We start from the raw sequence: 57671 nt of genomic DNA, 5'->3' as shown, positions 1-57671 counted from the left end.
AGCTGGGATTTTCATAGGGATGTGCCGAATTGGCATTGAAAAAGCCACCACCATTCGTGCCCAGCAACTTGATCGCTTCTTGTGAAGCAACCGGGCCCATGGCCAGGGTTTGGGTGCTTGTCGTCAGGGTTTCCATGACGACTGCGCCCTTGTCATCTTTCAAAGGCTGGCCATCAGTGCCCTGCTTGGCCTGGCTATAGCTCACAGGATCAATCAACTGCACATCTTTGTAGCCAGAGAAATTCTGGATTACGCCCTGGCCCATAAGAAATCCGGCGAAAATAACAGAAAGGGGCAGCAAGAGATACAGGGTGGAGCGTGTAATGTCAGTCCAGAAATTACCTATGGATGTGGCTGAATGACGGCTGAAACCGCGTATCAGGGCAAACACTACGGCGATGCCGGTCGCTGCAGAAAAGAAATTTTGCCCGGCCAGTGCCAGCATCTGGGTCAGGTAACTCATGGTGGCTTCACCGGCATAACCTTGCCAGTTGGTATTGGCAACAAAGCTGACAGCGGTGTTGAGTGAAGAATCCATACTGACATTGGCCAGACCTTGTGGATTCAAAGGCAGCCAGGCTTGCAATCTCTGCACCGCATAGACCGCAAGCGCACCCAGGGTATTAAAGATCAGCAGGGCAACTGCATATTGCTTCCAGCCCATACCGGTATCAGACTTGACGCCTGCCAGACGGTACAGGCCTTTTTCCAGCCAGCGTAACCAGCTCATGCCTGGTACGCTGGCCTGGTCATCAGCGATTTTGGCGATGAATTTACCCAAAGGGTAGGACAGGAGCAGCAGTACACCTAAGAATAATAATAATAAAACAACTGATTGAGTAGTCATCACAGCTCCTCAGCATTCAACAAGGCTGCGATCAGATACACGAACAAGGCGGCAGCCACGACCGTGCCCAGGATGTAGAAGGGATTCATGCTTTTGCTCCCAGAATGTTGCAGGCCTGCACCAGTGCCCAGACCAGCAGGAAGAAGATTCCCATGCCTGCGAGATATAAAAATTCCATTAAATATTCCATGCTTTACTCCTTGGTTTTTACACTTTGAAGCATAGTCAGAAGCATGTAAAAAATTCGTAAAGACTTAAATGAGAGGCGTAAACAAGATGTAAAAATTCGGCAGAAGCAGGATGTGATGATGCCTTTTTATTATTTTCAACAAGCCAGAGGGAAAAGCAGACTTATCAAAAGTTAACCAACACTTGCTTGCCTTTGCCCCATAATTGCTCAAGTCCTTGAAAGTCTTCGTCCATGTACAAGTCAGAGCAATTTGCCCACTCTAGAAATTTTCGCCAGAAAATATGGCTGGGGCATTTTTTGTTGATTGTGCTGGCTTACTTTGCTGCTGGCCGCATCGGCCTGTCCATACCCTATGTCAATCCCAATGTCAGCCTGATCTGGTTGCCAACAGGTATAGCCATCACTAGCATGCTGCGCTATGGCAAGCTGGCCGTTGCCGCTGTGTTCATATCAGCCTGGTTACTGGAAATATCCGCTGGTTTCAGCATATTGGTTTCCGGTAGCCTGGCTATTGGCAATACGCTGGGGCCACTGCTGAGCAAATGGATATTACGCAAACAGGGTTTCAGACGCGATTTTTCAAGGCGGCGCGATGTCATCGGTTTTGGTCTGGCTGTCATGGCGGGCATGTGCATATCAGCAAGTGGTGGCACATTGACCTTATGGATGCACGGCCTCAGTAGTGATCTGGTGGCTGTCTGGTTTACCTGGTGGGCAGGTGATACAGTTGGTGCCTTGCTGGCAGGGCCATTATTACTGTCGTTTTCATTGACATCGCTGTCGGGCTTGTCCGTGAGGCGCAAGGAAATCTTTGGTTTTCTGTTACTGTTTGCCGTTGCCAACTGGTTTATTTTTGCTTCACCCTACAGTCATCAGCATCTGACTTTCATCATCGTGGGATTCATGATCTGGGTCGCCATGCGCTTCGGCATTACAGGTGCCTCCTGTGCCGTGTTGACTGCATCCCTGTTCTCTGCCTGGGCAACATCCCATAATATGGGCCCATTTTATGAAGGTGGCCAGGCAAACCTGCTGATACTCTGGGCTTATATGACGACCATGGTGTTGATCACCCTGATCATCACTGCCCTGCAGTCAGAGAGCATAGATGCCACCCGCCAGATTCAGGAAGCTTATCAACGCATCAACAAAGTCGCTTCGCGCCTGCCTGGTCTGGTCATGCAATACCGCATACGGCCCGACCACAGCGCCTCCATCCCCTTTGCCAGCGATGCCATCTTGCAGATGTTTGAAGTCACGCATGAAGAAGTCAGGGACGATGCCCTGCATTTGTTTGCCCGCATAGACCCGCGCGATATAGAAAACGGTACTGCACTGATACGCGAGGCAATGCGCAATCTGTCACCCTGGCAAAGTGAATTTCGCATGTGCCGCAAGGACGGCACAGTGCGCTGGCTGTATCTGGATGGGTTGCCAGAGCCTGAGCCGGGCGGTTCGATGTTATGGCATTGTTTCATTACCGACATCACAGAACGCAAACAGGCTGAACAGGATTTACGCATCGCTGCCTGCACTTTTGAGTCACAGGAAGGCATCTTCGTGACAGATGCCAACTGGATCATGCTGAGGCTGAACCAGGCTTTCACCCGGATTACCGGCTATGCAGCTGAAGACTTGATCGGCAAGCGCCCTCCTCTGCACAAGACCAAACAGCAGGACCGGGATTTTTTTGAACACATCAATATCTCGCTGAAAGAACACCGTTTCTGGCATGGTGAGCTGTGGAGCCGCCGCAAGGACGGTGAAATTTATCCACAAATGATTACCCTGACCGCCATTACCGACAACCATGGCGAAGTCAGTAATTACATAGCTTCTTTCACCGACATCAGCCGCCACAAAGGCTATGAAGCCGAGATACGCAATCTGGCTTTTTATGACCCCTTGACGCAGTTGCCAAATCGCCGTTTGCTGATGGACAGGTTGCAGCATCTGATCTCCATCAGCAACCGTAACGATACGCATAGTGCCATCCTGTTTATCGACCTGGATAATTTCAAGACCCTTAACGACACCCGTGGCCATGATGCCGGTGATTTGCTCTTGATAGAAACTGCCAGCCGCCTGCAAACCTGCGTGCGCGATAGTGATACCGTGGCACGCCTGGGTGGCGATGAGTTTGTCGTAGTCCTAGAAGAACTGAGCATAGACAAAGAGGATGCGGTGCGCCAGGCAGACATGATCGCCGAGAAGATACGCCAGTTACTTAGCCAGCCGTATATGATTACTGATTTTGAACATCATGGCTCCAGCAGTATCGGTGTCTGCCTGTTTCATGGCGGCGATATCACGGTCAAAGACTTGTTCAAGCGCGCCGACACTGCCATGTATGAAGCCAAGACGGCTGGCCGTAATGCAGTGCGCTTTTTTGATCCGGCCATGCAAGCCATACTGGTGGTGCGCATGTTGCTGGAATCAAATTTACGCGTAGCGCTAGCGAATAATCAGTTTCAGTTGTATTACCAGGTACAGGTCAACTCTGAGGGCAAGCTCATTGGAGCAGAAGCCCTGCTACGCTGGATACATCCTGATCGTGGTTTTATTTCACCAGCAGATTTCATCCCGCTGGCGGAAGAAACCGGCCTCATCATCCCCATAGGCTTATGGGTTTTGGAAACTGCCTGCACCCAGCTCAAGCAATGGGAAAACAGCAAGGAAACCCGTCACCTGACCCTGGCCGTGAATGTCAGTGCCAAGCAATTCCAGCAAGTGGATTTTGTTGATACGCTCAGTGAAATCATACAGCGTCACAAGATTGACCCTACCCGATTGAAAATTGAATTGACCGAAAGCACGGTGCTCGACAATGTCGATGCCACTACCGAGAAAATGCATGAGCTGAAAAAGCTGGGTATCGCTTTCTCCATGGATGACTTTGGCACCGGCTATTCTTCACTGGCATATTTGCAGCGCTTGCCCTTGAACCAGTTGAAGATAGACCAGTCTTTTGTACGTGATCTCAGCCATGATGAAAACGATGCGACCATCGTGCGTGCCATCATTTCCCTCGGTGTTAACCTGGGCTTGAATGTGATTGCAGAAGGGGTGGAAACCAGTGCCCAGCGCGCCTTTTTGATTGCGCATAATTGTTATGCCTTCCAGGGCTATTATTTTTCCAAACCCTTGCCACTGGAAGGCTTTCTGGCGTTATTGAAACCACCGGAAAAACCAACGGAATCAGACCAGATTCAATAGCCGCACATCAAGCTTGCCATCCTGCATAGGCGGACACCAGAAATAACTGCCTGTCTGCGGCACTGTGAACTGGAATAGCGCATCGACGATACCATCTTCAGCACCTGACATGCGCTTCAATTGCACTTCAAACGGGTAGAAGGAATTGGCAAAGGCAACGAAATACAGACCTGCCTTATCCAGTGCAGACCAGGGCATGGAACGCCTCAGCATGAAGGCCTCAGGCGTGAAATCTTCTTGCGCAGTACGCTTGACGTGAGCTGATTCTGGCGCATCTTCCAGCTCCTCATTATCGCTGCGGCGGCGTCCTACGGCATTGTCCTGATCTTCGCCAGACATGGCATCAAAACGCTCAAACCTGTGTGTCCATTGCTGGATAGCGACAAAGCTGGAGCCTGTGAGGCCGGGCGTATCACCCGCAACAAAAGCCGCAGTCAGAGCTGCATCGTCATGCGGGTTTTCGGTACCGTCTTCATAACCGCTGAGGTCACGGCCTTCCTTGTATTTAAAGGCATCGACCTGCTGTTGCAATTCAAAGGCTGGTGCCAGAGTATGCATGATCTGATGCAACTGGCGCACCAGGTCGCCGCGTTCATGTTGGCGTAGCCAGCACCACAGTGCTGCCGGTGTCGCGGGCAAGCGCATGCGGCTACCTTCAATGCCATGAAATTCTTTCATGCCTGCGATCTCGCTACCCAATGTCTGCACGAGGCCGGCACCAAAGCCGATGACCAGATTCTGCCCATCGGTCTTGTCTGCAAGATCGCGTACTACTTTCTTGACCGTCGCTGCATCAGTACCAGCTTTGATATTCAAACTGAGATAAACGGCATGTGCAGGAACTGCTTGCAATATGCCTTCCTGGAATAACTTCATGTATTGCTCCACCTTGTTGAATTGATCGAATAGCGACAAACTTGTTCTCATAAGCATAACGCATCTTGCTGAAATGTAGATTGCTCGCTACAATCAATCGCGAGGCAAATCGCTTCAACGTCGCTCGGACGGTTCCGGGCGCCCCGTTCTTGCAGTCTGTATGGACTTCAAGGGCTACGTACAATTCAGATCATGACAAATACAACTACTCCGCCGGGCCGGGGTTCTGCTGTTGAAGGCACACCTGTACCTGCGCCTGCAACAAAGTTCTCCTTCGCTCGTATCAACCGCCTGCCCCCTTACGTATTCAATATCACTGCCGAGCTGAAGATGGCTGCGCGCCGTCGTGGCGAAGACATTATTGATATGTCCATGGGTAATCCTGATGGTGCAACCCCTGCACACATTGTTGAAAAGCTGGTCGAAGTGGCCCAGCGTCCTGACACCCACGGTTATTCTGCCTCCAAGGGCATACCACGTTTGCGCCGCGCGATTGCGCACTGGTACAAGAGCCGTTATGACGTGGACCTGAACCCTGATTCAGAAGCCATCGTCACCATAGGATCAAAAGAAGGCCTGGCGCATCTGATGCTGGCGACGCTGGATAAGGGTGATACGGTGCTGGTGCCCAACCCCAGCTACCCCATCCACATCTATGGCGCGGTGATTGCCGGTGCCGATATACGCTCGATACGCATGAGTCCAGGCGTGGATTTTTTTGCCGAGCTGGAAAGGGCAATACGCGAAACTTATCCCAAACCGAAGATGATGATCTTTGGTTTTCCATCCAACCCCACTGCGCAATGTGTGGAGCTGGAATTTTTCGAGCGCGTGGTCAAGCTGGCCAAGGAACACAATATCCTGGTAGTGCATGATCTGGCCTATGCCGACATCACCTATGACGGCTGGAAAGCCCCGTCCATCATGCAAGTGCCGGGCGCACGCGATGTCGCGGTAGAATTTTTCACGCTCTCAAAAAGCTATAACATGGCAGGCTGGCGCATAGGCTTCATGGTCGGCAATAAGGAGTTAGTTGCGGCGCTGGCACGTATCAAGAGTTACCATGACTACGGCAGTTTCACACCTGTGCAAGTGGCAGCGATTGCCGCTCTTGAAGGTGACCAGACGTGCGTCAATGAGATCCGCGACCAGTACCAGCGTCGCCGCGATGTACTTGTCAAAGGCTTGCATGAACTGGGCTGGATGGTAGAAAAACCAAAGGCATCGATGTATATCTGGGCGCATATCCCTGAGCATTATCGCCACCTGGGTTCACTGGAATTTGCCAAGCAGATGCTGGAAAAAGCCAAACTCTGCGTCTCACCCGGCATTGGCTTTGGTGAATATGGCGATGAATATGTGCGCTTTGCATTAATTGAAAATGAGTCGCGCATACGCCAGGCTCTGCGTGGCCTGAAGACCATGTTCAAGGATGATGGAGTGGCGAAATAAGCGCGATCACTATTACTGTCTTGCGTGACTTGTTGTCACCCTGGGGAGAATTGCGCCCGCAAGTGGCAAGTGATTGGCAGGGTGAAGTAGCCCTGCCTGCGGTTCTTGCGAGCTTCTATGAACAGCTAGGCCCCTGGGGTGAGGTGCATGAAAAACATGGCCCTATGGGTTTAAGTATAGCTGCGGGTGGCAATCCCGTTGATATTCCCACATTGAAGGATTTATGGTCGCGCCAAGCTTGCTATTGCTGGCATGGTAATACCGGTGAGCGCCTGCCTGAGTGGCAGGATCACTGGCTGGTGGTGGCGACAGAGGGCAGTAATCCATTCATGCTCGATACTATCTCAGGGCAAGTGTATTTTGCGCTGGCTGGCGGCAAGCCTGATTTCCAGTTATTCGCGCCAGACTTGCTGACTGCTTTTGCCGCCATCGCCTGCGTCGCGAATACCATGCGAGAACTGGATGAACAGGCTTTTGATGAGACTTATGAATTGACAGTTGCTGCCCGTGCGCAAGTCGCTCAGAATCTGGATAAGCTACTTTCAGGCAGTGCAGATGCCAGTCAAATGCTGGCGGCCTGGCGCTGGTATTGCTGATAAGGCAGACTATCAGCGTATGCCCCAAAACTGTTCGATCATCTGATATCCACGTGCATCATATTTTTTCAAACCAGCCTTGTCATAAGGATAGTAGGTACTTCCCATGAAATACATGGCAGTCAACTCAGCAAAATATTCGCGTTCATTGGTGAGTGCATAGGCAGTGTCAAGCATCTTGCCTTTGTAGGTTTCCACATTTTTGTACAAGCCGGCAAGTTTTGCTGCCTGGAAGGCATCTGTAACTTCAGGATGTTTTGCTGGCCAGTCGCGCAAATGCCAGGTGTGCCCTATCTCATGGCTCAAGTCCTTTCGTACAACCACTTCATCCACTGCCACGAAATTTGTTGCGCTGTAAATAATGACTGCATTTTTCCAAACCGGGTCGTACAAGGGGTGGTTGACAGGATTAAATTGCAGTACAGCCCGCATTCCTCCTTTTTGTCCTCCCTTGGGTGACTTTGGTCCCCACATCAGATAAAAATTAAGTCCTTTGACATATGCATGTGATGCAGCAGGCAATTTCTCAAGGATGCTAGCTAAAGCCTGCTGTAACCTGCTACTGGCAGCAGCAGTGAGTTTTGGGTCCGCTGCTGCCATATCCTGTTCGACCAGTATTTTCCACTCACCCGGTATGCTTTGATAAATGCGTGGTGGCGATCTGTAGTTTGCCAGGCCAGAAGTGACAGAGTCGTGGACATCGTGCTTTTGCGCCTGTCCCACGCAATTTGCCGTATTGTCGGTGTAGATGGTTTTGCCATTTGCATCCTTACAACTCAAAATATCTGCTGCCACTGCAGCTGCGGGGCAGAGTGATAAAAGTAGCAAGGCATGTGATACACGACTTTTTGCTAACAAAGGAAAATAAGAGAGGTGCATGCTGGCAGGAATAAAATCACGGTGCGACACTATAAATCATAAAGTATCTGGCAAATTATTCGTGATTTGTTTGAGCGCCCCCTTCGACAGGATTTGCGCTTTTCAGCATGGCAATTTCTTGTCTCCCTGTTCACTCCAGGTTTTCATGATGTGCATTTTGACCACGCTTCCAGTATGCCGCCACCCGCATGGCAACACTTGCATGGCCTTTTTCTTCCGCCAGTATACGGCGCGTCGTTGCCATGGTGGCAGCTTCACCGGCGCACCAGGCATAACCATCACCCGTAGGCAAAGGCAGGGCGCGCAGGGTATCCAGAAATTCTTGTGCGCTGTCTACCCAGACAATGCTGATATCTGCTGCACTGCTCAATTCACGGCGTTCGGCTGGTGGCACTTGCAGGATGACGATGGCGCTTACTCCAGCCGGTAATTCTTCCAGGCGTCTGGATATCGCTGGCAATGCTGTTTCGTCGCCAGCCAGTAAATGCCATTCATAATCAACCGGGATGACTAAAGAGCCACGCGGCCCGGCGACAGTGACGCTATGGCCGACATCAGCCTGGCTGGCCCAGGCAGCCGCAGGCCCGTCACCGTGGATGGAAAATTCCAGCACCAGTTCGCTTTTGACGGCGTCGTAATGCCTGGGTGTGTAATCTCGCATCACAGCATTATCACTATCGACGGCAAGTATCAATTTGAGGTGATCATCAAAAGATGCGCTGATAAAGCCCGGCAGGTCGGCACCACTGAGGGTGATACGGCGGAAATGCGGCGTCGGGCTTTCAACACGGACAACTTGCAGGTTGCGGCGTTTGATTTCATGGCGTATGCGTTGTACGCGGTTGCTTGCAGAGGCTATACTCATTTATTCACACTTCAAATTAGTTGACAATATCTACTATAATGCGCAAAACAAATGACAATGTCAACCATTCTCTGAGAAATAATGAGGATGGGGTGTTGGACCTTATTCATACGGTCATGCATCAATACCGTTCCATGCAATACCAGGCTCTGCGCGACGGCCCGCATGACATTACCCATATGGAAGGCAAGGTATTGGGCTTTTTTGGTCATCACCCCGGTGCTACCCAGAGTGACCTGGCCAAGCACAGTGGCCGCGACAAGGCGCAACTGGCGAGGCTGATCAAAGGCTTGCGTGACCGTGGCTTGCTCGATGCAGTAGCCGATGAAAGCGACAAGCGCAATGTGCGGCTGACGCTGACTTCGGACGGGCAAAGCGTGTTGACCGTCTTGCGTCAGCAAGCCAAACGCTTAAATACCCTGGCTTTGCAGGAAATGGATAGTCACGAGCAAGAACAATTGCAGCAGCTATTGCAAAGAGTGAAAGTCAATCTGGATGCTGGGTCATAAAGAATTTTTTCTCTTAAAAGAATTGTCAGATCATGAGTAAATACTGGAGTGATGTTGTCCACAAGCTGAGTCCATATACCCCCGGTGAGCAACCCAAGATTGCCAAACTCATCAAGCTCAATACCAATGAAAACCCTTACCCGCCTTCACCCCGTGTACTGACGGCGATACAGCAAGCCACCAACGGCGATTTGCGCCTCTACCCTGATCCCGGCTCAGATCAATTGCGTACAGTGATCGCCCAATATCATGGCTTGCAGGCAGACCAGATTTTTGTTGGTAACAGCTCTGACGAAGTGCTGGCCCATGTGTTCCAGGCTCTGCTTAAACATCAGCGGCCCTTGCTCTTCCCTGACATCAGTTACAGCTTTTATCCTGTGTATTGCGGCCTGTATGAGATAGCCCACCGCAGCGTGCCGCTAGATGCAGAATTTCAACTGAATGTGGAAGACTATCTGCAAGAAAATGGCGGGATCATTTTTGCCAATCCTAATGCGCCTACTGGCTGCAATGTCACACTGGAAAAAATTGAATTCCTGCTGCAACAGAACCGCGATACGGTAGTCGTGATTGATGAGGCCTATGTGGATTTTGGCGGTGATACGGCAATAGCATTGATAGACCGCTATCCCAATTTGCTGGTTGTTCACACCCTGTCAAAGTCACGTTCACTGGCTGGTTTGCGGGTAGGTTTTGCAGCAGGTCATGCAGACTTGATTGCGGGTTTGAACCGCGTCAAAAACAGCTTCAATGCTTATCCGTTGGACAGGCTGGCAGTAGCTGGCGCGATTGCCGCATTTGAAGATCAGGATTACTTTTTGCAGACTTGTCAGGCAGTGATGGCGACGCGCGAAAGACTGTCGACAGCTATGCGTGAGCTGGCTTTTGAAGTCTTGCCATCGGCCACGAATTTTATCTTCGCCCGTCACCCTCGTTTTGCGGCAGAAGAAATTGCCCTGGGCTTGCGTCAGTCCAGTATCATCGTGCGCCATTTCAAGCTGCCGCGCATAAATGAGTTTTTGCGCATTTCCATAGGCACAGATGAAGAATCTGCCTCCCTGGTTTCTGCACTAAAGATATTGCTCCATCCCAGCTAATCTCAGCAAAGACTTAGCAGTTACTTCTTGCAGGCTGCAAACAGCAGTTCTGCAAACGAGCTCGGCTTTTTGGCGCACCTACTCAAAGCTGCATGCACTGCAGCCGAAAAAATCCTGCGCGCGCGATTCTAGCAAATGAATGTCAAATAGTGTTAAAAGTTAATGGAAATATAATTTAACTTTCTTTGACATTTGTCCAGAATTTTCATTTATGCTTTAGACAAGTACACAGGGAAGCTGTGTTTTTGAATTATTGCAGTAGATAAGTAAAGATGTCAGTTGAATCGCAACACTTTGTAACAAGTAGGGCTGTCAATGAGTAACGCCAGCCCCTTGTTCCGCCCTGAAGTTACCGCAGCATTAGGCAGTCAGTGGATGGGTGCCATCCGTCTGGCGCAACCGCTCTCGGCTTCTTTGATTGCCATTGTTGCCCTGGTCATCGCTGCGGTGTTGATCGCTTACATAACTTTTGGCAGCATCACCAAAAAAGCCCGCGTCACTGGTATCACCGTGCCTGTCGGCGGCCAAATCAGTGTAGCTGCGCCAAATGCCGGTATCTTGCTGACCAGCCACGTCACAGAAGGCGAGCAAGTCAAAGCCGGGCAAATCCTGTTCACACTCAGCACAGAACGCCAGAACAGCCAGGGTGAAATCACCGCCCTGGTGGCCCAGCAACTCGCCAGCCGTGCCGACAGCATGGCCGCAGAACAAAGACTGCGCCAAAGCCAGTACCAGGAAAAAAAACAGGCCTTGCAGCAAAGACTGGCTAACCTGGCACTGGAACATACCCAGCTTGAACAAGAGCTGCTGCTGGCCCAGCGCCGCCAGCAACTGGCACAGCAAAGCCTCGCCAAGTATGAAACCCTGCAAGGCAATGGCTATGTCTCTGCAGCACAGACCCAGCAAAAACAGGAAGACTTGCTCGACATCAGCACCCGCTTGAGCACCCTGCAACGTAGCAAGACCCAGTTGCAAGCCAACCAGATTGCCCTGCAATCAGAACTCGACACCTTGGCAAATAGCTTGGCCACAGACCTCACGCAAATAGCAAGAGCCAAAGCCAGCCTCAAGCAAGAAGCCGCAGAAAACGCCAACCGTCAGGCTGTGCAAATCATGGCAATGCAAGCAGGTACGGTAAGCGCCCTGACCAACCAGCCAGGGCAAGCCATTAATGCCGGGCAAGTGCTGGCCAGCCTGATACCTGTTGATATAAAGGGGGCTAATGTTGAAGCAAATTCACTGGAGGCACATCTGTATGTACCCAGCCGCACAGCAGGTTTCATCCAGCCGGGGCAAGAAGTATTGATACGCTACGCAGCCTTTCCTTACCAAAAGTTTGGCCTGCAAACCGCCACCGTCACAGATGTCAGCCGCACCCCTTTTGCTCCGGCAGAATTGCCAGCGCATCTGGCCAGCACGATCTTGAGCAATGCCCAGCAAGCCATCAATGGCTTCAATACGAACGAAGCGCTCTACCGCATCAAAGTCAGGCTGCATGAGCAAAGCATCAACGCCTACGGCCAAGCGCAAATGCTCAAACCAGGCATGACGCTGGAGGCGGATGTGATACAGGACAAGCGCAGGATTTGGGAATGGGTACTGGAACCAGTGCTGGCAATGAAACAACGCGCATAGGAACAGAAAAAAGAATTTCAGAATTCGATGCTGAGTCTGTCAGGAAAACCCAACAGACCCAGCCCGAAATACCGTTCAAGGTGATCTAGACCGAGAGCGGAGCAGTAAAACCATGCCATGAGGTATGGTTCATTCAACCATGTATAGGAGTATCACAAAATGCGTTTGATTTCAAATGAAGAATTGTTGGTTGTAGCTGGGGGTGACATTGAGATTGATACTGAGCAACTAACTAAAATTGATATTCCCAATGTCACGGAAATGCTCATGTCGAGCATTAATGAGAATCCAATAATGCAAACTGTCGAAATCACTGGTAATCGGGACGCAGTAGAAAGACGGGACAGCATCGCAGAGTTTTCGTGTCATGTGATTTCTGGCGGTTTAGGACTCACTGCAGGTATTCTTCTTGCAGAAACGGGCCCTTTCGTCCCTGCAATTGCGGCATACATCATAGAGAAGGTTGACTCTAGTTGCGTCGATTACGTAAAAAATCAGAAGTAATCTAAAAAAGACGACGCCACATAGCTTGGCGTCGTTTTATTGTGTTTAAGGTCAAAAAAATGAATCGACATAAAACTCTCTGGCCAATGACCTTGTTTTTTTTGTTTATTTTAAATTGGCAATTTAATTACAGAATACATGGATATTCTGAAATTTCGCAGTTAATAGAGTCATGTACTTACATTGCGTTTGTTTTCTTTATTGCAGAAGTACTCACCCAAAAAAAGTCAACCCTTAACAAACCCTATCATTGGTTAGTTGCAGTTTTTTCTTTTTCACTATGCTTGTTTTTGTTTATTGCACTTGAATCGAAAAATGCTCTATTAGGCATAATTTTTCTTTTGATAAATGTTTTTCTTAAAGAGTTAGTTTACCGAATATCTAAAAATGATTAATTCAAGCGCATTAAAAATACTTTTGCTTGCGACTGTGTTGAACGCGGGCCGTGTTTTTGGGCAATCGTTTCCTGTAATTGAGGTGTTCAAAAAAGACAAATTAATAATTTTGATTGGATCGAATCACGCTGGAAGATCTCCCGTTTATAGCAATGAGAGTTTCGATAGAGAAATTTCGAGAAGTAAGGCAATTTGTTTTGAGTACGATGATTCAGATAAAGAAGCGGTAGCAAAAACTGGTCAAATTGTTTCAGGTAATCTTGGTGGTAGATCATTAGATAAACGGTTTAATGAAGAAACGATTAAAAGGATAAAAGACAGATTCTCACCATATGTAAAAGACCCAAAGGACATATATGGCTTAACACCGTTCATGTTGTACGTTCTTCTAGAAAAAATGGAGAAGCGAATAAATCATATGAATTCCAAATTGAAAGAAATATATTCGATAGATAAGTATATAAAGAATATTGCACTTAAAAATGGCGTAACAAGGAAGGGCCTTGAAGACAGGTATGCAGTTGCAAATGCCATTTCTGAAATCTCTGATAGTGAGTGGCAGGAGTTTTTAAATCGGTTTATGTCGATGTTGGATTGCGACGAATGTGTTGATCGGTATGTGCAAAATATGGAGACCGCATACACTTCTTCGAAGGATCCAAATCATGTTTATGAATATCTGATGAAGAGTTTCTATAGTGATCCAAAATTATGGACACTATACGAAAAGTTCTTATTGACGGAACGAAATAAGTCAATAGCAGAAAAAATTGATATCGAACTTTTTGATCACGGAAAATGCGACGTTGCTGTTATAGGCGCAGCACATCTTGGTGGAGAGAATGGAGTTTTAGCTGAATTAAAAAAACGCGGAATGAATATCAAAAACAGATAGCCGAATGCCTGTAAGTTAAATTTCTTTTGATCATATTTTAGCAATACGTAATTTGTTTTTCCGCTCTGTCGTCGTCAATTTTGCACTCAGACTTTTCCATGCATGTACGGATTGTAATTTATGTCACCTCTCCTCCAAACCGAATCCAGCGAATGCGGCCTGGCTTGTCTCGCCATGGTAGCCAGCCACTTTGGCTATCATACTGATCTTGCCGACCTTCGCCGTCAGTTTTCCATCAGCCTCAAAGGTGCCACGCTGGCGCAATTGATGCGTCATGCATCGGCCATGCAATTGAACAGCCGCCCTTTGCGTCTTGAGCTGGATGAACTGGATCAACTGGCTTTGCCCTGCATACTGCACTGGAATTTGAATCACTTCGTCGTGCTCAAAGCCGTGCGCAAGGACTGGCGTGGCAAGGTCACGCTGGTGTTACTGGACCCGGCAGTGGGTGAAAGGCGTGTTCCTGTTGAGGAAGCGTCCAGTCATTTTACCGGCGTGGCACTGGAGTTGACGCCCAGCCCTGCATTCAAACCCAAGGATGAGAAGAAGCAAGTTGCCCTGCGTGATCTGACTGGCCATATCGTTGGCTTGCGTCCTGCTATTGTCAAAGTATTGGCGCTGGCTTTGGCTCTGGAAATTTTTGCGATTTGCTCGCCGCTGTTTAATCAGTTTGTGATTGATGAAGTCATTGTCAGTGGCGATAGAGAGTTGCTGGTAGTGCTGGTATTTGGTTTTGCGTTGTTGATGATTACCCAGAATGCCATAGGCCTGGCGCGTAGCTGGTTTTTGATGCGCTGGAGTATGGATATCAGCCTGCAATGGTCGGCGCGCGTGTTTGCTCATCTGGTGCGTTTGCCTGTTTCTTATTTTGAAAAACGTCATCTTGGTGATGTGGTGTCGCGCTTTGGGTCGATAGGGGCGATACAAAGTACCCTGACTTCGATGTTTGTCGAGAGTGTGCTGGATGGCTTGATGGCCGTGCTGGCGCTGGTGATGATGCTGGTGTATAGCTTGAAGCTGAGTATGCTGGTATTGGGTGCGGTGGCTCTTTATGCAGGTTTGCGCTGGGCCTTCTATCAGCCCTTCCGGGAGGCGTCACAAGAGCGGCTGATATTGTCTTCCAAAGAGAGTTCGCACTTTCTGGAAACCATGCGTGCCGTCACGCCACTGAAACTGTTTGGCCGTGAGACTGAGCGCCTGTCACGCTGGCAGAATTTGAAGATCGATGTGCAAAACCGTGATATCAAGACGCAGAAGCTGTCCATCATCTTCAAGGTCAGCAATACCCTGATCTTTGGCATACAAGGGTTGGCACTGTTTTATATTGGCGCGGGCCAGGTCATGCAAAACACCTTGACGGTGGGTATGCTGATGGCTTTCTCCAGCTATGCGGGTACTTTTACTGGCCGTATTTCCAGCCTGATTGATGTGTTCATCAGTTACCGCATGCTGAGCCTGCATAGCGAAAGGCTGGCGGATATTGTGCTGGAAGAGGCGGAGGCAGAAACTGCTGTTGAAACCGATATCTCACGCATCAAGGCAGTGATTACCCTGAAGAATATCAAGTTCCGCTATGCCGAGGGTGAACCCTGGGTATTGAAGGATGTCAACCTGACCATACCGGCGGGCCAGAGCATTGCGCTGGTCGGACCTAGTGGTTGCGGCAAGACGACCTTGTGCAAGATCATTCTGGGTTTGTTGAAGCCGACCGAGGGTGAGGTGTTGATCGACGATATTCCCATCACCCAGCTGGGCGTCAAGACTTATCGCCAACTGGTGGGGACGGTAATGCAGGAAGATGTCTTGCTGGCTGGTTCCATCATGGACAATATCGCTTTCTTTGACAGCCATTGTGATCAACAAAGAGTAGAAGAATGCGCCAGGCTGGCGGCCATCCATGAAGAAATCAGCAAGATGCCCATGGGTTATCAGACTCTGGTGGGTGATATGGGCAGCAGCTTGTCTGGCGGGCAAAAGCAGCGTGTCTTGCTGGCGCGTGCCTTGTACAAGCAGCCCAAAATACTGGCGCTGGATGAAGCGACCAGCCATCTGGATGTGAACAATGAGCACAAGGTCAATCAGGCGCTCGGCAATTTGCAACTGACACGCATCATGGTGGCGCACAGGCCAGAGACCATTAATGCGGCTGAGCGGGTGGTGTCTCTGCTGGATGGGGCTGTTGTAGAGGTGCGGGCTGCTGTTGCGAAGGAAGAGGTGGGGTTGAAGCTGGCTTGAAAAGGGCGACGCTGCAAAGCATCTCCCTGGAGTCAAGGCGTACTCACTCAGGCCATCTGGATAACACCAGTTCTTCTATATTATTCGGGTCATTCAGTTTCTTTTTGGCCTCTGCCCAGTCGGCAGGGGCGGGTACGGGTTTTTTGGTATGCACGGCAGTGTCTATCGCCATCTTCATGCCAAATACCAGGATGCCGCTTTCTACATTGACTGGCTGGATTTTTTTGACGATTTCATAAATCTGGTTGTCGTAATATTCATGCACGGCGGGTGCCATGTCCAGCCAGCAGGTGACCTCGCCATCCGAGCGTATCGCCACCACCAGGTAACCCGCACTTTCCGGCATTTTGACTTTTTTCAAAGCACGGTAAATCTGCGTTTGCAGTACGCGCGTATAGCGGCCAAAGGTATCGATATTGATGCCTTTTTTTTCCAGCTCGGCTTGCGACTGGAAAAAATAGATAGAATCAAAACGCGTTTCTGCTGCCTGCGTCAGGCTAGAAAAACACAGCAATAATGTCGCCAGCAGCAGTTTCATCATGATCTCACTTGTTGACGAAGACACCGGCCGTGCGGTTTTTTTGTACATTATCCCAGGGGAAGACCTTGCCATTCATGGCGACATGCACACCAGGTGGCAAGAGTTGCGCTGCGCTACAGGCAAAACCCAGATTGAAGAAAGCGTCGGAATTGGCGATTTCATAAGGGATCATTGCACCTGTGAAGACGATGGCCTTACCCAGATTTGCCGCGCCCAGTACTTCTGCTGTTTCACGCATGGTGTCGGTACCGTGGATGATGACGATGGCATTTTCAGCCGATTGCTGGCAAGCCTGCAAGACGGTATTGCGGTGGCTGTCGTTCATGTCCAGTGAGTCTACCAGCATGCAGACTTCCAGCTCTACCGGTATTGTCAAACGTGCACGTTTCAATACTTCAGGCAGGTGGCTGTCAGCAAAGCTGAGCTTGCCAGCCAGTTCATCATAATGTTTATCAAAAGTGCCGCCAGTGGCGATGATACGCAAAGTCATGGTTTTGTCTCAACAGGATGGGAATAAATTTTTAGATTGGACACATTGTAACGCGCTAAGGGGGCCAGTGAAAACTGCTACACTAAGCTGTTGCATTTCATTGCATGCAGCATATTGATACATTCCTGATACACCACCAATATATGAAACCGATCGCCCCCGGAACCGTTATTTTTCACCGCCATCGTGGCTATGGCGTACTGACAGCCGTGAACTTGCTGAGCGGCTGGGTGGCGGCGCGATTTGGGGATGAAAAACGTACCCTGGATTTGAACTTGTCCACAGATGAAGTCCAGCATGCCGATGGCGAGCCCATACTGTTTCGCCGTTCACCACCAGAGCGCATGCCGCATGCGCGTTTGATGGCCATGGTCAGGGACTTGCATGCCGCAGGTTATCAAAAACTGTATCTGTATAGCTGGCCCAAACCGTCTGGCCTGCACTGGCGCTGGCAGTTATTCACAGGCCCGCGCAACTGGATGCAAAGACCCTGGCGTGAAGGCTGGTATGGATCAGGTGCCGATTACAACTTCAACCCTGTCATGGGCTGGGGCGATGCACCAGGTGCCAGTACGGCTGAACTGATAGAGGCCCTGGCCCGTTTTGACCCCGCTGGCCTGGCCAATGCCCTGGGCCAGGACGAAGACCATACGGCCTGGTTTGCTGCCGTCTGCGATGCCCTATTGCCCAATTATGCGTATAGCCTGGGGGCCGATACGCCAGAGCAGCCGCTACCTCTGCATCTGCCAGTGATTGCCGTGCGCCAGCGACTGCCAGACTGGCAAGGTGAGGGCCTTGCTTACCCTCCCGGTTGGGAAAAAACCTGGAGCCCCGACAGCCTGCAACGCCGCCAGCAACAGCGCGCCGTGGTCAGGTATGATGTCATCCCCACAAGTTGGAGTTTGCCGCTGGAATTATGACTTTGAATCTTAAAATAAGCCGCTAGCTCAGCCTATTTTTTTTGACAGGTGGTGACAACTCAAGTCGAAACCATTGTTCAGGTACAGCCTGTGTGCATCATGCCTTTGAAAGCCGGTATCGAGGTGCAATTCATTGCAATTCAGAATCTTTGCCTGCTGTTTTACCCATTCCATCAGCGCCGACCCCAAACCTGCATTTTTCTTTTGCGGGTGGGTGATCAAATCATCAAGGTAGAGTATCTTGCCCCAGGCCAGGTAATGCTGCACGCGATAACCGGCAGCGGCAACTACCTCACCATCCATGTAGATGCAGGCAATGGTATAGCCTTCAGACACCTGGGTTTGCACCCGGCTGATGAATTCTTCCTCATCCAGGTGGGGCCGCAAGTAGCTGAATACGGCGAAGCACTGACGTATATTTTCTACGTGGCTGGTATCAACTATGCGCACTTCGTACTTCATTTCCATCTTATTTCTATCCTTATTTCAGGAACCCAGCGATTCCCATAGATTGTCCCAGTCGTTAGGCTGGAAAGTGCCTTCCCGTTTCAAGACCAGCTGGCCCTTGGGGTTGATCACAAAATGGGTGGGCTGGTTGACGATAGTGCCAAAATTATCCTTATAGCCCGGCGTATTGCGCCAGATGATAGGAAAGCGTTGCTCGACTGGCACTGCCAGATTGATCAGTTGTACATAAGAATCAAAATCTTTCTTGTCTGCATCAATATTAATCGCCAGCAACACAAAATTGCGTTTCACATTGCGATTATAAAAATCGCGCATGAGCTTCAAGTCACGCGCGCAGAGATTGCAACCCGCCGTAAAAAAACTCACCAGCAGGGTCTTGCCTGCATAATCACTTAGAGCAATTTTCTTGCCATTTAGTTCCGCCCCTTGAAAACTCATTTGCTGAGTATCTTTGTTTGCCTGCGCCGCTGCAGAGAAACTGGCAATCGCCAGCACAGTAGCAGTAATGGCACTGAGTAATTTTGCTTTTTTCACGATGGGGACTTTCTATAAATGGATGTATTTATGTATGAATCATACGACAGATATAAATTGGTCGGTATCGCCAGCAATAAGCTTACGGATATTTAATTCAAGATGCGCAATGTGAGTAGAAACCAGCTTGTGCTGTTGCAGACTTGCAGCGCTATGTTGCCAGATCATTCCACCTGGGGATTTCTAAACGTATACTCAAAATACGCAAACACCTCACGTGTCAGCGAATACGCATCCCGTATTTCGTAGTCAGTAGAATGCACATGCCCTACCGGCTCGACGCCATATTTCTTCATCGCCAGCTGAAACCGTGCGATATGGAAAAACTGACTGGCCAGCATGCTGGATTTCCAGTTTTTTTCCCTCATCAAGGCTGCCGCCGCTTTTGCCGTGGCAAAAGTATTGATACCCTGATTGTCGGTATACACAGCCATCGCCGGTACGCCTCGCTCAACCAGGTAGTTTTTCATGACTTCCGCTTCGTCATGGCCTTCCACACCAGTGCCACCACTGACCAGGATAGCCTTGCACTTTTGTGCCACATACAAACGCAAAGCAGCATTCAGGCGGCCACGCAAACGGTCGGATGGCTTGCCATCAGGATTGACGGTATTGCCTGGCACGATGACAAGATCAGCAGCCACGACCTGGTCGCGCAAACCCAGGGTAGAAATGGCCGCCGCCATGAACAGCAGGCAGATCAACAGCGCCAGGCTGAACTGTTTTATTTTTTTTTGCAGTGTAAAGGGCATGGAAGCATGGCGAATAATGGATAGGAACCCGCATGCTAAGCCTTTTCAGGAATGAATGCAAAATCAAGCTGAAGTGCTTCAAGCCTGCAACACGGCACGCCGGTTAATCTGCCATGATCTGGCCCATTGGTTGAAGACGTCGGCAGGCATGGGTTTGCAGAAATAATAGCCTTGCCCTATGTCACAACCCATTTCCTGCAATTGTTGCTCGGTCCTGGCGCTCTCTATGCCTTCCGCCACGACCTTCAGGTTGAGGTTATGCGCCAGTTGTATGGCAGACTGCACGATGGCGCGGCAATTGGCATCAGTCGCCATGGTACGCATGAAACTCTGGTCTATTTTGAGTTCATCTATCTTCAGATTTTTCAGATAAGACAGCGAGGAGTGGCCCGCGCCGAAATCATCGATGGACAGGCAGAACCCCAGCTTATGCAAGCTTAGTATGGTTTCCATGGCAGTTGCCGTCTCGTCGGCAAGGCCCGCCTCGTTCAGTTCGAGCACCACATATTCGGCGGGCAAATTGAATTCCTTGAGCATGCCGTGCAAATCATCAACAAGTTGTCTATCTAATATGCATCTGGCCGAAAGGTTAATCGAAACGCGAAGATTCAGTCCCTCGGCACGCCATCTGGCAAGTTGCCCAAAAGCTTCGCGCATGACCCAAAGGGTAAGCGGTTTGATGAGGCCGGACTTTTCGGCAATCGGGATGAATTCTGCAGGAGCGATAGGGCCGGACACCGGGTCTATCCACCTGGCCAGGGCTTCGGCACCGATGACCGCGCCGCTTTTCAAGTCGATCAGGCCCTGATAATGCAGGCTGAGCCCGCCTTTTTGCAGAGCTTCATGCAATTGCACGAAGAGCTGTTGCTTGCGGTTGAACTGCTGTTCCTGTCTTTCATCAAAGAAAACCAGACTTTGATTGGCAAACTGCGCCTGCAACATGGCTTGAGCCGCTTTGTGTAGCAGGGTTTCGGCCTCCTGACCATGTCTGGGATAACTGGCTATGCCTATCGTATGATCGATATGGATGGCATAGTCATTGATTTTATACTCGAGACGGAAAGCCAGGATTTCCTTGATGATGTCGGTGGCCGAGATATCTTCTGAATGTTTGCGGTAGATGCAGACAAACTCGTCGCGCCTTATGCGTGCAAAGATGCCGCGCGAACCTACTGCTGCTGTCATGGTGGCGGCAATATTGCGTATCAGTTTGTCGCTGGCATCTGCGCCAATGATGGTGCTGGTTTCAAACATTTTTTTGAGACGTATATGCGCTACCAGCAAGGTGTGCCCGCGCTCCTGGGCCAGGCTGATTTCGCGGTTGAGTATATCCAGCAGGCGCAAGCGATTGGGCAAGCCGGTTGCGCCATCCTGATAAGCAGCCTGTTCCAGTCTCGCCAGATAATCGCGGTTCTTGGCTTGTACCCCTTGTTCACTGACATACAGCTTTTCTTTCAGCTGGCTGTGGCTGAAATTGTAGGCCAGGGCGATACCGCCATACAGCAACATGGCCACGCTTGCCTGCACCATGAATTTTTCATCATAAACATGGGAAAAAGGAAATTCACTGCCTGCCCAGATGCTGAGCAGCATGGACAGCAACCACAATAAACTCCATCGCGCACCCTGGCGCTGGCCTTTGAGCCATAAGGCCAGGAAGGGGAAGGCATAAATCCATAAGACCCCACTGCCTGCAATGCCACCCAGCAAGACCAGAGTGATGTTCGCGCCTAATGCAAGCAGCAAGAGCAAGGACTCGGCCATGGTCAGCAGCTTGTCCTGGCTGGATAGAAAAAATGCTGCAACTAGTATCAGCACGGCAGCCAATGCCACGATCAGGCCAGACAATGGATAGCCAGATTGCAGGAAATTTGCCAGGCCCAGTAACAAGGCACAGGGCAATGCCACATAAATCATGTGCCGCACATGGGGTTTACGTTCACTGACACTCAACTCATGTCCAGCCAGCATGCCCAACATACCTTTCAGCAATCCAGAATTCAGCATCTGTAGTCTCATCGCAAGGCTCTCCTCTGCAATCAATACGGTGAGTATTGACGCAGCTTCAGGTTGATAGAGGCAATGCCAGTTTCAGGAAATATTGGTGGGTGGCAAGTACTGGCAAATATCCTGCTTCAAGAAAATCTGCCATTCGCACGAATTAGCCCCTGCGTGCTGGCTGTGATGCTAAAGTTTAGTGCATTTTTTACAAAATTAAAGTATTTGCAATGTTATTTATGAAATATTTTTTCACCTGTTGGGAAATGCCCTCATCTCCATGAATGAAATGAGGTCTGCTTGCTTGCTGCGCAGGCCTAAGTCATCTGCAAAATGTTTTGTGGATTGCCATTGGCAAAATCGACGATATTCTGGAAAGCTATGCGGAAATATAGTTCATAGCTACTTTGTTCGACATAACCCAGATGTGGGGTAGCAAGCACATTTTCCCTGTGCAGCAAGGGATGATCCTTGGCTACAGGCTCACTCTCGAAAACATCGATCGCAGCAAAACCGGGGCTACCGGCATCCAGGGCTGCTTCCAGCGCGCCCGCTTGCACCAGTTCAGCACGGCTGGTATTGACGAACAAGGCATCCGGCTTCATCAGGGCCAGATCAGCCTGGCTGACGATACTGCGGGTGGCGTCGTTCAGGCGCAAGTGCATGCTGATGATGTCGCACTCAGCAAAAAAGGCTTCTTTGGATGTTGCTACCAGCAAGCCATCAGAGGCTGCCAGTGCACGGCTGGGTTCACGCCCCCACACCATGACCTGCATGCCAAAGGCCTGGGCATAACCAGCGATCAGCTTGCCTATCTTGCCATAACCCCAGATACCCAGCGTGCGATGCTTCAAAACCCGGCCCAGCTGATTGTGGGCGGGGAGTAGCGAAGACGTTTGCCAGACACCATCCTGCAAGAGTTGCGCATAGCTGGTCAGTTTGCGTGAAGCTGCCATGATCAGGGTCCAGGTCAGTTCGGCAGGCGCAGTCGGGTCCCCTGTGCCTTCGGCGATGGCGATACCCAGTTCATGGGCGGCGGGGATGTCAATATTGCCTGCGACCTTACCGGTCTGCGAAATGAGTTTTAGATTCGGCAGCTTTTTCATGAGTGCACGGCTAAGGCGGGTACGTTCGCGTATCAGCACCACGGCATCAAACGGCTGCAGGCGTATCGCCAGTTGACCAATACCTACGGCAGTATTATTGAAGACTTTGACATCATGATCCTTCAATAAATCAAAGCAGGAGAGTTGCCGGACTACATCTTGATAGTCATCAAGTATGGCTATTTTCATGGTTCATCCTTATTCATTCTTTAAAATCAGGGAAAATCTTTTTTTCTGCTTATATTCAAGCCTGGGTTGAAAAATCTTCACTTTCACAAAACGTGAAACAATGATAATGAAACTGAGGCAAAATTCGCTTCCGGCCAGACTCGCGTGTACAATGTCCGCCTACGTAGCTTTTAGATTCTTCCGCCCCGCGCCATCCTGCCGGGCGCAAGCCAGGAGTCAAGACACCCTCTTGTCTTCGTATTATCCGACAGAACCGCCGCTATGGTGTTCGCCTTGCTTGAGCGCTCCTGCGATCGCATCGCCACAATCTAACGACGATCCTGCCGTGCCGCTACACCGGTTTTTTTATTGAAATGGCATTGGAGGTAGTATCGTGAATCAACCCATCATGAAAGGTGTGGCTGCATTAAACGCACCCGCTTACGTGAAACATCAGAAATTGATCAACTGGATCGCCGAAATGGCGGCCCTGACCAAACCTGACAATATCTATTGGTGTGACGGCTCGCAAGACGAGTATGACCGCCTGTGCGCCCAAATGGTTGCCGCTGGCACCATGAAGAAGCTGAATGAAGCCAAGCGCCCCAATAGTTATCTGGCCTGCTCCGACCCATCGGACGTAGCCCGTGTCGAAGACCGCACCTATATCTGTTCAGCGAACAAGGAAGATGCAGGTCCGACCAATAACTGGATGGCGCCGGCAGAAATGCGCGCCACCCTGAACCCGCTGTTTGATGGCTGCATGCGTGGCCGCACCATGTATGTCGTGCCTTTCTCCATGGGCCCGCTGGGTTCACCCATCGCCCATATAGGCGTGGAATTGTCTGATTCCCCTTACGTTGCCGTCAACATGCGCATCATGACGCGCATGGGTAAAGCAGTTTATGACGTATTGGGAACGGATGGTGATTTCGTCCCTTGCGTACATACCGTGGGCGCGCCTTTGGCTGAAGGCCAGGCCGACGTTGCATGGCCATGCAATAACACCAAATACATCGTGCATTATCCAGAAACGCGCGAAATCTGGTCTTTTGGCTCCGGTTACGGTGGCAATGCGCTACTAGGCAAGAAATGCTTTGCACTGCGTATCGCCTCCACCATGGGCCGTGACCAGGGCTGGCTGGCAGAACACATGCTGATCCTGGGCGTTGAATCACCAGAAGGCAAGAAGCATTATGTGGCAGCGGCCTTCCCGTCTGCCTGTGGCAAAACCAATTTCGCCATGCTGATCCCTGCCATCAAAGGCTGGAAAGTCACAACGATTGGTGATGACATTGCCTGGATCAAACCTGGCAAGGATGGCCGTTTGTATGCGATCAACCCGGAAGCCGGTTATTTTGGCGTGGCACCAGGTACCAACACTGCCACCAATTCTAACTGCATGGCGTCGCTGACAGCCAACACCATCTTCACCAATGTCGGCCTGACCGATGATGGCGATGTCTGGTGGGAAGGCATGAGCAAAGAAGCACCAGCACACCTGATCGACTGGCAAGGCAAGGACTGGACACCAGAAATCGCCAAAGAGACAGGCCGTAAAGCCGCTCATCCAAATGCGCGTTTCACTGTTGCAGCAACCCAAAACCCTGTCATTGATGCAGCCTGGGATGACCCGGCTGGCGTGCCTATCTCGGCCTTTATCTTTGGTGGCCGCCGCTCGACGACTGTGCCCCTGGTGACTGAAGCGCGCAACTGGGTAGAAGGCGTCTACATGGCAGCGACCATGGGTTCTGAAACCACGGCTGCTGCCGTTGGTCAGCAAGGCGTGGTACGCCGTGATCCTTTCGCCATGTTGCCTTTCATGGGCTACAACATGAGTGACTATTTCCAGCACTGGCTGGACATGGGCAAGAAGATAGAAGCTGCTGGCGCGACTCAACCAGCAATCTTCTGCGTCAACTGGTTCCGTACGGATGAAAACGGCAAGTTTGTCTGGCCTGGCTTTGGCGATAACATGCGCGTCCTAAAATGGATGCTTGAGCGTATCGAAGGTAAAGCTCATGGTGTGGAAAACATCTTTGGTGTCACGCCTACCTTTGCCGACCTGAACTGGGAAGGTTTGAACTTCACGCAAGCGCAGTTCGATACCATCACTTCCATCGACAAAGCCGCCTGGGATGCAGAATTGAAACTGCATGCCGAGCTGTTTGAAAAACTGGCCTATCACTTGCCTGCCGATCTGGAAGCGACCCGCGTTGCCCTGGAAAAACGCCTGGCAGCCTGAGTTTCAGGCTTCATGCATTAACAAGAACGCGGCTACGGCCGCGTTTTTTGTTTTTTATATAAGCTGGAAAAGCATGTAGAACGGGTGTATAAATAGTGATTGCATCCATCATTCCGTGATGGTCCATATTCCGGGAACCCCATGCGATTATCCACATCATGGCTGTTGCTGCTCTTACTCACTGGCAGCATCCTGCTCTTGCCGGTTCAGGCGCAGGGGCAGACACAGAATCGCGAAGAACGCAGGCTGGATATTTCGCTGTCTGATATTAATCGTCCAAGTACCCTAATGGCTCAAAAAGTCTTGAGCAAGGCGTATGAACAACTGGGTATCAAGCTCAATTTCATTGCCACGCCTGCGGCGCGGGCCATCAACATGTGGAATGCTGGCAGGCTGGACGCGGTTTCTGCCAAGGTCATCGATACCGGCTTGCCTGATTCCATCAAGATAGACATTCCCATCGTCTATGAAGAAGCGGTGGTGTTTGCCGTGAAAAAGAATGTTAGCGTGGATGGCTTTGACAGCCTGAAACCCTATGTGGTCGGTTATGTCAGCGGGATTATCTATCTCGAAGACAGGCTCAGGAATGTAACGCAAAAAGAAACTGCTCCCAATCTGGAATCCCTGTTCAGAAAACTTGATGCCGGGCGCACAGATGTTGCCGTCGACTCACGGTTCAGCTTTTGCCTGGTGCGCAAGCTGGGCTTGAACCGCATACATATACTCGAGCCATCGCTGGAAAAAAGGCTGGGCTACCATTTCCTGCATACCAGACACCAGCAACTTGCGCCTGCTCTGGAGTTGGTATTACGCAATATGGAAAAAGACGGCAGTATCAAAAAGATACAGGAAGACGTCATGCAAGAGTATATGGAGCAATGCACAGAACTTTCTGACGCCAGAAACAAAAAAGCCGCAGGTTAGCTGCGGCTTTTTTTGTCTACTGCTACTGTTGATCAGAGATGCTGATCAGCGATGCACGGGCAACAAGCTGGGTTTGCGCCTCAGACCGCTTCTGGCAGTCGCCTGCTCGGATACTTGCATGATGGCACTGGCGCCCAGCGCATGGTCAGTGGCTACAGGTTTGCTCAGGCGACGAGACAGTTTATTGATCAGTGGTTTGCTGATATAGGCTGCTGGAAAAGCAATTGGCCATACCGTCAACCAGGCTTCCATCCACGCACCCACAAAATCATGGCCCCAACCCATCCACATCAGGCGCAAGACAGCGGTCGCTACCAAACTGACCAAACCTGTCGTCAATATGGTGGGCAACATCGACGCCAGACTCTTGGAGCCAGCCACCACACGGGGCTGACGCAGGTTTTGCCCTGCTACAGGGAGCGAAACCGGACCAGATGCCAGCGTATATACAGAAGACTGTTGCATAACGACAATAAATTAATTCAAGGCTATACTGAAATGCAAAACTGCGGATGCATTCAGCAATAAATGTGTGAGACTAAAAAACTTAACCGCGTGAAGCCAGAGCGCGCAATTCAGCGGCCATGTTTGGCGATGTGCCATCCAGGTCGTTGGCGATGCGGCGGATAGTCAGCATATTGCGCAAGTTACGTGTCGCGGTTTTTTCTTCGCGGGATTTTTTTGGGTTAATCACCAGCAAAGCAGCGCGCAACATACCCAGCAACATAGGCTTGAACACGATCAACATGGTTGCCAGAATACCCAGGCCCAGCAAAGGACGGGCAGCAACGGCGAAAGCACTGATAGCGATTTGAGAAACTGGCAGGGCGCTGGCTGCAGGGAAGGCGATATTTAGGAAAGTCATGATTTAATCCACTCTTTAAAGTCTTTGTAATGCCGTCATAATATTGCAGTGCATCATATAATTCTAATTTTGATTTACCATATCAATTATGCTGTTCATGAATAATTGTCAGTAAATATTGGTAATTTCCTAACTGGAGCAAATAACGTGAATTTTCTGACATTGGATTTGAATCTCCTGCGCGTCTTTGATGCCGTCATGATTGAGCAGAATCTGACTCGTGCGGCAGACAAGTTGGCCATGACTCAGCCAGCCGTCTCCAATGCCTTGAAACGCCTGCGTCATTCACTGGGGGATGAGTTACTGATACGCACAGCCTATGGCGTCAAGCCCACGCCGCGCGCTGAAATTCTGTGGCCAGCGATACGCCAGGCTCTGTCTGCCCTCGAAAGTGCAATTGCCCCTACCAGCTTCGACGTGTCGCAGGCACAAACGACCTTCAGGATGGCGATGTCGGACGCTACCGCCGCCTTGTGGATGCCAACTCTGGTGAATGTCCTGGAAAAAGAAGCCCCCCGCGTGAATGTGCGCATGGTGCCGCTGACCACACGTGAACCGCGCCCCATGCTCATGCGTGGTGATATCGATATCGCTATTGGCTTCTTTCCCGGTGTCGTTGCTCAGCTTACGGGTGGACAAGGAGCGGCGAATAGCGCCATCCGCCATGAGCGGCTGTATTCCGGCCATTATGTATGTGTCATGCGCCAGGGGCATCCGCTGGCAAATAAAGACCTGACACTCGATGAATATTGCAACGCCAGGCATTTGCTGGTGAGTTTTTCTGGCCGTGCCCACGGCCTGGTTGACGAAGCCCTCAGTCAGATGGGGCGGGAAAGACGTATCGTCTTGACAGTCAATCAATTCTTTACCAGCGGCCGCGTGGTATCCAATTCAGATTTGTTGACGGTGTTGCCGCGTCACCTGGTTTCTGCCACTGGCATGACGGAAGCGCTGGTCTGGAAAGAATTACCCTTCGCCATGCCTGACGTACATGTAGACATGCTGTGGCATGAGCGCGATAGTCGCAACCCTGCTCATCAATGGATACGCCGTAACCTGGTGGATATGACGCACTCAAATCTGATTACAGAACTGGAACATGAGGTAAAACTCGATACCTGAAGGCATGAAAAAATCTGGTCATGCCCAGCATGGCTGGAAAACAACGATGTTGGATAAAGACAAGTCTTTCTGCTATTGCTGCACCAGCAAAAACTTGTTAGGCTAAAAGCAGGATGTTGACGGCTTTATTTACTCTCCCATTTCGGTATGGCGGCCAAGCATGATATTTTCACCCTAATATGACCGAAATCCACGCTTCTTGTTTGCGCTTCTTATTCTTGTTTGCATTCTGCCTGGGCATGTGCAACATGGGGGCGCATGCAGCCACAGTCAAACTGGACGGTGGCCAGCAAGAAGTGTCGTTGCGCTCGGCCTGGCAGGTTTATGAAGACAAAACCGCGCAATTGAAGATTGCCGATATCACCCATCCTGCGCATGCTCCACGGTTCCAGCCTCTGCAGGGCAATCTCAGCGCCTCCTTTTCGTCTTCCGTATTCTGGCTCAAGCTGGATGTACAGCGCAGCCAACTCACTCAGAACAAGCAATGGTTGCTGGAACTTTCTCCCGTCATCCTTGACGATATCCGGCTCTACCATGTTGCCGCAGATGGCAGCATGACGACGCACCGTGCCGGTGACCGGCTGCCCTATTCCAGTAGAGAAATCCGGTACCGCTACCCGCTCTTCATGCTGGATTTGCCCGATACCGAAGTTCATCACCTATACCTGCGAATACAAAGCAGCAGCGCCTTGTTTCTGCAGGCCAGCCTGTGGGAGCCATATGCCTTTGTAGAGCATGCCAATCAGGTCTCGAATTTCATGGGCATCTACTACGGCATCATGCTGGCCATGATCATCTACAACCTGTTGCTGGCGGTCACCTACCGGGATGTTGCGCTACGTTACTATCTGTTGCTGTCTTGCGTTTCCCTGTTGGCTGGCATGAGTCTGAACGGTCATGTAGGCCTGTATCTCGCCCCCGACTGGCCAGAGCTGGTGGATGCCTTGCCAGGTATTTTGTCGCCGCTGGTCATCATGAGCACATCAATGTTCATTGCCAGCTTCTTGCGCCTTCATGAAAAAATGCCGCGCATCTATCGCCTGTTTGTGTTGGCACAGATAATCTGTGTCTGTGCCGCACTCGCGGTGTTGGCGGGCTATTACCAGCTGGTTGCCCCTCTCATGCAATTGACAGGTTTTGCCCTGATACTGGTGATCTTGCCAGTTTGCCTTATCGTCGGCTTACGCGGTTACAAGCCTGGCTATATAGTCTTGCTGGCATCAGCCACCTGGATCACCGGACTCTCGCTGGTGACCCTGCGCAATCTGGGTGTGCTGGAGCCAGGTTGGGCAACAGAATACGGCTTCCAGATAGGTTCTGCCGTGGAAGCCATCTTGCTGGCACTGGCCCAGGCCTACCACATTAGCCTGATGAAGAAAGAACATGCCCAGACCCAGGCCAAACTGCTGGAAATTTCACAGCGCACAGAACAAGAACTTGATGCCAAAGTCAGACAGCGCACCACTGAACTGGCCGATGCGGTGGCACGCCTGCAAAAACTGGACAAGGACAAGAATGATTTCCTCGGCATAGCTGCCCATGATTTGAAAAATCCCCTGACCAGCATCATAGGCATGAGCGACTTGCTGCGCAAATTACAGCAAAGCATGCCGGAGTCGCAACGTCAGCATTATCTCGAACGCATCAGCAACAGCGGCCAGCGCATGATGCGCATTATCAGCAATTTGCTGGATGTGAATGCACTGGAAACTGGCCACCTGCATTTGCAAATGCAGAGTCTGGATGTGAGCAAAATCTTGCAAGACGTGGCCCAGCAATACACCGAGATGCTGAAAGCCAAAGACTTGCAAGTCATCATGGATATACAGGACAGTGTCATGGTCAGGGCTGACTTTGACGCCTGTGTGCAGATTATCGATAACCTGCTGTCGAATGCCGTCAAGTATTCACCACTTGGCAAGCGCATCTGGCTCAGTGTCAGCAATACCCCGGAGTTTGGTGTGTTCCAGGTGAGGGATGAGGGGCCAGGTTTATCCGCAGAAGACCAGCAGCATTTGTTTGAAAAATTCAGCAAACTGTCCAGTCTGCCGACGGCTGGCGAACATTCCAGCGGCCTGGGTTTGTCTATCGTCAAGAAACTCAGCGAAGCCTGTGGCGGCAAAGTCCATTGCGAAAGCATCGTAGGTGAGGGTTGCAGCTTCATGGTCGAATTGCCGCTGGCGGCATAAACCAAACGCCATGGCACGAATGGCTTACAATCACAGACATTCTAGGCACTTCACTATCATCAAACATGTTTACAGGCATAGTACAGGGCATCGCCCGCATCGCAACACTCAATGACAAGACCGGCTTGCGCACGTATCAACTCGAATTTCCGAATGGTTTTTGCAAAGACCTGGAGATTGGTGCCAGTGTCGCTGTCGACGGCGTCTGCCTGACCGTCACAGCCCTGCATGGCGACAACGCAGCAGAATTCGATGTCATGCAACAAAGCCTGGCGATTACCACCCTTGGCGATTATGTTCAGGATGGCCGCGTCAATGTAGAACGCGCCGCCAAAGATGGAGCCGAGATCGGCGGACACCCCTTGTCTGGCCATATCGACTTCAAGGCCCACATCGCCCAGATACGCGAACTGGAAAACAATTACGTGATACGCATCGCCGTACCTCCTGAGTGGATGCGCTATATTTTCGCCAAAGGCTATATCGCCATCAATGGGGCCAGTCTGACGATTGCCGAAGTCAACCGCCAGGAAAGCTGGTTTGAAGTCTGGCTGATCCCTGAAACATTGCGCATGACCGTCTTTGCAGAGAAAACAACCGGCGCCAGCCTGAATATAGAAATCGAACGAACCACCCAGGTTGTGGTCGATACTGTACGCAATATGCTGACAGAAACCCTGGGGCCACTCATGCCAGCACTGGAAAGCCTGCTGGCACAGCAAGGCGAGGACCTGGGGCAAATCGTACAAACTCAGGTGCCGCCACCCAAATAAGCTTGATCTGCAATGTTGCTTCAGCCCAGACATCACAAAGGATAGCCATGCACAATGCAGCAACAGAGCAAGCCGGCGCAGCAGCGGCCATACGGAACAATATCCAGTTATGGCAGGATGCTACGGCTGCCGGGGATGTGGACAAGTTGCTCGATTTGATGGATGAAGAAGTGGTGTTTCTGGTGGCAGGCCATCCACCCATGAAGGGGCGTGAACAATTTGCCCAAAACCTGCGCAACATAGTGCAAACGCATAGCATTGCTTCTCAATCCGATATACAGGAAATTATCGTGCAGGCCGATCTTGCCTATAGCTGGTCTTACCTGCAAGTCGAGATCATTCCGAAACTGGCAGGCCAGTACATGCAGCGTGCAGGCAATGTCCTGAGTATCTGGCGCTTGCAGGCGGATGGCAAATGGCGTATCTGCCGTGATGCAAATCTGCTGACGCTGAAAACGCTGCCTGAGCCTGGAACCTGAGCATGCACGTACTTTCCTGCTCATTGCTCCACAGCTTGTCCACAGGCTTGTCAACACGCTTATCTACATACTTATGCACCGCTTTTCTAGGCTTATGCACAGCCTTATGTACAAGCTTATCCACAAGTGCCTGGGCACAAAACATCGATGCACCGAATGTCGTCCCCATCACCGCACAGCTGACCAGCTCAGGCCAGCCCACTGCCAAGGCACTGGAAGGCCTGGCAGCGCAAGGCTATGAAGCCGTTATCTACCTGGCACCACCGCATGTCTCTGACGCGGTACGGGAAGAAAACCTCATCGTCGGTCGCCAGAACTTGCTTTTTGTGAATATCCCGATAGTTTTCAACAAGCCAGCGGTCGGCGACTACGAGAATTTTGCCGCGATCCTGCAGGGCCTGGCAAATAAAAAGGTACTGGTCCATTGCCAGGTGAATATGCGCGCATCCACCATGGTCTTTTTGTATCGCGTGGTGGTGGGCAAGGACGATCCGGCCCTTGCCTATGAAGCCGTCAGCAAAGTTTGGGCGCCGAGCGGACCCTGGAGGCAACTGATGCTGGATGTGCTGCAAAAGCACAAGATAGCTTTTGACCCTTACTGAGAGTTTGCCTGTAAGCCATGAGGGGAAAGCACCATTATCATCCTGATGACACATGGCGCATCATCCGCGCCATTCCATACATGCGTGTGTCAAATCGTCCCTTACGCCGCAGGTATAGGGGAGAGAAAACAAGCTGAGTTCAAAGCCAGGTGGAAATTCTGGTAAATCAAAATGCGAAACAGTGTCACCATGAAAATTGATGGTTGCGAAATTTTGAACCATTGCAGCCAAGCTTATAAGCTAAGCCTGTTGCAATTACCCCCACGGAAGAAATCGTAACACCGGAAGATATCGTAACAAGTGAAAATATTGACAATGCCCATGTCATAATCATTGTGCAAAATTTGTGCAATCAGCACCGATACTTCAGGGAAGCACCATGCAAAGCAAATCGTTCAAAATGGCGATGTTGTTCGCCTTACTCATCGCCATCATAGGCGGCGCATACTGGTACAAAAACAAGAGCCAGGGCACGTCTGACGGGATCGGTGGCCTGGTGGTCAATGATGATCCAAATGCGCCGATTACTCTGGTCGATGCGGCAGACCGTGGCCTCGATGGTGCGCCTGCACTGGCGCTGACCTTCAGCATCCCGCTCGACAGCGGCAAGACTTATGAAAAGTATTTGCAGGTATTCGAGATGCCACCCTCGGCAGCTGACCTGAAAAAGGCCGAGACCAATAATAATGAGGACAATGGCTATGACGACGATGGCCAACCCAAAAAAGGCAAGGTCAGCACCGTCAGCACCAGCGCAGAAGATACCGACAGCAAGGGTGGCAAGCCAGTAGCCGGTGCCTGGGTGGTCGGTGAAAACCCACGCCTCTTGTACTTCCCGCATATAAAGCCACAGACCCGCTATGTTGTACAAGTGCAGCCCGGCCTGCCTGCCCGCAATGGCAAGACCCTGGGTAGCGAGGCACGTTATTCCATCGTCTCTGCGCCAGTGTCCCCTTCCTATTATTTCGCCAGCAATGGCATGGTCTTGCCAGCTAAGCAGAATGGTGGCTTGCCCGTCGTTACAGTAAATGTGCCGGAAGTCGATGTGCAATTCCTGCGCGTAAAAAATGACCAGTTGCCACGCTTTTTGGACCGCGTCATCAATGGCAAACCCAAGAAAGCCGATGCCGCAAAACCCGAAGGCGACGAGGGCGAAGGCGGGGATGATTACAACTATGACTGGAAACGCAGCAGCTTGAAAGGTGCGGTTCAGGTTTACCAGCTCGACGATTTACGCAATATGTCAGAGAGTGTCTATCTTGGCCGCTTCATGACCGAGCAAAAAGCCAATAAGCGCAGCGTCACCTATATCTCGGTCGAAGACATCAAGGAACTCAAGGAACCAGGCGTGTACGTCGCCGTCATGAGTCAGCCTGGGCGCTTCCGTTATGAATACCAGACCACTTACTTCTATGTGTCCGACCTGGGCCTGCATACCCATTTGTATGACAAGTCAGCCGACGCCTTTGTCAGTTCTTTGACTGATGGCAAAGCCGTCAGTGGTGTCGAAGTTTCCTGGATGGACGAAGCTGGCAAGGTCCTGGCCAAGTCTGACACCAATGGCGATGGTCATGTGACCTTTGCCGAACAACCCAAGACGGCCAAGATTTTGATGGCACGCAAGGGCGAGCAGATTTCTGTGCTGGCATTGAAAGAACCCGCACTGGATTTGTCTGAATACGATATCACTGGCTCGCCATTCAAGGCGACGCGTTTGTTTGCCTATTCTGGCCGCAACTTATACCGTCCCGGCGAACAATTTGATTTGTCGGTCCTCGCTCGTGATGCCGATGGTCGCGCCGTACCTGCCAAGGCCATACAGGCAAAACTTAAACGCCCGGATGGCAAAGACCAATTCACCGCCACCTGGCGACCAGACGAGCGCTTTGGTGGTTACCTCGTCAAACGCATAGAATTACCCGCCGATGCACCTACCGGTTTCTGGACTCTGGAATTGCGTGCAGACCCTGCTGACAAAGTGCCGGGCACAGTATTTCGCTTCGGTGTAGAAGAATTTCTGCCAGAACGCATGAAGCTGGACCTCAGCAGCAAGCTGGCAACACTGGCGGCTGACAGCGACTACAGTGTCGATGTAGTCGGCAGCTACCTGTACGGCGCACCGGCAGCAGGCAACCGCCTGCTGGGTGTGGCCCAGTTTGAACGCAATAAAAATCCTCTGGCCAAACAATACCCCGGTTTTGAATTTGGTGACGTCACTGAAAACGAAGCCAAGACCCGTACTGAACTCGAAGAAAGCAAGCTGGATGACGAAGGTAAGGCATCCGTCGATGTAGACCTGTCGCCTATCGCCAAGCGCCGTTCACCATTCACCGTTCGCACTACCCTGAGCCTGCTGGAAAGCGGTGGCCGCCCTGTCGTGCGCAGCATGGAACGCGTAGTCTGGCCAGCCCCAGTGATGGTCGGCCTGCGCCCCATGTTCACCGGTGAATATGCGCCTGAAGGCAGCCCGGTAGAGTTTGAAGTCATCCGTTCGGACAAGGATGGCAAATTGCAGGCGTCGCCAACTTTGCCGGTACGCCTGTTCCGCGAAGACCGCAATTACTACTGGCGCTTTGAAGACCAGCGCGGCTGGCAGTCTGGCTTCACTGAAACCGATGAACTGGTAGAAACCAGTGCCGTTGCCGTGCCCGCCAATGGCCGTGGCAAATTGCGTCTGCCGGTGCGCTATGGCCGCTATCGCCTTGAAGTGCTGGACCCGGATACCAAGATGCAGGCCGTGTACCGCTTCTATGTAGGCTGGAGCGCCCGCAGTGATGAAAGCCAGGGCGTGCGTCCTGATAAGGTCGCCATGAAGCTGGATAAGCCCGTGTATAAAGATGGCGACACAGCCCGTCTGACGATCACCCCGCCGCACAAGGGTGAAGCACTGATCACGGTAGAAGGCGACAAGACCCTGTGGGTAAAACGCATGTCTGTCGGCACTGGTGCAACCACGATAGATATCCCACTCAATAAAGACTGGAAACGCCACGACCTGTATGTCTCTGCCGTGGTCCTGCGCCCAGGCAATGAAGGCGATAAAGTGACACCAGCGCGTGCACTGGGTCTGGCACATATCCCGCTGGACAGGGCAGATCGCAAATTTGTCGTGACCATGGAAGCACCTGTCAAAGTGCTGCCTGACAGCACCGTCAAAGTAAAAATCAAGGTGCCAGAAGCCAGGGGCCAAAAAACCATGGTGACCTTGTCAGCAGTCGACGTAGGTATCCTGAACATTACCAAGTTTGTCTCGCCAGACCCGCATGCCTTCTTCTTTGCCAAATTGCGTTATGGCTCAGACCAGCATGATATCTATGGCCGCCTCATAGAAAAAATGCAGGGCCAGAAAGGTAAACTGAAATTTGGTGGTGACACCACGCCAAAAGCCACCAAAAACTTGCCGAAAAAAGTCAAACTCATCGACATCTTCAGCGGCCCTGTGCAACTCAATGAGCAAGGTGAAGCCGAGATACCGCTGGCTATTCCAGACTTTAACGGCACCTTGCGCCTGATGGCCGTGGTGGCCGGAGGTGAGCGTTTTGGTGCCAAAGATGCCGAGATGACAGTCGCAGCACCACTGATAGCCGAACTGGCGACGCCACGCTTCCTGTCTTTCGGTGACACTGCCATCGTCGCACTGGATTTGCATAATCTGTCAGGTGCAGGGCAAAGCCTGAAAGTCAGCATCAGTGGCGGCGAAGCCCTGAAACTGACAGAAGCTGAACGCAGCCTCAGCCTCAAAGACCAGCAAAAACAAACCCTGCGCTTCCCAATAGAAGCCAAGCCTGTGCCGGGTTTGCATACCATTACCGTCAACATCAGTGGCTCTGGTATCAAGATGGAAAGAAGCTTTGCCCTGACCGTGCAAGCGCCCACGCCACAAACCCAGATCACCAAGCGCTTTACGGTGAAGGCCGGTGAATCGCTGGATATCAAAGAGGCTGACCTGGCGGGCTTGCACAAGGCATCCTTGCTGGCGCACATGGTGGTATCGAACAAAGCTCCTATCGATATCCGTGCTGCCATCCAGGGTTTGCTGACTTATCCCTACGGTTGTGCTGAGCAAACCACCAGTACTGCCTACCCGCATGTATTCGTTGATGAAGAAGCCGCCAAGCGCTTTGGACTCAAGCCTTATACACGCGAGCAAAGGGTAGAAATGCTGGACAAGGCCATCGCCCGCCTGGCCACCATGCAGGCACCGAACGGCGGTTTCAGCCTGTGGGGTAATGTGTCCGAATATGAATACTGGTTATCTGCCTACGTCACTGGCTTTTTGGTGGATGCACGCGAACAGGGCTTTGGTGTGCCGGATGCCATGTACAACAAGGCCCTGGATTACCTCCTGCGCGGCTTGCAGGACGGGGTAGCACGTATGCCCGCCAGTCCAAAACCGGCAGCAGCCACAACAACTACTGGCACCAGTACCAATGTGTGGGAAGAAAACCGCGTGCGTGACAATAGCCATTTCGGTGTCCTGGCAGCAGGTGCGTATGTGCTGTCACGCCAGAACAAGGCACCACTGGCAACACTGCGCCAGATGCATGATGCCCGTGGCCACGCACAGTCCGGCCTGGCCCTGATACAACTAGGTATCGCCTTGAAGCAAATGGGTGACAAGGCCCGCAGTGATGTTGCTCTGGCTGAAGGTGTCAAGAAAGGCCGTGACAATGGTTACTGGTGGTATGACTACGGCAGCAACCTGCGCGACGCTGCGCTGTCCTATGCCTTGCTCGACAGACACCAGATCAAGCTGGATGGTCGCGATAACCTGATCGGCGTCATCGCCAATGAAATGGAAAAACATCGTTACTACAGCACCCAGGAAAAACTCGCCCTGTTCCTGGTAGGCCGTACTTACAGCACGGGTGAAACAGCACCATGGACAGGCACCCTGGCCGCTGCTGGCAAGACCGATGAATTGTCAGCCAAGGCCACGCTGTTCCGTGAATTGCAGGCCAGTGAATTGTCTGCCGGTCTCAAGCTGAGCAATAACAGCAAGGACAATCTGTATGTGGAATTATCCATGAACGGCAATCCGGTCAAGCTGCCACCTGCGAAGAGCGACGTCATAGAACTGAGCCGCAAGATGTATGCTCCAGATGGCTCAGAAATCGGTAACCGTGCCTTGAAGGTAGGCGAGACTATTATCATGCGCATCACAGCCCGCAGCCGCAGCGCCATGGGCACAGGCATGATCGTCGACCGCATTCCGGCTGGTTTGGAAATCGAGAACACGAACATTGTTCAGGGTGAACAAATGGGTGTCGTAACGATAGACAAACTCAACCCCGCCGAAGCCATGCAAAACCCGCACATCAAGCATGTCGAGTTCCGTGATGACAGGTTTGTGGCAGCAGTACGCATGGACTGGAATGTGCTGAATCTGTTCTACCGCGTGCGGGTAGTGACACCGGGTAAATTTGTCATACCACCACTGTATGCAGAAGATATGTACAGGCCGGATTTGTATGGCCAAACGGGTGGGACGGATGTGTTGACTGTGGTGGAGAGTGGGAAGTAGGAGTGACGATAGACGGGTAGGTTGGGCCGGGCCTCGCTAGGCTACGTTTCATTAGCCTGACACTGGGCGCTTGATAACGTATTCGTTTATCAAAGTCTGATTAAAGCCTCTCACCACAGAGGCACAGAGACACAGAGGAAAAGCGGAGACGTACCCGAAGATGAACGGCAATAATAAAAACGTCATTCCTGCGCAGGCAGGAATCCACCGGGCTGGCGCACCAGCGGCGTTCCTTGCATTGCCGTACTTCGATTAAAACGATTGCCCTTTGTGGATACAAGCCGGGTCTCGGCCCGGCGGCCGAAATACTTTCTTTGCTTCGCCAAAGAAAGTATTCAAAGAAAGGCGACCGCAGACTCGCCCTTCGGGTGCTTGCGCTACGCTCCAGCATAATTTGTGCATCCCAAAAAATGGGAAGATCCGAAACTCGCTTCGCTCAAACATCGGCTCTTCTTTTTCCATTTTCTGTGACGCACAAATTACGTCGTTCCAAGCGGTTTAAGGTCAAGAACAGAGTCAAAAACAACATCAAAAAACAGGGTAATTTGATCACTATAAAAATATCGTAAATTCCTGTTCTTTTATCTCATTTTTTTGTATGTGCTGCTAATAAAGACTTACTCGAATGAAGCTCAATCTCAAGAAGTACACCAACTTCACTTCCTTGCGCAAAGTCCTGCTCAACCATAAAAAGAAATGCGCAACAATCATTACCGCCGCATTGGTTTTCATCATCGCCGACCTCTGTTTCCCCTTGCCCAAACCCGGTCGTGATTCACCTTATGCCATGGTAGTCCTGGCCCGCGACGGCACGCCCTTGCGCGCCTTCCCTGACAAGGACCACATCTGGCGTCATGCCATCAGCCTGCAAGAAGTTTCGCCCTATTATGTGGATGCACTGACGCAGTATGAAGACAGGGCGTTCTGGTGGCACCCGGGTGTCAATCCGCTGGCGTTGATGCGGGCGGCGTGGCAGTGGGTGCGTAATGGCGAGATTATTTCCGGTGGTTCCACCATTACCATGCAGGTGGCGCGCATGATTGATCCTACGCCGCATACAGTGCGTGGCAAGCTCAAACAGATTGCCCGTGCCCTGCAACTGGAAGCGCATTACTCCAAAAAAGAAATACTGACGCTCTACCTCAACTATGCCCCCATGGGTGGCGTGCTCGAAGGTGTGGAAGCCGCCAGTCGTGCTTACCTCGGCAAGCCCGCCAGCCGCCTCACGCATGCCGAGGCAGCGCTGCTGACAGTGTTGCCGCAATTGCCCTCAGTCTTGCGGCCTGACCGTTATCCGCAACGTGCTCAGGCAGCACGTGACAAAGTGATACGCCGCATGGAGGGTAACTGGAGCAAGGACATCATCGCCGATGCCCTGACCGAACCAGTCACCGCGCAAACCCTGCGCGAACCTCTGCTGGCCCCCTTGCTGGCGCTGCGCATGAAGCAAGATGCCAAACGCTCGAAAAACCAGCAAGCAGTGATTCAAACCACGGTAGACACAGCAATCCAGCAGACCGTGGAAACCCTGCTGGCTGACCGCATACGACAATTGCCACCACGCGTCTCCATGGCCGCCATGGTGATGGACAATGCCACGTTTGAAGTGCTGGGTTATGCTGGTTCAGCAGACTTTAGCGACCGTGAGCGTTTCAGCGATGTCGATATGGTGCGGGCGGCACGCTCGCCAGGTTCTACCCTGAAACCCTTCCTGTATGCCTTTGCGCTGGATGAAGGCTTGATCCATTCAGAGTCTTTATTGTCGGATACACCGCAATCTTTTTCTGGCTACCAGCCTGGCAATTTCCAGCAAAACTTCCATGGCCCGGTCAGTGTTTCTGAAGCGCTGGTGAAATCCTTGAATGTACCAGCTGTCGAAGTGCTGGAACAACTGGGTTCAGTTAATTTTGTTTCCATGCTCAGGCGTGGTGGTTTGAAGCTGGAATTCCCGCGTGGCGCGACACCCAATCTCAGCGTCATTCTCGGCGGCGCAGGAGCCAAGCTGGAAGACATGGTCGGCGCTTATTCTTCGCTGGCACGCAAGGGCATGGCCGCCGTGCCACGCATGACGCCAGAAGCACCGCGCAAGGAGCAAAGGATGATGAGTGAAGGTGCCGCCTTCATCGTGCGTGACATACTGGAAACTGGCGGGCCAGTAGCGCGCGCCGTAGAAGGCAATGGCAGCTATCGTGGCATCGCCTGGAAGACTGGCACCAGCTTTGGCTTTCGTGATGCCTGGGCCGTGGGCGTGAGCAACCGCTATACCATAGGCGTCTGGGTAGGGCGGCCAGATGGCACGCCCAATCCCGGCTTCTTTGGTGCGAATGTGGCAGCGCCCTTGCTGGTGGATATTTTCACCGCCATTCCAGATGGCCGCAGCCTCAGCCCGGCATCGCCACCAACCACGGTAAGTCAGGAAAAAATCTGCTGGCCGCTGGGCACACGCGCCAGCGAACAGCCAGAAAAACTCTGCCCGCTGCAACGCACGGCGTGGGTCTTAAATGGCGCAGCACCACCGAGTTTTGCTGACCGCCTGAAAACCGCCTCACCCATTTTCACTTACTTTGTCGATAGCCAGAATGGCTTGCGGGTAGCCCCCGAATGTAGCAAGCGTCCCATGGATAAATTGCAGGCAGCACGCTGGCCCTCAGCCCTTGAACCCTGGCTGGACGCAGGCCTGCGCAAGGTTGCCCTGCCACCGGCCTGGGCAGCAGAATGTGCAGCGATCTTCAATGCCGATGAAATCATCAAGATAGTCGGCCTCAGCGATGGCGAAATCCTGCACCGGGCCAGCGGCAAGGAAGTGCCCAAAGCCAGACTGGAAATCCGTGGCTCACAGGCCGAAGTCAGCTGGATGGTGAATGGCCATCTGGTGGCGAACAAGCTGGCCAGCCAGTCTCAAATCATAGAATTCCCTGAGGCCGGGCGCTACGATATTACTGCCTTTGATGCCTATGGCCGCTATGACAGGATAAGTATCAGCGTAACAAAGTAAAGCTATGTAAAGAAGCAGATATCTTCACTTTTCCTTCATGATTTTTGCTTAAGATCTATCCTGTCATCAACACCCTTGAAAGGAAACAGGATGAAAAACTTACTAAACCTGGCCTGTGCCAGTATCTTCATGGCGGCATTAGGTGCCAGCCTGTTCGCCCATGCCCAAGCATCCGGCGGTGACCAGAAAAAGCCGCCTGAGGCTGGGAAAGACGACAGACCACCCCGCGAACCGCCACCGCAAGCTTATGAAGATTGCAAAGGCAAGAAAGAGGGCATGGTCGTGCAAATCACCACACCACGCGAAGGCAAGATTTCTGCGACTTGCACTACATCACCCAAGGGCCTGTTTGCCAAACCAGAACGGCCACCACGTCCACCGGAAGGCAAGGACAATAATCCACCGCCCAGGAAATAATTTGTCACAATAAAATTTTTCTTTGCATAGATAATTTCTATGCACACAGCATTGCCAGAGTAGAATTTCCTCTTCTGGCAATCCTGCATGCGATGGAATCAATATGAGTGAAGAAAAATTAGTCCCCGTTTTTATCCCTGCACTGGTTGCGATTCTGGTCAATGTTGAAGACAAGAAAGGCAGTCCTTTGACGTATGAGCAAGTGATAACACTCCGTGACAAGGCAAGCGTCATGATGATGGAAAAATCCCATGCTGACGCACTTGCAGAGTCACGCGGCTACGATGATATAGATCCAGAAAACTGTTGGTATGACTGGCAAATGTGCAGAAGAGAAATGGGCCGCAAGCCTGATCTCGACCCCGGTGCGAAAATCTCCATGACTAACTCAAATGATGCAAGCATGCAGCAAGCTTTTGCCGATGCCCGGCAATCATTGCCACATTTCCGCAGACTTATCCACAGTAATACTGATAAAGAATTTTTCCCTCTGATCAAAACCAAATTCGTACTTGCCTCTGGCAATATGTTTGTGTGGCTGAGAGTAGTTGAAAGCAGCGATACAGGTTTTACAGGCGAGCTATTTGAAGTACCCGCAGAGCTACGCGATCATGAAATTGGCGACACTTTCGATGTCGAAGATGCGGCAATCATAGACTGGATGATCAATCACGATGGTGCCATGCACGGTGGCTATACTATCAGGGCACATAGGGCAACGCTTGGGGCAGCAGAACAAGCCAAACTGGATACGCATTTGGGTGTTAGTCAATATATGTGAAGGGACGTATCCATCTCTCAAGCAAGATTGAGCAAGCAGTCAGCAACAACTATTTCATTGAATAGCTGAATACACCTAAAAAAAGCCGGGTCATCTGCAATTTCCCTGGTAACATTTGCGGGGTTGTATTCAAAGTCGTATTGAATAGTTGTTCTTGTAGCTTTTTCGATACCTTTCTCTCTTGCTTCGGAAATGACTGCCTCCAAAAAAGATTGAGAGTATGAAATATCTGCAAGCAGTCACTTTAAATCAACATGCTCATAATTGAATGAGTTGCTCTCCTGGCCGCTAAGTTGGTAGTATCCAACTCCGCACAAATCCTGAAGCGTATCAACATCTTGAGCGAGACTCCGATCAGTCAGGCCAAGCCAAAGCGATACCACTCCTTGCTTTTCAAAGTCCTGCGAATAATAATCGTTATTCTCAGTATAATTTTTTCTTGCCAATTCAACTTTCTCTATTATTTGTGAAATCATGGTAATCCGAGACGTGAGGTAAGCAAACTAGCAACACATTTAAAATTTATTTTCATATTTTATAGAGTTTCGGCGGTGCTATTCGCACCTACGCGGCAGATAAGTTGCCAAATAATTCCAAGTCAAGAAAATAATGAAATTAAAATTCAAGGAATACATTGAAGGAATAATAATTTCATTTCTATTTTATTTATTATTGCTGTCGATGGCCGGAGTGGTGCTAATCTTTGCGATTAAACCTATTTTTGTATATTTGAAAACGGGAGATTTTAGCTTCATTCCTAGTGCTTACTATGTCACAACGGTGATCAAAATGACAGTGGCTTGTTCTGCCACTGTCAGTATAATTGTGTTTAATATTAACTGGTTTAAGGAAGACTTAGGTTGATCCTACGGAGCATGGGGTCAATCACCTATTTTTTAAGATAACTGGGGTCAGGGTCGAGTATTGACACAGCTTTTAGCCCGAGTAGATACGATAGTGTAACGTAATCGCACGCATGTCTAGCCAAAAAATACTACAAGTCATCTAAAGATCATGCGTGCGAATACGTAGGCTATTCGCACCTACTTGGATCAGGCTGTGGACAACGAAAATAGTAATTATCAAACTCGGCCACTTTACGTAAAATGAAACCATGGCGAAGGTAAAACGATTGGCGTCGCTGGCACGCAAGGCACCAGCGTGAAAAATTTTCCCCTGTGCGTCGGCTTCTGCCAGCACCAGATTGATAGCTTCACTGTCCAGACCACATTGCCGGAAATCCGAATGGAGGTAAAAGTGATCCAGCAAGAGGTCGTTGTCCTGCGGACGCAGCACTAAAAATCCTGCCAGCGATCCATCCAGCTTGATGAGTCGGTGTACTCGGCTGCGAAATTCACCAGGAGCCGTTGTCGCGCCCGTTCTGCATCAAAAAGTCCTATGCGTTCAAGACTGGGGCGCATGGCGAGGACGCGTATATCGGCCAGATGCGTCGCATCATCAAATGTGCAAGATTCAAGGGTTAATTCCATATCAGGCTCACATTAATTGATATCACGAACAAATCTGCCCAAGTAAATTTGCCATGTGGATAAACGCATTCTCACCTACTTTAGGCACATCCCATTTACTTCCAACAGGCACTCACCGCTGGTGGACGATCACCATATCCAGCTTGGGAGTAACCAGTAAGTATTGTCCATGCAAACCCCAGGCCATGTAAGCTCCGTGCAACCGTGAATCACTGGGTTCTTCCAGCACCCACCACATATTGGAAAACACCTGAGCGTACGGTCAGCAAGTTGCACAGCCTGCATTGTGCACTGATCGCGGAAACTCTGGCCCGTTCAGCACTTGGAAAAACTGTGGCGGCATTGTGAATTGCTGGCTGCCATGTGAGGATAAACACTCATTTATTCTCAGCCTATAGGTGAGATCTGAGGCATGCTCGTGACCTGTGATTGAGGTGACCAGGATCAGGGACGCGGGCGACCTGCGGGAAAGTCTGGGCGGCTGGTATCTGATGCCAAACTGTCTGTGCGCTCATGACAAATGTCATGAAATACTGCTTACAGCCGCTACTTATGCAGGTGTCCTGGCTTGCATATACTGGTGTCTCAAACAACTAAGGAAGGAAATCCTGCCATGTCCGACATACTCTCTTACTCTCAAATCGTTCCTCTGGGTGCATTTGCTGTTGCCATCGCTTACTCGGTCTGCCATGCCTGGATCAAGACCAGTCAGCACGAAGCTGAACTGCAACAACGCTCCATGGAACATCAGGAAAAAATGAAAGCCATGGAGCTGGAAATCGCCCGCAACCAGGCGGTAGCGGCAGACAGAAAAAACAGCTAGTCTGAGTTACAAGTATATGTACCCAGTCAGCAGGCGTGCGATGCACATTGAGCGTGATCGCATGCCGGTTGCATCTGATGTGGACAGATGGTTGCCCAACATCACACCAGCAAATCAGCAAGGCTACGTGCAATCACTTTGGTAGCGCGCCTCAAGTCTTCCAGGTTCAAACGCTCATCTGCGCGCTTGGCATGTGACTCCAGTACCGTGCGCGGCCCCGCACCATAGATGACGCCTGGGATGCCTGCTTCCGAGAACAGACGTACATCGGTATAAAGTGGCGTGCCTAGTGCAGGAATCGCTTCACCAAATACCGCACCACCATGCTTTTGTATCGCTTCTACAAGTGGCGTATTACCAGGCAAGGGACGCATGGAATTTGCCAGCAAGATACGTTTTACATCAACGCTGATACCTGGCAGTTCAGCTGCAGTATCGCTGATGACTTTGCGCAAAGTCGCTTCGACTTCTGCCGGATTTTCTTCCGGTATCATGCGGCGGTCCAGCTTGAAGGTGACGCGGCCAGGGATGACATTGGTATTGGTGCCGCCTTCTATCGTGCCTACATTCAAATAAGGATGGGTAATGCCTTCGACTTTCGATGTCACCTGTTTGTACAGCGTGTTTTGTGCATACAGGGCATTCAATATTTTCACTGCCGCCTGCAAGGCATCGACGCCAGAGTCAGGGATTGCCGCATGGGCCATCTTGCCGTGTACTGTCACTTCCATTTGCAAACAGCCGTTATGTGCCGTGATGACCTGGTAAGAGAAACCGGCGGCGATCATCAGATCAGGTTTGATCAAGTCGTGCTTGAGCATCCAGCCTGGGCCTACTTCGCCACCGAATTCTTCATCATACGTAAATAACAACTCCAGCGTGCCCACTTTTGGTTTTGCCACCGCCTCCAGTGCGCGCATGGCAAAGGTGTAAGTCGAGAAATCGCATTTGCTGACGGCAGTGGCGCGGCCATAGATATTGCCGTTTTCTATTTCACCGCCGTAAGGGTTCTTGGTCCAGCCTTCGCCTGGTGGCACCACGTCGCCATGGGCATTCAGCAGTACCGTCTTGCCGGGACCGTAGTGGCGGCGTACCAGCAGGTTGGTGATGCTTTGCAGGCCAGCGGCTTTGACTTCACTATCCGGCACTGCATGTTTTTTTGCGGCGATACCCATGTCTTGCAGCAGATCAGCGGTGCGTTCCGCATGCGGGGCATTATTGCCGGGAGGCGTATCAGTCGGCACACGTACCAGTTCTTGCAGGAATTTGACCTGCTCGTCAAAGTGGCTGTCTATCCAGGCGTCGAGTTGTTCGTAGTTGTTCATGTCTATGTACTTTCTAAATTTTTATTGATTTACTTGGCACCGGCCTGGAACCAGGCGCCGACGATCGCACGTTCTTCTTCCGTCATTTGCGTCATATTCCCTATAGGCATGGCCTTGAGTTGCACAGTCTGCATATTGACCTTCACTGCGTTCTGCCTGATCAGTTCTGGCGTATCGAGCTTGATACCAGCAGGTGCGGTGGCAAAGCCAGGCTGGGTAGGCGCAGCCGCATGGCAGGACACGCAACGCTGCTGGATGATGTTTTGCACTTTAGTAAATTGCGCAGCTTCTGCTTCGGCTGTAGACAGGGCCGGGTCAGGCGCTGCCACTTTCGCTGGAGGCTTTGGTGCAATTGCAATCGCCACTGCTAGCAATAAAGTCACGCCAGCCGCTGGATAAGCCCAGTTGGTAATACCCTTGTGACGCAGGTTGAAAAAGTGGCGTATCAAGACACCCGCCGCCATGATCACAGCCAGCACCAGCCAGTTGTATTCATGGTTATACGTCATCGCATAATGGTTGCTGATCATGATGAACAGCACCGGCAGTGTGAAGTAATTATTGTGTACGCTGCGTTGCTTGGCTTTTTGGCCGTGGATAGGGTCTGGCGATTTACCTTGTTGCATGGCTTCGACCAGTTTGCGCTGGCCGGGGATGATCAGCATCAGCACATTACCCACCATCATGGTGCCTATCATGGCACCGACGTGGATATAGGCAGCACGACCACTGAGGAATTTCGACAACACAAATCCTGCCGCCACAATGAACACAAACATGATGATGCCCAACAAGCCTTCACGCTTGCCTAGCGGTGAGCGGCACAGCAGGTCATATACCGTCCAGCCCACCAGCAGCGTGCCCAGGCCTATGCCTATGGCTTGCCAGCTGGTCAGGTCAGCGACGGATTTGTCTATCATCATCGCAGAAGCATTGAAGTAATAGACGATGAACAACATCGCAAAGCCAGACAGCCAGGTGGCATAGGCTTCCCATTTGAACCAGTGCAGTTCTTCTGGCAATTCTTTTGGGGCGATCAGGTATTTTTGCGGGTTATAAAAACCACCACCATGAACAGCCCACAATTCACCGGACACCCCTTTGTTGGCCAGTTCAGAACCGGGCTTGGGTGGGCGGATATTATTGTCCAGCCAGACGAAGTAGAAGGATGCACCTATCCAGGCTATGCCTGTAATCAGGTGCAGCCAGCGGACGATCAGGTTCAGCCACTCAGTGCCATACGCAAGTAAAAAAGCTTCCATGTTTTCTCTCATGTTAGAAGCTCGTCTGCCTCCGCGGGCTCTTCAGACGAGAGGGATAGAAAAATACCCCAAAATGGTCGCGAACCGAAGCTCCGCTGCGACCAGGTGTTTCTGACAGCTTACGCTACCATGATTCACGATCTTAGTGCTAAAAAACCACAACCTGTATCTATCTGCTGCAAATGTCTCCTATTGTCGCAGTTAGACCAAGGGCAGGTAAGACCAATAGCAAAAAACTTGGTGAAGTCTGGCAACGATAAACTTTTTCCCCACAAACTTCATTGAAAACGAAGTATATTAAAAATATAGATTTCGATATACGTTTGAAGATAGGCATCAGCATGGCACAACTACCGAATCATCTCGACCTGCACTTGATACGCATTTTGTATCTTTTGCTCAGTGAGAAAAACGTCTCCCGCGTGGCTCTGAAGCTAAACCAGCCCCAGCCTTCGATTTCTGCCTCGCTACGCAAATTGCGTGAGCTGACTGGTGATCAATTGCTGGTGCGCGGTGGCCGTGGCATGGTGCCTACCCCCCATGGTGAAACCCTGCTCAAGCCTGCCAAACGCATACTTGATGAAACCGAGTTGTTGTTTGAACGTAAAGTCCCCTTCGTGGCCCAGCAAGAGAGCAAGACCTTCCACATCGCCGCCCCAGATTCCCTGCATGTGCAATTCCTGCCCAGCGTGGTAGAGCGCCTGCGGCGTGAATCGCCCAAAAGCCGCATTGTCATTCATGGTCTGGGGGCAGAAGTTGATTATGTACGCCATTTGTCTGACGGTGACCTTGATTTGGTCATCGCTAACTGGGACGAACCGCCGCAACACCTGCACCTGTCCAAGTTGTTTGAAGACCCCATCGTCTGCGCCATGCGTGCCGACAGCCCTTACGCCAAGCGCACCGGCACCGACGACATGACGCTGGAAGACTACCTGAGCCTGCCCCATGTCGCGCCTTCGCAACTATTATCTGGTTACCACGGTGTTATCGACGCCCATCTGGAACGCCAGCACCTGCGCCGCAATGTCGTGGTCGAATCTGCCTACTTTGGCCTGATGCCGCATATGCTGGCGCAATCCGACATGGTGCTGACGACAGGCAAGCAATACCTGAGCTTTTATGAAAAAAGCCTGCAACTCAAGACTTTTTCCATCCCTATCAAGTTCCCGCCGCTGCGCTTTTACCAGCTCTGGCATGAACGCGTCCATCATTCGCCAGAACACAGATGGTTGCGTGAGCAGATCGCCCAGGCAGCCAAATCACTGATGTCACGCTAAGGATACAGCTGAAAAAATGACCTGGCGTTGTTGCGCCGGCTTGCCGTACTAAAGTACTGTCTGCGCCGACGACGCCTAGCCATGTCAATTTTGCAGCTGTATTGCGACCATTTTACTGATTGAAAAAACCTTAAAAATCCCTAGCTACCACGGTAAGTCGAGTACGCCCAAGGCGACACTACCAGCGGCACATGGTAATTCTGGCTGGCATCAGCCACGCCAAAAGCCAGGGTCACGCGGTCTATGAACTTGGGGCTGGGCAGGTCCACGCCCTGCTTGTCGAAATAATCACCTGCCGCAAATACCAGCTCATACAGGCCAGGCTTCAGGCTGTCGCCTTCCAGCAGTGGCGCATTGCAGCGGCCATCATTGTTGGTGGTCTCTGTCTTCAGCAGGGTTTTCTCACCTGCATTGACAGCATACAACTCCACCTGCACACCCACGCCGGGTTTGCCAACGGTGATATCCAGCACATGTGTACTGAGCTTTCCCATACTGATCTCCTATATTGATGACTTGAAATGCGCTATCAGCCAAATCTTATACTGCCAGCAGTCTATCAATATACTATCGAAGATATACAGATCATGAAGACAGCAGCACATTGCAGGCCAGAATTGGGCTTAAGCTTCATCATCATGCCGGGACAATACCGGTCACATTAAAGTATAGGCACAATAATAGGCACATTGCCTGACCAATTATGACGACAACTCTGGACCACCTGAACCACTGTAGCACGCAAGAATTTGTGCATATCCTGCACGGTATCTATGAACATTCACCCTGGATACCTGAACGGGCCGCGGCCAGCCGCCCCTTTGCCAGCATCACGGCTCTCAAGCTGGCCTTGCAAACCGTGGTCAGCCAGGCGACAGAGGCAGAACAATTGGGCCTGATCCGTGCCCACCCCGAGCTGGCAGGCAAGGCCGCCATCGCAGGCGAGTTGACGGCAGAATCGACCGGTGAACAGGCCAAGGCAGGCCTGACCAATTGCAGCCCCGAAGAATTCGCAGTACTGCACAAGCTCAATGCTGACTACAACAGTAAATTTGGCTTCCCCTTCATCCTCGCCGTCAAAGGGCCGGATGGCAAGGGCTTTACACGGGAAGCCATCATCGCCACCTTCCAGCGCCGTTTTAAGAACCAGCGCGCAGATGAACTGGCAGAATGCCTGCGCCAAATCGGCCGCATCGCTGAACTGCGCTTGAATGACTTGCTTGAACACACTCTGCAATTTGGTAACACCATCATGCAATGGTCAGAAACCCTGGCCGCCTGGAGCGATGATGAAGATGGCCTGACCTGCGCCTACATGACGCCCGCGCACCAAAAAACTGCAGAACAACTGGCGGCCTGGATGCGCGAGGCTGGCATGCATGTGCATATCGACGCGGTCGGCAACGTCGTTGGCCGCTACCTGTCTGACGCAACCGATGCCAAGACCCTGCTGACCGGCTCTCACTATGACACCGTCTGCAATGGTGGCAAATACGATGGCCGCGAAGGCATCCTGCTACCCATCGCCATTGTCAAGTATCTGAACGAGAGAAACGAAAAACTGCCTTTCAATTTCGAGATCATAGGTTTTTCTGAAGAAGAAGGTGTACGCTTCAAAAGTACCTTCCTGGGTAGCAATGCCATCATCGGCCAGTTTGACCTGGCCTTGCTCGACAAGACAGATGCAGACGGCATCAGCATGCGCGAAGCATTGACTGCTGCCGGGCATGATGTCAAACAAATCCCGGCAATAGCGCGTGACCCTGCACAGATACTGGGCTATGTAGAAGTGCATATAGAGCAAGGCCCGGTCTTGCTGGGCCGTGACCTGCCCGTGGGCATCGTTACTTCCATCGCTGGCAGTTGCCGTTATCAGGTGCAACTCAAGGGTGTCGCCAGCCATGCTGGCACCACACCCATGAGCATGCGCAAGGATGCCGCAGCTGCTGCCGCTGAAATTATTTTGTATGTAGAACAGCGCTGCGCCAATGACACGTCCCTGGTAGGGACAGTGGGCCAGTTACAGGTACCACATGGTTCAGTCAATGTGATCCCCGGCTCCTGCAATCTGTCACTGGATATCCGCGCCGCTGACGATGCCACCCGCGATGCTGCGGTGAATGACATCCTGGCAAAGATAGAAGCCATCTGCCAGCGCCGCAATATTGAAGTGAATATCGTCAAAGCCGTATCAGCCCCGGCAGCCCCCTGCGCCCCATGGCTGATGCAGCAACTGGCAGCAGCTACGCAAAGAGCCGGTTTGCCAGCCTTTGAATTGCCTTCAGGTGCAGGCCATGATGCCATGGCGATAGCTAGGATGACCGATGTGGCCATGCTGTTCACCCGCTGCGGCAATGGCGGCATCAGCCACAATCCGCTGGAAACCATGAGCGCTGACGACGCAGAAGTCTCGGCACAAATCTTGCTCGATTTTTTAAGGAATTTTAAGGGTAGGGATTAAGACCGAAAAGATCAACACAGAGGAGGGAAAGGCTTCTTGCAAGAAGCCTTCGTTGCGCAGGCATGCGGCATGCCGCATGAATTCCCTGCTACACCACAGAGTGGGCACAGAGGTTCACAGAGAAAAACCAAAAGACTAAAGATTTCTCATGCTTTTCTCTGTGTTAACTCTGTGTCTCTGTGCCTCTGTGTTGAGAGGTCTTGTTTTTCAGTTCAACAAACCAGGATTTCTGGCGCCACTTTCAGTGTTGCCTGCTTCAGCTTCGCAATGAAGACCTGAGACAGGACCAAGACTGAGCTTGAGCCTGCTGCCATGTTTGCGCTTGATCGCATTGCATGGTGTGAGGCGACGCAAGAATATGCCTTCACCGGCATTTTTTTACGACGCAGATCAATCCTGACGAGATGCATTTTCCAGAGTATGGAGGATGCACTTCGTCAGGCAGCAGTGAAGAGCGCAGTCGGATTAACTATTCCCACTGTATTTGTAGCCGCTTTTCTTGACGACACCATCGTCAGGAAGGCAAACCAGGAGTCATGCACATGATGCATTCTTCCGTCGTCCCGATTACCAGTCGCTTGAATCTTTAGCATTTCAGTATGTGCAGTTCCAGCCATCACTGAGAATAAGTTCCGTCAGAGAACCCGGCAGTGATGTGGCTAAAAAACCAAACCATCCAAACAAGGAAGAGACGATGCAAACAGCGATACATCCGGTAGATGAAAAGCTACCCGCAGCAAAATTATTCACTCTGGGCATACAGCACGTGTTGGTGATGTATGCCGGGGCGATAGCCGTGCCTCTCATTATCGGCGGTGCCCTGCACCTACCCAAAGACCAGATAGCCTTTCTCATCAATGCCGATTTATTCTGCTGTGGCCTGGTCACCCTGATACAGGCGCTGGGCATCTGGAAGTTTGGCATACGTATGCCTGTCATGATGGGCGTTACCTTTGCCGCAGTGGGCCCCATGGTGGCGATGGCGGGCAACCCCAACCTGGGCATACTTGCCATTTACGGTGCTGTGATCGCTTCAGGCATTTTTGGTTTGATTATCACTCCCTTCATGAGCCGTGCGGTCAGGTTTTTCCCGCCAGTTGTCACAGGCACCATCATCACCGTCATTGGCATTACCCTCATGCGCGTGGGTATCAACTGGGCCGCGGGCGGGCAGCCGATGATTTTTGATGCGGCGAGCAAAACCATGCAAGTCAATCCCGATTATGGCGCGCCTGAGAACCTGGCGATTGCCTTTTTTGTGCTGGTCTCCATCATGGTCATGACACGCTATTTGCGCGGCTTTTTGGGTAATATCTCTGTCTTGCTGGGTATGGTGCTGGGTTTTGTCGTCTCGCTGGCCTTGGGCAAGGTCAGTTTTGATGGCCTGGGTGAGGCGGGTTGGTTTGCCTTTATCATGCCCTTCAAGTATGGCATGCCGACCTTTGATATGGGCGCCATCATAGGCATGTGCCTGGTCATGATCGTCACCATGGTGGAATCAACGGGCATGTTCCTCGCCCTGTCTGAACTGACTGGGAAGCGCATCAGTAATGAAGAACTGGCGAACGGCTTGCGGGCAGACAGCCTGGGCACGGTTATAGGGGGTGTCTTCAATACTTTTCCTTACACCTCGTTTTCACAGAACATAGGCCTGGTTGGTGTCACTGGCGTGCGCAGCCGTTATGTCTGCGCTGCTGCAGGCGTCATCCTGGTGGCGTTTGGCATGTTCCCCAAAATGGCACATGTGGCGGCATCGATACCCGTGTATGTACTTGGTGGCGCAGGCATAGTCATGTTTGGCATGGTGGCAGCCACCGGTATCAAGATACTCGGTAATGCCGGTCTCAATCATCAACGTCACAATCTTTTCATCGTTGCCGTCAGCATAGGTGCGGGCATGATACCGCTGGTGGCACCGCAGTTCTTTTCACACTTGCCGCACTGGCTGGGCACGATAGTCGACAGCGGCATCTTGCTGGCCACAATTGCGGCGGTGACACTCAATCTGTTTTTCAACGGTCAGGGTGCGGAGTCTGAAGCCAAGGCTTTTGCCATGGCTGCGGCCCACAGTTCTGATCATTAATTTTCTTTATTTATGACTAGCCTACTTATCAAAAATGCCCGCGTCGTCGTCACCATGGACGACACGCGCCGTGAAATCAGCAATGGTGGGGTTTACATCATCGACAATGTCATCGCTGAGGTCGGCCTCAGTGCAGACTTGCCACAAACTGCCGATGAAGTCATCGATGCGACTGGCCATGTGGTTATGCCCGGTCTCATCAATACCCATCACCATATGTACCAAAGCCTGACGCGCGTGATACCTGCGGCGCAAAATGGCGAGCTGTTCAACTGGCTGACCAATCTCTACCCTATCTGGGCGAATCTGACACCAGAAATGGTGCAGGTATCCACCCAGGCCGCCATGGCAGAGCTGATACTGTCAGGCTGCACTACCAGCAGCGATCATCTCTATATCTACCCGAATGGCTGCCAGCTCGATCACAGCCTGCAGGCCGCGCAAGAGATAGGCATGCGCTTTCATGCGGCGCGCGGTTCCATGAGCGTCGGGCAATCTAAGGGCGGCTTGCCACCAGACCGCGTGGTGGAAGACGAGGCCAGCATCCTGCGCGATACCCAGCGCCTGATAGAGACTTATCACGACAGCAGCCGCCATGCCATGCAACGGATCGTCGTCGCACCCTGCTCACCATTTTCTGTGTCACGTGATCTCATGCGTGAATCAGCAAAACTGGCGCGCAGCTTTGGCGTATCGCTGCACACCCATCTGGCAGAAAATGCCAATGACATCGCCTACAGCCGCGAGAAATTCAATATGACACCGGCAGAATATGCCGAGGATTGCGGCTGGGTAGGTCATGATGTCTGGCACGCCCACTGCGTGCAACTCGATGACGATGGCATCTACATGTTCGCCCGCACCGGCACTGGCATTGCGCATTGCCCCTGCTCCAATATGCGCCTGGCGTCTGGCATTGCGCCAATACGCAAGATGCTGGATGCCGGTGTCAGCGTAGGCCTTGGTGTCGATGGTTGCGCCTCGAATGATTCCGGCCACATGCTGGGTGAAGTCAGACAAGCCATGCTCTTGCAACGCGTGGGTTTCGGCCCTGATGCCATGACAGCCAGACAGGCGTTGGAAGTTGCCACCCTGGGCGGCGCCAAAGTACTCAACCGCGATGACGTAGGCGCACTCAAGCCCGGCATGTCGGCGGACATCGTCATGTTCAACCTGAAGCAGATAGGCTACGCCGGTGCCTGGCATGACCCGGTCGCGGCTCTGGTCTTTTGCACACCTTCAGATGTGACTTTTAGCATCATCAATGGCCGTGTGGTGGTAAGGGAAGGGCAGATCACGTCGATAGATTTGCCAGGAGTGATGGAAAGACATAACCGTCTTGCCCATCAACTGGCAGAAGCTGCGCGTTGAAGACGACTGTGCGAATCCCAAAACGATTGCTCAATTCATTTAACAAACTGATGTGCTGCTGAAATATAAAGAAAGGTCCATCTTCTATCCTGTTGCAGGCGCGTTTATCGTTAAAATCATGCGCTTGTCGCAAGCAAGCCATGAGCGCATTTTTCTCTGGCAAAGTGACAACATGACATGTCGTCATGAACAGGAGAAAACATGAAACCAGGATTCATTCTTTTATCGGTACTTGCCGCCACGTCTTTGTATGCGCTGGCCGCAGAATCGGTAGAAAAATTGGCAGAGCCATGGGTATTGGCTGGCGAAACACCAAAATCTTATCAGATCGGCATAGACCGCAGCCAGACCATCAGTGGTAAAGGCAGCAAGTTTATCCGCTATGTCAATGGTGAAGATAAAAGCTGGGGAACCCTGATGCAAATGTTTGCTGCGGATCAGTATCGCAACAAGCGTATACGTTTCCAGGCCAGGGTAAAAACCAGGGAGGTTGATAACCGAGCCGGTTTATGGATGCGTGTGGATACTGTTTCAAAGGCAGAAACTCCTTTTTACAATAGTGAAGATAAACCCATCAAGGGCACGACAGACTGGCAATTGCGTAGTGTGGTGCTGGATGTGCCTGCCGATGCCAAAGCCATAGCTTTTGGCGTCCTTCACGAAGGTAAGGGCCAGGTATGGCTGGATGATTTGAAACTGGAAGTGGTAGGCACAGATGTACCTGTAGATAAAATGAAGCCAGTCAAATCTTTACCGACTACACCCACCCTATGAATCTGGCTTTGTTGAATACCCTGGCTACAACAGGCAAGCGCGTGCTGTGGACCAGACCATCTGAAAAGAACAGCCACAGCATTTCCGACGGCGATGCTGCATCGGCGGTGCTTAGTATGCTGGGTTTTTCTGCATCACAGTTCTTGCTGAGCACATGTATGATCGCGGGAGTGATTTTGCTGGCGTTACGATGGCAGGCCCATGCCTGGCTGGGGTTGTTTGGTTTGCTGGTTTTTCCTTTGTGTATGACGACATGGGCACTGCTGCTCAGTCTGCGGCTATTCAGCAAATGCCGCAACTGGTTGTGGATATGGTGTTGTCTGTCATCCCTCGCCGCACTGACCGCCTGGTTGGCAATCAGCGCGTATCACTGGTGGGTGGCCAAACATGAATTGCATGGTTTGAATACCTTGCAGGCGTTTGCCAGTGCGCTCATGTTTTCCGGGGGCTTGCTGGGACTGCCTTTGTGGCGGGTGCAGACACAATCACGCGACTTACAGATCGCCAATTTGAAACAACTGGCGCTGGCGGCAGAACTGAAGGCCTTGCAAGCCCAGGTCGAACCCCATTTTCTCTATAATACGCTCGCCAATAGCCGCTACCTGGCACGGTATGATCCAGAAAAGGCCGTACAGATGCTGGACCACCTGATCGCCTACCTGCAAAGTGCCCTGCCCGATTTACGTAGCCCCATGTCTACCGTGGGAAGGGAGTTTGAACTGGCAGAACATTATCTGGCACTGATGGCCATACGCTTTGGCGAACGCCTGCGTTTTCAAATGAAATTTTCGCCAAGTCTGAACGAGGCAAGTTTACCTCCCATGATGCTGATGTCGCTGGTAGAAAACGCCGTGCAACATGGCGTTGAATGCCAACCGGGGCAAGTGGAAATCATGCTGCAGGCACGCGAGCAGGCAGGACGCTTGTATATCAGCGTCAGTGACGATGGTGCAGGTTTAGAACAAAAAGTGCTCGGTAGTGGCCTGGGCTTGCGGAATTTGCGCGAACGCCTGCATGCGCTGTACAGCGACCAGGCCAGCTTTGAATTGCGCATGGAAGGTAACAAACTCACCGTGGCAGAACTGAATTTGCCATTGAATTTGCAATCAGATGTGAAACATGAAAAGTCCCGATAGAAAACCACGCTTGCTGATAGCAGATGACGAACCCTTGCTCAGGGCAGAATTGCGGGAATCACTGGCATTGCTATGGCCGGAAGCCGATATCGTTGCCGAAGCCAGCGATGGTTTTGAAGCACTCAGGCTGGCCAGGGAAATGTCGCCAGACGTGGCATTTCTTGATATTCGCATGCCAGGCCTGAACGGCCTTGAGGTTGCCAAAGCTTTTGCGGCCCGCACCCATGTCGTGTTTGTCACTGCATTTCAGGAACATGCCATCGCCGCCTTTGAAGAAGGCGCGCTTGATTATGTCGTCAAGCCCAGCAGCCCCGCAAGGCTGGCACGCACTATTACCAGGGTGCGCGAGCGTCTGGGTACGCCGCCACCTGATCTGAGCAACTTCATGCAGAAAATACAGGACAAACCACAGAAGAAAGCGCAGTCTCCGGCCTGGTTGCAGGCAGCAGTTGGTAATACCATACACTTTATTGATCTAAGCGATGTCATCTATTTTTGTGCAGAGCTGAAATACACGCGAGTCGTGACAGACAAGATAGAAGCGCATATACGCACCCCCTTGAAAGAGCTGGCAGATACGCTGGAAGAAGCAGGCTTCTGGCAAATCCACCGCGCATACCTGGTCGCCGTGAAACGCATTGCCAGCGTTAATCGAGATGCTGATGCTGCACTCTGGCTGAGCCTGCGCGAACATGGCGCCCGCCTGCCGGTAAGCCAACGCTACCAGTACAGATTCAAGGGGATGTGAATTGATGATCTGTCACTTGAATCTGCTATAGTCTCAAAAAATCCAGTCAATACTGACCAGGGCATGGTTAGTTTCCACCCTATACTTATTCGTGCGAAAACAGATCTCATTAAATCCAGTTGAAACCGCAGCACTTCAAAAGCAGTTTTTCCATTCCCTGAAATTGGGTACGGGCAGAGCGATGCTGCTTTTGAAAGCCCATCCGCAAATAGATTTCTCTGCACAGATACTGGCTGCCACCGTCAACAATCTCGCTTATGACAAGCAATGCGAAGGCAGCAGGGCAGAGTATCTGTACAGCCTGATCAAGCGATCACGGCAAAAAGACGAGCTGATACGTGTCATCATGAAGAAGTTCAGCGCCAAAAAGCAGAATGACTATGGCATGGATCAATTAAGTGATCTGGTCTTGTATTTCCATCTCGATGGAGTTGTGGGTGCGAAAGAGGTTTTGTTAAAGAGGTTTGAAAAATCTTTCAGTAGTGGCTATGAGCTTTATGCGAGAGATGTGCTGCTGGAAATTGAAGGCATGGCGGGCCTGATCATGGCGGCTGAAAAAGTGGGACAACTTCCAGAACAAGAAAGAGCAGATTACGAAGACCGCTGGCGTGTCGATGATTTTCAAAAAGAAAATAAGTCTGTCGATGTCTATGCGGAACTGCGCAAAGCTGCCAGCGAAAATCCAGCAATAAAAAATTATCTTGATTGGCGGATTCAAGCTCGAAGTGCAACCCTGTGTTATAGCGATTGTATCTGAGCCATAAAAACTTCGTGCGGTGTTTTGTAGCCAAGGCATTTTCTAGGTCGATGATTCAAGTAATCCATAGCGTCAGT

Annotated in this window: 52 protein-coding genes (1 of these 52 running past the window's edge); 31 read left to right on the top strand and 21 right to left on the bottom strand. The window is 51.4% G+C overall.

Translation table 11 applies throughout. From position 1 onward, the window contains the following. Both kdpA and kdpF read right to left on the bottom strand, forming a co-directional pair. Nucleotides 1-847: the 5' portion of a potassium-transporting ATPase subunit KdpA gene (gene kdpA / locus H8L47_RS14720; protein ID WP_186954355.1), read on the bottom strand. 962 nt of this gene lie to the left of the window's left edge; the window shows 847 of its 1809 coding nt (coding positions 1-847); its start codon is at nt 845-847; the stop codon falls past the left edge of the window. Then, nucleotides 847-936 (bottom strand): K(+)-transporting ATPase subunit F, encoded by a 90-nt coding sequence (gene kdpF / locus H8L47_RS14715; RefSeq protein ID WP_110254457.1) that lies wholly within the window; start codon nt 934-936, stop codon nt 847-849. Before kdpF ends, kdpA begins: the two co-directional genes overlap by 1 nt. A gap of 332 nt (nt 937-1268) precedes the next feature. Between kdpF and H8L47_RS14710 the strand changes: the two genes are divergently transcribed. Then, nucleotides 1269-4253: a bifunctional diguanylate cyclase/phosphodiesterase gene (locus H8L47_RS14710; protein ID WP_186954354.1), complete on the top strand. Its 2985-nt coding sequence runs from the start codon at nt 1269-1271 to the stop codon at nt 4251-4253. On the opposite strand, the gene H8L47_RS14705 is transcribed toward H8L47_RS14710, so the two are convergent. Beyond that, the gene (locus tag H8L47_RS14705; RefSeq protein WP_186954508.1) at nt 4236-5129 is read right to left on the bottom strand and encodes a Dyp-type peroxidase; all 894 of its coding nucleotides are present in this window, start codon (nt 5127-5129) and stop codon (nt 4236-4238) included. The genes H8L47_RS14710 and H8L47_RS14705 overlap by 18 nt on opposite strands. 192 nt (nt 5130-5321) lie before the next feature. On the opposite strand from H8L47_RS14705, the gene alaC reads away from it, so the two are divergent. Further along, nucleotides 5322-6581: an alanine transaminase gene (gene alaC, locus H8L47_RS14700; RefSeq protein WP_186954353.1), complete on the top strand. Its 1260-nt coding sequence runs from the start codon at nt 5322-5324 to the stop codon at nt 6579-6581. Nucleotides 6582-6601: 20 nt separating this feature from the next. Continuing rightward, the gene (locus tag H8L47_RS14695) at nt 6602-7177 is read left to right on the top strand and encodes a hypothetical protein (protein WP_186954352.1); all 576 of its coding nucleotides are present in this window, start codon (nt 6602-6604) and stop codon (nt 7175-7177) included. A 12-nt stretch (nt 7178-7189) separates the two neighbouring features. Here the strand turns inward: H8L47_RS14695 and H8L47_RS14690 are convergent, their stop codons facing one another. Beyond that, nucleotides 7190-8056, bottom strand: coding sequence for a DUF4124 domain-containing protein (locus H8L47_RS14690; protein ID WP_268978061.1), 867 nt, complete (start codon nt 8054-8056; stop codon nt 7190-7192). Between the two features lie 130 nt (nt 8057-8186). Next, the gene (locus H8L47_RS14685; protein WP_186954350.1) at nt 8187-8921 is read right to left on the bottom strand and encodes a siderophore-interacting protein; all 735 of its coding nucleotides are present in this window, start codon (nt 8919-8921) and stop codon (nt 8187-8189) included. Nucleotides 8922-9013: 92 nt separating this feature from the next. Here H8L47_RS14685 and H8L47_RS14680 point away from each other — a divergent pair, with 92 nt between their 5' ends. The 6 genes from H8L47_RS14680 to H8L47_RS14655 all read left to right on the top strand — a co-directional run bounded on the left by H8L47_RS14680 (nt 9014) and on the right by H8L47_RS14655 (nt 16191). Beyond that, complete coding sequence (locus H8L47_RS14680; RefSeq protein ID WP_329605456.1) at nt 9014-9430, top strand: MarR family winged helix-turn-helix transcriptional regulator; 417 nt, start codon at nt 9014-9016, stop codon at nt 9428-9430. A gap of 32 nt (nt 9431-9462) precedes the next feature. After that, nucleotides 9463-10527 carry a histidinol-phosphate transaminase gene (gene hisC / locus H8L47_RS14675; RefSeq protein ID WP_186954348.1) on the top strand — a complete coding sequence of 355 codons (1065 nt, stop codon included), beginning with the start codon at nt 9463-9465 and terminating at the stop codon, nt 10525-10527. Nucleotides 10528-10842: 315 nt separating this feature from the next. After that, complete coding sequence (locus H8L47_RS14670; protein ID WP_186954347.1) at nt 10843-12162, top strand: HlyD family secretion protein; 1320 nt, start codon at nt 10843-10845, stop codon at nt 12160-12162. Between the two features lie 159 nt (nt 12163-12321). Beyond that, nucleotides 12322-12666: a hypothetical protein gene (locus tag H8L47_RS14665; protein WP_186954346.1), complete on the top strand. Its 345-nt coding sequence runs from the start codon at nt 12322-12324 to the stop codon at nt 12664-12666. Between the two features lie 387 nt (nt 12667-13053). Next, entirely contained in the window at nt 13054-13956 is a 903-nt protein-coding gene (locus H8L47_RS14660) for a TraB/GumN family protein (RefSeq protein WP_186954345.1), read from the top strand. A gap of 120 nt (nt 13957-14076) precedes the next feature. Next, nucleotides 14077-16191 carry a peptidase domain-containing ABC transporter gene (locus H8L47_RS14655; RefSeq protein ID WP_186954344.1) on the top strand — a complete coding sequence of 705 codons (2115 nt, stop codon included), beginning with the start codon at nt 14077-14079 and terminating at the stop codon, nt 16189-16191. Between the two features lie 43 nt (nt 16192-16234). Here the strand turns inward: H8L47_RS14655 and H8L47_RS14650 are convergent, their stop codons facing one another. Continuing rightward, nucleotides 16235-16732, bottom strand: a complete 498-nt coding sequence (locus tag H8L47_RS14650) for a hypothetical protein (RefSeq protein WP_186954343.1) — start codon at nt 16730-16732, stop codon at nt 16235-16237. Nucleotides 16733-16736: 4 nt separating this feature from the next. Then, on the bottom strand, nt 16737-17222 hold the full coding sequence (locus tag H8L47_RS14645; RefSeq protein ID WP_186954342.1) for an asparaginase domain-containing protein: 486 nt from the start codon (nt 17220-17222) through the stop codon (nt 16737-16739). A gap of 143 nt (nt 17223-17365) precedes the next feature. On the opposite strand from H8L47_RS14645, the gene H8L47_RS14640 reads away from it, so the two are divergent. Then, a complete protein-coding gene (locus H8L47_RS14640; RefSeq protein ID WP_230413752.1) occupies nt 17366-18142 on the top strand; it encodes an L-asparaginase in 777 nt (258 codons plus the stop codon). A 27-nt stretch (nt 18143-18169) separates the two neighbouring features. Here the strand turns inward: H8L47_RS14640 and H8L47_RS14635 are convergent, their stop codons facing one another. From H8L47_RS14635 to H8L47_RS14615, 5 genes are all read right to left on the bottom strand, one after another. Further along, nucleotides 18170-18610, bottom strand: coding sequence for a GNAT family N-acetyltransferase (locus H8L47_RS14635; RefSeq protein ID WP_222616547.1), 441 nt, complete (start codon nt 18608-18610; stop codon nt 18170-18172). 18 nt (nt 18611-18628) lie between these two features. Then, entirely contained in the window at nt 18629-19144 is a 516-nt protein-coding gene (locus H8L47_RS14630) for a TlpA family protein disulfide reductase (RefSeq protein WP_186954341.1), read from the bottom strand. Nucleotides 19145-19308: 164 nt separating this feature from the next. Further along, nucleotides 19309-19896: a YdcF family protein gene (locus H8L47_RS14625; protein WP_186954340.1), complete on the bottom strand. Its 588-nt coding sequence runs from the start codon at nt 19894-19896 to the stop codon at nt 19309-19311. A 78-nt stretch (nt 19897-19974) separates the two neighbouring features. Further along, on the bottom strand, nt 19975-21903 hold the full coding sequence (locus tag H8L47_RS14620) for a putative bifunctional diguanylate cyclase/phosphodiesterase (protein ID WP_222616546.1): 1929 nt from the start codon (nt 21901-21903) through the stop codon (nt 19975-19977). A 308-nt stretch (nt 21904-22211) separates the two neighbouring features. Next, nucleotides 22212-23189 (bottom strand): D-2-hydroxyacid dehydrogenase family protein, encoded by a 978-nt coding sequence (locus H8L47_RS14615; protein WP_186954338.1) that lies wholly within the window; start codon nt 23187-23189, stop codon nt 22212-22214. 373 nt (nt 23190-23562) lie between these two features. On the opposite strand from H8L47_RS14615, the gene H8L47_RS14610 reads away from it, so the two are divergent. Both H8L47_RS14610 and H8L47_RS14605 read left to right on the top strand, forming a co-directional pair. Next, nucleotides 23563-25413, top strand: coding sequence for a phosphoenolpyruvate carboxykinase (GTP) (locus H8L47_RS14610; protein ID WP_186954337.1), 1851 nt, complete (start codon nt 23563-23565; stop codon nt 25411-25413). 141 nt (nt 25414-25554) lie between these two features. After that, the gene (locus H8L47_RS14605) at nt 25555-26337 is read left to right on the top strand and encodes a substrate-binding periplasmic protein (RefSeq protein ID WP_186954336.1); all 783 of its coding nucleotides are present in this window, start codon (nt 25555-25557) and stop codon (nt 26335-26337) included. 45 nt (nt 26338-26382) lie between these two features. Here the strand turns inward: H8L47_RS14605 and H8L47_RS14600 are convergent, their stop codons facing one another. Then, on the bottom strand, nt 26383-26802 hold the full coding sequence (locus tag H8L47_RS14600) for a DUF2798 domain-containing protein (protein WP_186954335.1): 420 nt from the start codon (nt 26800-26802) through the stop codon (nt 26383-26385). A gap of 82 nt (nt 26803-26884) precedes the next feature. Next, nucleotides 26885-27202, bottom strand: coding sequence for a hypothetical protein (locus H8L47_RS14595; protein WP_186954334.1), 318 nt, complete (start codon nt 27200-27202; stop codon nt 26885-26887). A 147-nt stretch (nt 27203-27349) separates the two neighbouring features. Between H8L47_RS14595 and H8L47_RS14590 the strand changes: the two genes are divergently transcribed. The 9 genes from H8L47_RS14590 (at nt 27350) to H8L47_RS14550 (ending at nt 42084) form a co-directional block, all read left to right on the top strand. Continuing rightward, the gene (locus H8L47_RS14590) at nt 27350-28324 is read left to right on the top strand and encodes a LysR family transcriptional regulator (RefSeq protein ID WP_186954333.1); all 975 of its coding nucleotides are present in this window, start codon (nt 27350-27352) and stop codon (nt 28322-28324) included. Nucleotides 28325-28503: 179 nt separating this feature from the next. Then, nucleotides 28504-30513 (top strand): sensor histidine kinase, encoded by a 2010-nt coding sequence (locus H8L47_RS14585; RefSeq protein WP_186954332.1) that lies wholly within the window; start codon nt 28504-28506, stop codon nt 30511-30513. 65 nt (nt 30514-30578) lie between these two features. Further along, nucleotides 30579-31286, top strand: a complete 708-nt coding sequence (locus H8L47_RS14580) for a riboflavin synthase subunit alpha (RefSeq protein ID WP_186954331.1) — start codon at nt 30579-30581, stop codon at nt 31284-31286. 47 nt (nt 31287-31333) lie between these two features. Beyond that, nucleotides 31334-31765 carry a YybH family protein gene (locus H8L47_RS14575; protein ID WP_186954330.1) on the top strand — a complete coding sequence of 144 codons (432 nt, stop codon included), beginning with the start codon at nt 31334-31336 and terminating at the stop codon, nt 31763-31765. A 2-nt stretch (nt 31766-31767) separates the two neighbouring features. Then, complete coding sequence (locus tag H8L47_RS14570; RefSeq protein ID WP_186954329.1) at nt 31768-32367, top strand: protein tyrosine phosphatase family protein; 600 nt, start codon at nt 31768-31770, stop codon at nt 32365-32367. Nucleotides 32368-32746: 379 nt separating this feature from the next. After that, the gene (locus tag H8L47_RS14565) at nt 32747-37891 is read left to right on the top strand and encodes an alpha-2-macroglobulin family protein (RefSeq protein ID WP_222616545.1); all 5145 of its coding nucleotides are present in this window, start codon (nt 32747-32749) and stop codon (nt 37889-37891) included. 625 nt (nt 37892-38516) lie between these two features. After that, entirely contained in the window at nt 38517-40886 is a 2370-nt protein-coding gene (pbpC, locus tag H8L47_RS14560; protein ID WP_186954328.1) for a penicillin-binding protein 1C, read from the top strand. 90 nt (nt 40887-40976) lie between these two features. Further along, complete coding sequence (locus H8L47_RS14555; protein WP_186954327.1) at nt 40977-41303, top strand: hypothetical protein; 327 nt, start codon at nt 40977-40979, stop codon at nt 41301-41303. 103 nt (nt 41304-41406) lie between these two features. Continuing rightward, complete coding sequence (locus tag H8L47_RS14550; RefSeq protein WP_186954326.1) at nt 41407-42084, top strand: DUF2314 domain-containing protein; 678 nt, start codon at nt 41407-41409, stop codon at nt 42082-42084. A 239-nt stretch (nt 42085-42323) separates the two neighbouring features. Here H8L47_RS14550 and H8L47_RS29440 read toward each other — a convergent pair whose 3' ends face one another. After that, the gene (locus H8L47_RS29440; RefSeq protein ID WP_222616544.1) at nt 42324-42560 is read right to left on the bottom strand and encodes a hypothetical protein; all 237 of its coding nucleotides are present in this window, start codon (nt 42558-42560) and stop codon (nt 42324-42326) included. A gap of 133 nt (nt 42561-42693) precedes the next feature. Here H8L47_RS29440 and H8L47_RS14540 point away from each other — a divergent pair, with 133 nt between their 5' ends. Then, complete coding sequence (locus tag H8L47_RS14540) at nt 42694-42948, top strand: hypothetical protein (protein WP_186954325.1); 255 nt, start codon at nt 42694-42696, stop codon at nt 42946-42948. Between the two features lie 141 nt (nt 42949-43089). Here the strand turns inward: H8L47_RS14540 and H8L47_RS14535 are convergent, their stop codons facing one another. From H8L47_RS14535 to H8L47_RS29435, 3 genes are all read right to left on the bottom strand, one after another. After that, a complete protein-coding gene (locus H8L47_RS14535; RefSeq protein ID WP_186954523.1) occupies nt 43090-43380 on the bottom strand; it encodes a hypothetical protein in 291 nt (96 codons plus the stop codon). Further along, nucleotides 43380-43574, bottom strand: a complete 195-nt coding sequence (locus H8L47_RS14530; RefSeq protein ID WP_186954324.1) for a hypothetical protein — start codon at nt 43572-43574, stop codon at nt 43380-43382. Before H8L47_RS14530 ends, H8L47_RS14535 begins: the two co-directional genes overlap by 1 nt. Nucleotides 43575-43686: 112 nt before the next feature. Continuing rightward, nucleotides 43687-43824, bottom strand: coding sequence for a hypothetical protein (locus H8L47_RS29435; protein WP_230413751.1), 138 nt, complete (start codon nt 43822-43824; stop codon nt 43687-43689). Nucleotides 43825-44187: 363 nt separating this feature from the next. Here H8L47_RS29435 and H8L47_RS14525 point away from each other — a divergent pair, with 363 nt between their 5' ends. Next, nucleotides 44188-44397, top strand: coding sequence for a hypothetical protein (locus H8L47_RS14525; RefSeq protein WP_186954323.1), 210 nt, complete (start codon nt 44188-44190; stop codon nt 44395-44397). A gap of 101 nt (nt 44398-44498) precedes the next feature. Here H8L47_RS14525 and H8L47_RS14520 read toward each other — a convergent pair whose 3' ends face one another. Both H8L47_RS14520 and H8L47_RS14515 read right to left on the bottom strand, forming a co-directional pair. Then, entirely contained in the window at nt 44499-45722 is a 1224-nt protein-coding gene (locus H8L47_RS14520) for a M20 family metallopeptidase (RefSeq protein WP_186954322.1), read from the bottom strand. A gap of 29 nt (nt 45723-45751) precedes the next feature. Then, on the bottom strand, nt 45752-46984 hold the full coding sequence (locus tag H8L47_RS14515; protein WP_186954321.1) for a urate hydroxylase PuuD: 1233 nt from the start codon (nt 46982-46984) through the stop codon (nt 45752-45754). Nucleotides 46985-47325: 341 nt separating this feature from the next. Here H8L47_RS14515 and H8L47_RS14510 point away from each other — a divergent pair, with 341 nt between their 5' ends. Further along, a complete protein-coding gene (locus H8L47_RS14510; protein ID WP_186954320.1) occupies nt 47326-48264 on the top strand; it encodes a LysR family transcriptional regulator in 939 nt (312 codons plus the stop codon). 140 nt (nt 48265-48404) lie between these two features. Here the strand turns inward: H8L47_RS14510 and uraH are convergent, their stop codons facing one another. Continuing rightward, nucleotides 48405-48758, bottom strand: coding sequence for a hydroxyisourate hydrolase (gene uraH / locus H8L47_RS14505; RefSeq protein ID WP_186954319.1), 354 nt, complete (start codon nt 48756-48758; stop codon nt 48405-48407). Nucleotides 48759-48967: 209 nt separating this feature from the next. Between uraH and H8L47_RS14500 the strand changes: the two genes are divergently transcribed. From H8L47_RS14500 to H8L47_RS14470, 7 genes are all read left to right on the top strand, one after another. Further along, the gene (locus tag H8L47_RS14500; protein ID WP_186954318.1) at nt 48968-50725 is read left to right on the top strand and encodes an allantoate amidohydrolase; all 1758 of its coding nucleotides are present in this window, start codon (nt 48968-48970) and stop codon (nt 50723-50725) included. Between the two features lie 694 nt (nt 50726-51419). Continuing rightward, the gene (locus H8L47_RS14495) at nt 51420-52808 is read left to right on the top strand and encodes a nucleobase:cation symporter-2 family protein (protein WP_186954317.1); all 1389 of its coding nucleotides are present in this window, start codon (nt 51420-51422) and stop codon (nt 52806-52808) included. Between the two features lie 12 nt (nt 52809-52820). Beyond that, the gene (locus H8L47_RS14490; protein WP_186954316.1) at nt 52821-54179 is read left to right on the top strand and encodes an 8-oxoguanine deaminase; all 1359 of its coding nucleotides are present in this window, start codon (nt 52821-52823) and stop codon (nt 54177-54179) included. 201 nt (nt 54180-54380) lie between these two features. After that, entirely contained in the window at nt 54381-54953 is a 573-nt protein-coding gene (locus H8L47_RS14485; RefSeq protein ID WP_186954315.1) for a transcriptional regulator, read from the top strand. Continuing rightward, nucleotides 54950-56089 carry a sensor histidine kinase gene (locus tag H8L47_RS14480; RefSeq protein WP_186954314.1) on the top strand — a complete coding sequence of 380 codons (1140 nt, stop codon included), beginning with the start codon at nt 54950-54952 and terminating at the stop codon, nt 56087-56089. The genes H8L47_RS14485 and H8L47_RS14480 overlap by 4 nt, the downstream gene beginning before the upstream one ends. Continuing rightward, a complete protein-coding gene (locus tag H8L47_RS14475) occupies nt 56073-56837 on the top strand; it encodes a LytR/AlgR family response regulator transcription factor (protein ID WP_186954313.1) in 765 nt (254 codons plus the stop codon). The genes H8L47_RS14480 and H8L47_RS14475 overlap by 17 nt, the downstream gene beginning before the upstream one ends. 346 nt (nt 56838-57183) lie before the next feature. Then, nucleotides 57184-57594: a hypothetical protein gene (locus H8L47_RS14470; RefSeq protein ID WP_186954312.1), complete on the top strand. Its 411-nt coding sequence runs from the start codon at nt 57184-57186 to the stop codon at nt 57592-57594. The last annotated feature ends 77 nt before the right edge of the window (nt 57595-57671 follow it).

Source organism: Undibacterium umbellatum (assembly GCF_014284125.1).
Classification (GTDB): domain Bacteria; phylum Pseudomonadota; class Gammaproteobacteria; order Burkholderiales; family Burkholderiaceae_D; genus Undibacterium; species Undibacterium umbellatum.
This window is presented reverse-complemented; position numbering and strand designations above follow the sequence as displayed.

Bases quoted from the DNA above. Each gene is read 5' to 3' on its own strand.
- H8L47_RS14625 (WP_186954340.1), bottom strand. From the start codon at position 19,896: ATGCCCTTTACACTGCAAAAAAAAATAAAACAGTTCAGCCTGGCGCTG.
- H8L47_RS14565 (WP_222616545.1), top strand. From the start codon at position 32,747: ATGCAAAGCAAATCGTTCAAAATGGCGATGTTGTTCGCCTTACTCATC.
- uraH (WP_186954319.1), bottom strand. From the start codon at position 48,758: ATGGGAAAGCTCAGTACACATGTGCTGGATATCACCGTTGGCAAACCC.
- H8L47_RS14685 (WP_186954350.1), bottom strand. From the start codon at position 8,921: ATGAGTATAGCCTCTGCAAGCAACCGCGTACAACGCATACGCCATGAA.
- H8L47_RS14570 (WP_186954329.1), top strand. From the start codon at position 31,768: ATGCACGTACTTTCCTGCTCATTGCTCCACAGCTTGTCCACAGGCTTG.
- H8L47_RS14475 (WP_186954313.1), top strand. From the start codon at position 56,073: ATGAAAAGTCCCGATAGAAAACCACGCTTGCTGATAGCAGATGACGAA.
- H8L47_RS14555 (WP_186954327.1), top strand. From the start codon at position 40,977: ATGAAAAACTTACTAAACCTGGCCTGTGCCAGTATCTTCATGGCGGCA.
- H8L47_RS14485 (WP_186954315.1), top strand. From the start codon at position 54,381: ATGAAACCAGGATTCATTCTTTTATCGGTACTTGCCGCCACGTCTTTG.
- H8L47_RS14530 (WP_186954324.1), bottom strand. From the start codon at position 43,574: ATGGAATTAACCCTTGAATCTTGCACATTTGATGATGCGACGCATCTG.
- H8L47_RS14635 (WP_222616547.1), bottom strand. From the start codon at position 18,610: ATGGAAATGAAGTACGAAGTGCGCATAGTTGATACCAGCCACGTAGAA.
- H8L47_RS14580 (WP_186954331.1), top strand. From the start codon at position 30,579: ATGTTTACAGGCATAGTACAGGGCATCGCCCGCATCGCAACACTCAAT.
- H8L47_RS14605 (WP_186954336.1), top strand. From the start codon at position 25,555: ATGCGATTATCCACATCATGGCTGTTGCTGCTCTTACTCACTGGCAGC.
- alaC (WP_186954353.1), top strand. From the start codon at position 5,322: ATGACAAATACAACTACTCCGCCGGGCCGGGGTTCTGCTGTTGAAGGC.
- H8L47_RS14540 (WP_186954325.1), top strand. From the start codon at position 42,694: ATGAAATTAAAATTCAAGGAATACATTGAAGGAATAATAATTTCATTT.
- H8L47_RS14550 (WP_186954326.1), top strand. From the start codon at position 41,407: ATGAGTGAAGAAAAATTAGTCCCCGTTTTTATCCCTGCACTGGTTGCG.
- H8L47_RS14690 (WP_268978061.1), bottom strand. From the start codon at position 8,056: ATGCACCTCTCTTATTTTCCTTTGTTAGCAAAAAGTCGTGTATCACAT.
- H8L47_RS14585 (WP_186954332.1), top strand. From the start codon at position 28,504: ATGACCGAAATCCACGCTTCTTGTTTGCGCTTCTTATTCTTGTTTGCA.
- H8L47_RS14655 (WP_186954344.1), top strand. From the start codon at position 14,077: ATGTCACCTCTCCTCCAAACCGAATCCAGCGAATGCGGCCTGGCTTGT.
- pbpC (WP_186954328.1), top strand. From the start codon at position 38,517: ATGAAGCTCAATCTCAAGAAGTACACCAACTTCACTTCCTTGCGCAAA.
- H8L47_RS14495 (WP_186954317.1), top strand. From the start codon at position 51,420: ATGCAAACAGCGATACATCCGGTAGATGAAAAGCTACCCGCAGCAAAA.
- H8L47_RS14670 (WP_186954347.1), top strand. From the start codon at position 10,843: ATGAGTAACGCCAGCCCCTTGTTCCGCCCTGAAGTTACCGCAGCATTA.
- H8L47_RS14490 (WP_186954316.1), top strand. From the start codon at position 52,821: ATGACTAGCCTACTTATCAAAAATGCCCGCGTCGTCGTCACCATGGAC.
- H8L47_RS14510 (WP_186954320.1), top strand. From the start codon at position 47,326: ATGGCACAACTACCGAATCATCTCGACCTGCACTTGATACGCATTTTG.
- H8L47_RS14615 (WP_186954338.1), bottom strand. From the start codon at position 23,189: ATGAAAATAGCCATACTTGATGACTATCAAGATGTAGTCCGGCAACTC.
- H8L47_RS14645 (WP_186954342.1), bottom strand. From the start codon at position 17,222: ATGACTTTGCGTATCATCGCCACTGGCGGCACTTTTGATAAACATTAT.
- H8L47_RS14575 (WP_186954330.1), top strand. From the start codon at position 31,334: ATGCACAATGCAGCAACAGAGCAAGCCGGCGCAGCAGCGGCCATACGG.
- H8L47_RS14620 (WP_222616546.1), bottom strand. From the start codon at position 21,903: ATGCTGAATTCTGGATTGCTGAAAGGTATGTTGGGCATGCTGGCTGGA.
- H8L47_RS14525 (WP_186954323.1), top strand. From the start codon at position 44,188: ATGTCCGACATACTCTCTTACTCTCAAATCGTTCCTCTGGGTGCATTT.
- H8L47_RS14595 (WP_186954334.1), bottom strand. From the start codon at position 27,202: ATGACTTTCCTAAATATCGCCTTCCCTGCAGCCAGCGCCCTGCCAGTT.
- H8L47_RS14710 (WP_186954354.1), top strand. From the start codon at position 1,269: ATGTACAAGTCAGAGCAATTTGCCCACTCTAGAAATTTTCGCCAGAAA.
- H8L47_RS14705 (WP_186954508.1), bottom strand. From the start codon at position 5,129: ATGAAGTTATTCCAGGAAGGCATATTGCAAGCAGTTCCTGCACATGCC.
- H8L47_RS14640 (WP_230413752.1), top strand. From the start codon at position 17,366: ATGAAACCGATCGCCCCCGGAACCGTTATTTTTCACCGCCATCGTGGC.
- H8L47_RS14660 (WP_186954345.1), top strand. From the start codon at position 13,054: ATGATTAATTCAAGCGCATTAAAAATACTTTTGCTTGCGACTGTGTTG.
- kdpF (WP_110254457.1), bottom strand. From the start codon at position 936: ATGAATCCCTTCTACATCCTGGGCACGGTCGTGGCTGCCGCCTTGTTC.
- hisC (WP_186954348.1), top strand. From the start codon at position 9,463: ATGAGTAAATACTGGAGTGATGTTGTCCACAAGCTGAGTCCATATACC.
- H8L47_RS14470 (WP_186954312.1), top strand. From the start codon at position 57,184: ATGAAGAAGTTCAGCGCCAAAAAGCAGAATGACTATGGCATGGATCAA.
- H8L47_RS14665 (WP_186954346.1), top strand. From the start codon at position 12,322: ATGCGTTTGATTTCAAATGAAGAATTGTTGGTTGTAGCTGGGGGTGAC.
- H8L47_RS14515 (WP_186954321.1), bottom strand. From the start codon at position 46,984: ATGGAAGCTTTTTTACTTGCGTATGGCACTGAGTGGCTGAACCTGATC.
- H8L47_RS14650 (WP_186954343.1), bottom strand. From the start codon at position 16,732: ATGATGAAACTGCTGCTGGCGACATTATTGCTGTGTTTTTCTAGCCTG.
- H8L47_RS14480 (WP_186954314.1), top strand. From the start codon at position 54,950: ATGAATCTGGCTTTGTTGAATACCCTGGCTACAACAGGCAAGCGCGTG.
- H8L47_RS29440 (WP_222616544.1), bottom strand. From the start codon at position 42,560: ATGATTTCACAAATAATAGAGAAAGTTGAATTGGCAAGAAAAAATTAT.
- H8L47_RS14600 (WP_186954335.1), bottom strand. From the start codon at position 26,802: ATGCAACAGTCTTCTGTATATACGCTGGCATCTGGTCCGGTTTCGCTC.
- H8L47_RS14520 (WP_186954322.1), bottom strand. From the start codon at position 45,722: ATGAACAACTACGAACAACTCGACGCCTGGATAGACAGCCACTTTGAC.
- H8L47_RS14500 (WP_186954318.1), top strand. From the start codon at position 48,968: ATGACGACAACTCTGGACCACCTGAACCACTGTAGCACGCAAGAATTT.